General features: G+C 72.7%; 53 protein-coding genes (2 of these 53 only partly in view). 27 read left to right on the top strand and 26 right to left on the bottom strand.

Annotated features, from left to right (window positions below; translation table 11 throughout):
* A protein-coding gene (locus tag ACGF3I_RS06770) for a polysaccharide deacetylase family protein (protein WP_393129516.1) crosses the window boundary here: on the top strand, positions 1 to 364 show its end. It extends 470 nt beyond the left edge of the window; the window shows 364 of its 834 coding nt (coding positions 471-834); its start codon lies beyond the left edge, outside the window; the stop codon is at positions 362 to 364.
* A 92-nt stretch (positions 365 to 456) separates the two neighbouring features.
* Here the strand turns inward: ACGF3I_RS06770 and ACGF3I_RS06765 are convergent, their stop codons facing one another.
* Positions 457 to 1,116 (bottom strand): class F sortase, encoded by a 660-nt coding sequence (locus ACGF3I_RS06765; protein ID WP_393129515.1) that lies wholly within the window; start codon positions 1,114 to 1,116, stop codon positions 457 to 459.
* Positions 1,117 to 1,441: 325 nt separating this feature from the next.
* Here ACGF3I_RS06765 and ACGF3I_RS06760 point away from each other — a divergent pair, with 325 nt between their 5' ends.
* Positions 1,442 to 1,933, top strand: coding sequence for a hypothetical protein (locus tag ACGF3I_RS06760; protein WP_393129514.1), 492 nt, complete (start codon positions 1,442 to 1,444; stop codon positions 1,931 to 1,933).
* A gap of 96 nt (positions 1,934 to 2,029) precedes the next feature.
* Here ACGF3I_RS06760 and ACGF3I_RS06755 read toward each other — a convergent pair whose 3' ends face one another.
* From ACGF3I_RS06755 to ACGF3I_RS06745, 3 genes are all read right to left on the bottom strand, one after another.
* Positions 2,030 to 2,584 carry a hypothetical protein gene (locus ACGF3I_RS06755; RefSeq protein WP_393129513.1) on the bottom strand — a complete coding sequence of 185 codons (555 nt, stop codon included), beginning with the start codon at positions 2,582 to 2,584 and terminating at the stop codon, positions 2,030 to 2,032.
* Between the two features lie 207 nt (positions 2,585 to 2,791).
* The gene (locus ACGF3I_RS06750; protein WP_393129512.1) at positions 2,792 to 3,556 is read right to left on the bottom strand and encodes a hypothetical protein; all 765 of its coding nucleotides are present in this window, start codon (positions 3,554 to 3,556) and stop codon (positions 2,792 to 2,794) included.
* Positions 3,557 to 3,583: 27 nt separating this feature from the next.
* The gene (locus ACGF3I_RS06745) at positions 3,584 to 4,180 is read right to left on the bottom strand and encodes a hypothetical protein (RefSeq protein ID WP_393129511.1); all 597 of its coding nucleotides are present in this window, start codon (positions 4,178 to 4,180) and stop codon (positions 3,584 to 3,586) included.
* A 226-nt stretch (positions 4,181 to 4,406) separates the two neighbouring features.
* Here ACGF3I_RS06745 and ACGF3I_RS06740 point away from each other — a divergent pair, with 226 nt between their 5' ends.
* The 3 genes from ACGF3I_RS06740 (at position 4,407) to ACGF3I_RS06730 (ending at position 8,611) form a co-directional block, all read left to right on the top strand.
* Entirely contained in the window at positions 4,407 to 5,369 is a 963-nt protein-coding gene (locus tag ACGF3I_RS06740; RefSeq protein WP_393129510.1) for an SCO0930 family lipoprotein, read from the top strand.
* A 258-nt stretch (positions 5,370 to 5,627) separates the two neighbouring features.
* Complete coding sequence (locus tag ACGF3I_RS06735; protein ID WP_393129509.1) at positions 5,628 to 6,440, top strand: SAM-dependent methyltransferase; 813 nt, start codon at positions 5,628 to 5,630, stop codon at positions 6,438 to 6,440.
* Positions 6,437 to 8,611: a putative bifunctional diguanylate cyclase/phosphodiesterase gene (locus ACGF3I_RS06730; protein WP_393129508.1), complete on the top strand. Its 2,175-nt coding sequence runs from the start codon at positions 6,437 to 6,439 to the stop codon at positions 8,609 to 8,611. Before ACGF3I_RS06735 ends, ACGF3I_RS06730 begins: the two co-directional genes overlap by 4 nt.
* A 29-nt stretch (positions 8,612 to 8,640) precedes the next feature.
* Here ACGF3I_RS06730 and ACGF3I_RS06725 read toward each other — a convergent pair whose 3' ends face one another.
* Positions 8,641 to 9,549, bottom strand: coding sequence for a LysR family transcriptional regulator (locus tag ACGF3I_RS06725; RefSeq protein ID WP_393129507.1), 909 nt, complete (start codon positions 9,547 to 9,549; stop codon positions 8,641 to 8,643).
* An 83-nt stretch (positions 9,550 to 9,632) separates the two neighbouring features.
* Between ACGF3I_RS06725 and ACGF3I_RS06720 the strand changes: the two genes are divergently transcribed.
* The 3 genes from ACGF3I_RS06720 to ACGF3I_RS06710 are packed head-to-tail and all read left to right on the top strand — an operon-like array spanning position 9,633 to position 13,064.
* A complete protein-coding gene (locus tag ACGF3I_RS06720; RefSeq protein ID WP_393129506.1) occupies positions 9,633 to 10,361 on the top strand; it encodes a succinate dehydrogenase in 729 nt (242 codons plus the stop codon).
* A 1-nt stretch (position 10,362) separates the two neighbouring features.
* On the top strand, positions 10,363 to 12,312 hold the full coding sequence (locus tag ACGF3I_RS06715) for a fumarate reductase/succinate dehydrogenase flavoprotein subunit (protein WP_393129505.1): 1,950 nt from the start codon (positions 10,363 to 10,365) through the stop codon (positions 12,310 to 12,312).
* Complete coding sequence (locus ACGF3I_RS06710) at positions 12,309 to 13,064, top strand: succinate dehydrogenase/fumarate reductase iron-sulfur subunit (RefSeq protein ID WP_393129504.1); 756 nt, start codon at positions 12,309 to 12,311, stop codon at positions 13,062 to 13,064. The genes ACGF3I_RS06715 and ACGF3I_RS06710 overlap by 4 nt, the downstream gene beginning before the upstream one ends.
* 76 nt (positions 13,065 to 13,140) lie before the next feature.
* Here the strand turns inward: ACGF3I_RS06710 and ACGF3I_RS06705 are convergent, their stop codons facing one another.
* From ACGF3I_RS06705 to ACGF3I_RS06690, 4 genes are all read right to left on the bottom strand, one after another.
* Complete coding sequence (locus ACGF3I_RS06705) at positions 13,141 to 14,889, bottom strand: carbohydrate binding domain-containing protein (protein ID WP_393129503.1); 1,749 nt, start codon at positions 14,887 to 14,889, stop codon at positions 13,141 to 13,143.
* A gap of 142 nt (positions 14,890 to 15,031) precedes the next feature.
* Positions 15,032 to 17,374 carry an ATP-binding cassette domain-containing protein gene (locus ACGF3I_RS06700; protein WP_393129502.1) on the bottom strand — a complete coding sequence of 781 codons (2,343 nt, stop codon included), beginning with the start codon at positions 17,372 to 17,374 and terminating at the stop codon, positions 15,032 to 15,034.
* A 36-nt stretch (positions 17,375 to 17,410) separates the two neighbouring features.
* Positions 17,411 to 18,433 (bottom strand): LLM class flavin-dependent oxidoreductase, encoded by a 1,023-nt coding sequence (locus ACGF3I_RS06695; RefSeq protein WP_393129501.1) that lies wholly within the window; start codon positions 18,431 to 18,433, stop codon positions 17,411 to 17,413.
* A 137-nt stretch (positions 18,434 to 18,570) separates the two neighbouring features.
* Positions 18,571 to 18,792, bottom strand: a complete 222-nt coding sequence (locus ACGF3I_RS06690; RefSeq protein WP_393129500.1) for a dodecin — start codon at positions 18,790 to 18,792, stop codon at positions 18,571 to 18,573.
* Between the two features lie 247 nt (positions 18,793 to 19,039).
* Between ACGF3I_RS06690 and ACGF3I_RS06685 the strand changes: the two genes are divergently transcribed.
* The 3 genes from ACGF3I_RS06685 (at position 19,040) to ACGF3I_RS06675 (ending at position 22,462) form a co-directional block, all read left to right on the top strand.
* Positions 19,040 to 20,287 (top strand): extracellular solute-binding protein, encoded by a 1,248-nt coding sequence (locus ACGF3I_RS06685; RefSeq protein WP_393129721.1) that lies wholly within the window; start codon positions 19,040 to 19,042, stop codon positions 20,285 to 20,287.
* Between the two features lie 104 nt (positions 20,288 to 20,391).
* Positions 20,392 to 20,889, top strand: a complete 498-nt coding sequence (locus ACGF3I_RS06680; protein ID WP_393129499.1) for a peptidylprolyl isomerase — start codon at positions 20,392 to 20,394, stop codon at positions 20,887 to 20,889.
* 211 nt (positions 20,890 to 21,100) lie between these two features.
* Complete coding sequence (locus ACGF3I_RS06675; RefSeq protein ID WP_393129498.1) at positions 21,101 to 22,462, top strand: NAD(P)/FAD-dependent oxidoreductase; 1,362 nt, start codon at positions 21,101 to 21,103, stop codon at positions 22,460 to 22,462.
* Here the strand turns inward: ACGF3I_RS06675 and ACGF3I_RS06670 are convergent.
* The 7 genes from ACGF3I_RS06670 to ACGF3I_RS06640 form a co-directional block, all read right to left on the bottom strand.
* Positions 22,442 to 23,320 carry a cytochrome c oxidase assembly protein gene (locus ACGF3I_RS06670; protein WP_393129497.1) on the bottom strand — a complete coding sequence of 293 codons (879 nt, stop codon included), beginning with the start codon at positions 23,318 to 23,320 and terminating at the stop codon, positions 22,442 to 22,444. The genes ACGF3I_RS06675 and ACGF3I_RS06670 overlap by 21 nt on opposite strands.
* The gene (locus ACGF3I_RS06665) at positions 23,320 to 23,823 is read right to left on the bottom strand and encodes a DUF2243 domain-containing protein (protein ID WP_393129496.1); all 504 of its coding nucleotides are present in this window, start codon (positions 23,821 to 23,823) and stop codon (positions 23,320 to 23,322) included. Before ACGF3I_RS06665 ends, ACGF3I_RS06670 begins: the two co-directional genes overlap by 1 nt.
* Positions 23,824 to 24,160: 337 nt before the next feature.
* Positions 24,161 to 25,123 carry an L-histidine N(alpha)-methyltransferase gene (gene egtD, locus ACGF3I_RS06660; protein WP_393129495.1) on the bottom strand — a complete coding sequence of 321 codons (963 nt, stop codon included), beginning with the start codon at positions 25,121 to 25,123 and terminating at the stop codon, positions 24,161 to 24,163.
* A complete protein-coding gene (egtC, locus tag ACGF3I_RS06655; protein ID WP_393129494.1) occupies positions 25,123 to 25,875 on the bottom strand; it encodes an ergothioneine biosynthesis protein EgtC in 753 nt (250 codons plus the stop codon). Before egtC ends, egtD begins: the two co-directional genes overlap by 1 nt.
* Positions 25,875 to 27,176 (bottom strand): ergothioneine biosynthesis protein EgtB, encoded by a 1,302-nt coding sequence (gene egtB / locus ACGF3I_RS06650; RefSeq protein WP_393129493.1) that lies wholly within the window; start codon positions 27,174 to 27,176, stop codon positions 25,875 to 25,877. Before egtB ends, egtC begins: the two co-directional genes overlap by 1 nt.
* Positions 27,173 to 28,426: an ergothioneine biosynthesis glutamate--cysteine ligase EgtA gene (egtA, locus tag ACGF3I_RS06645; RefSeq protein WP_393129492.1), complete on the bottom strand. Its 1,254-nt coding sequence runs from the start codon at positions 28,424 to 28,426 to the stop codon at positions 27,173 to 27,175. The genes egtB and egtA overlap by 4 nt, the downstream gene beginning before the upstream one ends.
* 192 nt (positions 28,427 to 28,618) lie before the next feature.
* Complete coding sequence (locus tag ACGF3I_RS06640) at positions 28,619 to 29,080, bottom strand: type II toxin-antitoxin system PemK/MazF family toxin (protein WP_393129491.1); 462 nt, start codon at positions 29,078 to 29,080, stop codon at positions 28,619 to 28,621.
* Positions 29,081 to 29,151: 71 nt separating this feature from the next.
* On the opposite strand from ACGF3I_RS06640, the gene ACGF3I_RS06635 reads away from it, so the two are divergent.
* Complete coding sequence (locus ACGF3I_RS06635) at positions 29,152 to 30,204, top strand: glycosyl hydrolase family 18 protein (RefSeq protein WP_393129490.1); 1,053 nt, start codon at positions 29,152 to 29,154, stop codon at positions 30,202 to 30,204.
* Positions 30,205 to 30,216: 12 nt separating this feature from the next.
* Here the strand turns inward: ACGF3I_RS06635 and ACGF3I_RS06630 are convergent, their stop codons facing one another.
* Complete coding sequence (locus ACGF3I_RS06630) at positions 30,217 to 32,958, bottom strand: sugar-binding domain-containing protein (protein ID WP_393129489.1); 2,742 nt, start codon at positions 32,956 to 32,958, stop codon at positions 30,217 to 30,219.
* Positions 32,959 to 33,302: 344 nt separating this feature from the next.
* A complete protein-coding gene (locus ACGF3I_RS06625) occupies positions 33,303 to 34,478 on the bottom strand; it encodes an ROK family protein (protein WP_393129488.1) in 1,176 nt (391 codons plus the stop codon).
* A gap of 157 nt (positions 34,479 to 34,635) precedes the next feature.
* Here ACGF3I_RS06625 and ACGF3I_RS06620 point away from each other — a divergent pair, with 157 nt between their 5' ends.
* The 10 genes from ACGF3I_RS06620 to ACGF3I_RS06575 all read left to right on the top strand — a co-directional run bounded on the left by ACGF3I_RS06620 (position 34,636) and on the right by ACGF3I_RS06575 (position 42,857).
* Entirely contained in the window at positions 34,636 to 36,084 is a 1,449-nt protein-coding gene (locus ACGF3I_RS06620) for an APC family permease (protein WP_393129487.1), read from the top strand.
* Positions 36,085 to 36,235: 151 nt separating this feature from the next.
* A complete protein-coding gene (locus ACGF3I_RS06615) occupies positions 36,236 to 36,835 on the top strand; it encodes a helix-turn-helix domain-containing protein (RefSeq protein ID WP_393129486.1) in 600 nt (199 codons plus the stop codon).
* A 276-nt stretch (positions 36,836 to 37,111) separates the two neighbouring features.
* Complete coding sequence (locus ACGF3I_RS06610) at positions 37,112 to 38,296, top strand: helix-turn-helix domain-containing protein (protein WP_393129485.1); 1,185 nt, start codon at positions 37,112 to 37,114, stop codon at positions 38,294 to 38,296.
* 241 nt (positions 38,297 to 38,537) lie between these two features.
* Positions 38,538 to 39,032 carry a hypothetical protein gene (locus tag ACGF3I_RS06605; protein ID WP_393129484.1) on the top strand — a complete coding sequence of 165 codons (495 nt, stop codon included), beginning with the start codon at positions 38,538 to 38,540 and terminating at the stop codon, positions 39,030 to 39,032.
* Positions 39,029 to 39,247, top strand: coding sequence for a hypothetical protein (locus tag ACGF3I_RS06600; RefSeq protein ID WP_393129483.1), 219 nt, complete (start codon positions 39,029 to 39,031; stop codon positions 39,245 to 39,247). The genes ACGF3I_RS06605 and ACGF3I_RS06600 overlap by 4 nt, the downstream gene beginning before the upstream one ends.
* Positions 39,240 to 39,434, top strand: a complete 195-nt coding sequence (locus ACGF3I_RS06595) for a hypothetical protein (protein ID WP_393129482.1) — start codon at positions 39,240 to 39,242, stop codon at positions 39,432 to 39,434. Before ACGF3I_RS06600 ends, ACGF3I_RS06595 begins: the two co-directional genes overlap by 8 nt.
* 136 nt (positions 39,435 to 39,570) lie before the next feature.
* On the top strand, positions 39,571 to 39,774 hold the full coding sequence (locus tag ACGF3I_RS06590; RefSeq protein WP_393129481.1) for a hypothetical protein: 204 nt from the start codon (positions 39,571 to 39,573) through the stop codon (positions 39,772 to 39,774).
* Positions 39,775 to 39,967: 193 nt separating this feature from the next.
* Entirely contained in the window at positions 39,968 to 40,849 is an 882-nt protein-coding gene (locus tag ACGF3I_RS06585) for a class I SAM-dependent methyltransferase (RefSeq protein WP_393129480.1), read from the top strand.
* Positions 40,850 to 40,963: 114 nt separating this feature from the next.
* Positions 40,964 to 41,956 (top strand): GlxA family transcriptional regulator, encoded by a 993-nt coding sequence (locus ACGF3I_RS06580; RefSeq protein WP_393129479.1) that lies wholly within the window; start codon positions 40,964 to 40,966, stop codon positions 41,954 to 41,956.
* A gap of 304 nt (positions 41,957 to 42,260) precedes the next feature.
* Entirely contained in the window at positions 42,261 to 42,857 is a 597-nt protein-coding gene (locus ACGF3I_RS06575; protein ID WP_393129720.1) for an isochorismatase family protein, read from the top strand.
* A gap of 57 nt (positions 42,858 to 42,914) precedes the next feature.
* Here the strand turns inward: ACGF3I_RS06575 and ACGF3I_RS06570 are convergent, their stop codons facing one another.
* Together ACGF3I_RS06570 and ACGF3I_RS06565 are read right to left on the bottom strand one after the other, a co-directional pair.
* Positions 42,915 to 43,610, bottom strand: a complete 696-nt coding sequence (locus ACGF3I_RS06570) for an alpha/beta fold hydrolase (protein WP_393129478.1) — start codon at positions 43,608 to 43,610, stop codon at positions 42,915 to 42,917.
* A gap of 159 nt (positions 43,611 to 43,769) precedes the next feature.
* Entirely contained in the window at positions 43,770 to 45,017 is a 1,248-nt protein-coding gene (locus ACGF3I_RS06565) for an MFS transporter (RefSeq protein WP_393129477.1), read from the bottom strand.
* A 234-nt stretch (positions 45,018 to 45,251) separates the two neighbouring features.
* Between ACGF3I_RS06565 and ACGF3I_RS06560 the strand changes: the two genes are divergently transcribed.
* From ACGF3I_RS06560 to ACGF3I_RS06540, 5 genes are all read left to right on the top strand, one after another.
* On the top strand, positions 45,252 to 46,274 hold the full coding sequence (locus ACGF3I_RS06560; protein WP_393129476.1) for a LacI family DNA-binding transcriptional regulator: 1,023 nt from the start codon (positions 45,252 to 45,254) through the stop codon (positions 46,272 to 46,274).
* A gap of 55 nt (positions 46,275 to 46,329) precedes the next feature.
* Positions 46,330 to 46,626, top strand: coding sequence for a hypothetical protein (locus ACGF3I_RS06555; protein ID WP_393129475.1), 297 nt, complete (start codon positions 46,330 to 46,332; stop codon positions 46,624 to 46,626).
* 143 nt (positions 46,627 to 46,769) lie between these two features.
* Positions 46,770 to 47,954 (top strand): thiolase family protein, encoded by a 1,185-nt coding sequence (locus ACGF3I_RS06550; RefSeq protein WP_393129474.1) that lies wholly within the window; start codon positions 46,770 to 46,772, stop codon positions 47,952 to 47,954.
* A gap of 236 nt (positions 47,955 to 48,190) precedes the next feature.
* The gene (locus tag ACGF3I_RS06545; protein ID WP_393129473.1) at positions 48,191 to 49,627 is read left to right on the top strand and encodes a benzaldehyde dehydrogenase; all 1,437 of its coding nucleotides are present in this window, start codon (positions 48,191 to 48,193) and stop codon (positions 49,625 to 49,627) included.
* A 132-nt stretch (positions 49,628 to 49,759) separates the two neighbouring features.
* Entirely contained in the window at positions 49,760 to 50,683 is a 924-nt protein-coding gene (locus ACGF3I_RS06540) for an AEC family transporter (protein ID WP_393129472.1), read from the top strand.
* Positions 50,684 to 50,694: 11 nt separating this feature from the next.
* Here ACGF3I_RS06540 and ACGF3I_RS06535 read toward each other — a convergent pair whose 3' ends face one another.
* The 6 genes from ACGF3I_RS06535 to ACGF3I_RS06510 all read right to left on the bottom strand — a co-directional run.
* Positions 50,695 to 51,639: an endo alpha-1,4 polygalactosaminidase gene (locus ACGF3I_RS06535; protein WP_393129471.1), complete on the bottom strand. Its 945-nt coding sequence runs from the start codon at positions 51,637 to 51,639 to the stop codon at positions 50,695 to 50,697.
* Positions 51,636 to 52,298 (bottom strand): spherulation-specific family 4 protein, encoded by a 663-nt coding sequence (locus tag ACGF3I_RS06530; RefSeq protein ID WP_393129719.1) that lies wholly within the window; start codon positions 52,296 to 52,298, stop codon positions 51,636 to 51,638. Before ACGF3I_RS06530 ends, ACGF3I_RS06535 begins: the two co-directional genes overlap by 4 nt.
* The gene (locus ACGF3I_RS06525; protein ID WP_393129470.1) at positions 52,295 to 53,203 is read right to left on the bottom strand and encodes an NAD-dependent epimerase/dehydratase family protein; all 909 of its coding nucleotides are present in this window, start codon (positions 53,201 to 53,203) and stop codon (positions 52,295 to 52,297) included. The genes ACGF3I_RS06530 and ACGF3I_RS06525 overlap by 4 nt, the downstream gene beginning before the upstream one ends.
* Positions 53,204 to 53,210: 7 nt before the next feature.
* Positions 53,211 to 53,924, bottom strand: a complete 714-nt coding sequence (locus ACGF3I_RS06520) for an NDP-sugar synthase (RefSeq protein WP_393129469.1) — start codon at positions 53,922 to 53,924, stop codon at positions 53,211 to 53,213.
* A gap of 31 nt (positions 53,925 to 53,955) precedes the next feature.
* Positions 53,956 to 54,957 (bottom strand): SDR family NAD(P)-dependent oxidoreductase, encoded by a 1,002-nt coding sequence (locus ACGF3I_RS06515; protein WP_393129468.1) that lies wholly within the window; start codon positions 54,955 to 54,957, stop codon positions 53,956 to 53,958.
* 103 nt (positions 54,958 to 55,060) lie between these two features.
* A protein-coding gene (locus ACGF3I_RS06510) for a hypothetical protein (protein ID WP_393129467.1) crosses the window boundary here: on the bottom strand, positions 55,061 to 56,033 show its 3' portion. It continues 419 nt past the right edge of the window; only the last 973 of its 1,392 coding nucleotides appear in the window; the start codon falls outside the window, past its right edge; it ends in the stop codon at positions 55,061 to 55,063.

The raw sequence follows: 56,033 nt of genomic DNA, 5'->3' as shown, positions 1-56,033 counted from the left end.
CAAGACGCCCTCCGCCACGATCCGCTCGGAGATCGGCCGCACCAGCGAGGTCATCGAGCAGGCGATCGGCGAGGCGCCGCAGTGGTTCAGGGCGCCGTACGGGGCGTGGAACCGCAACGTCTTCGAGATCCAGGCCGAGATGGGCATGGAGCCGCTCGCCTGGACCGTCGACACCCTCGACTGGACCACGCCCGGCACCGCCACCATCATCCGCCGCGTCCTGGACGGGGCCGCACCCGGCGTGGTGGTGCTCTCGCACGACGCCGGGGGCGACCGCTCGCAGAGCGTCGCGGCCCTGCGCACCTATCTGCCCCAACTGCTCGCGCAGGGCTACGCGTTGAAGGTGCCGCCGCGCCGCAGATGAACCCCGGGCCGCCGCCCCCGGCGACCGCGCCGGGCGGCGCCGGGCCGTCCGCACCCGGCCCCGCCCGGCCGCTCCGGGTCCGCGACGGGGGGCTACTTGACGGACACCATGCGGGCGAAGGCCACCACGTTGCCGTCGTAGCCCCGGGCCCTGGAGAAGCCGCCGCCGCACGTGATCACCCGGAGCTCCGGGTGCCCGGTGTCGCCGTACACCCGGGTACCCGGGAAGCTCGCCTTGTCGAACACCTCGACGCCGTAGACCTCGAACACCGCGGTGCGGCCGTCGAAGCGCTGCACCTCGATGTGGTTGCCCTTCTGGAGCGAGCCGAGCCCGTAGAAGACGGCTGGCCCCTTCATGTTGTCCACGTGGCCGACGATCACCGACGTACCGCGCATGCCCGGGGCCACGCCGTTCTGATACCACCCCGCCAGGTTCGGGTCCTGGGGCGGAGGGGCCTGCACCCAGCCCTGGGCGTCGGTGCCGACGTCCATCAGCGGGGCGTCCACGTTGATCGCCTCGATCCGCACCCGGGAGGCCGGCGCGAAGGGCAGCGGCTGGACCCCCGCCGCCGCGGGGGGCGCGGAGGCCGTCCCCGAACCGCTGGTCAGCGCCGCCGCGGCGGCCGGCTGGGGCGGGCCCATCGTCACATCCGCACCGTTGCGCATCAGCGCGAGGCCGGTGAGCATCACCAGGGCCAGCGCTCCCCACGGGGAGGGCCTGCGACGCTCCATGCGGTACTCGTTCTGCGCCATGTCTCTCCGTCCCTCGCCGTCCGCCCTCAGCGCGCCTTCGAGCACCGTAAGGGCGCCGCGACGGCTCGGCGATCGGAGGGCGGCGAACGGGTGCCGTCCACCGGGCCTGACCCATCCGGGGCATCCCGCGCGGAAATCGACCTGACGGTCTGTGACCTGCGGGTCCGTCAGATTGCGCGGCCGTACGGGGGACGGGCGGTTCACCAGGGTGGATCAGTGCCGAAATGCGGCTTGTATGACTGGCAGTGAGGGTTCGTCATGGGAGGCGTACTCGTCGATCATCCCGGGGCACGGCTCCGGGGCGTCCTCCCATGGAGGTTCAACGATGCGTGCTTCACGCGCTCTACCGGTGGCGCTGGCGGTCGGGATCGCGGTCGGATTCGCCGCCCCGGCGGCCGTCGCAGGAGGCCCGCCCTCCGGCGGCGGGCCGACCAGTGTCGAAGTCGACCCCTCCGTGGTCCACCAGGGCGCCACCCTGAGGATCACCGCCAGGGGCTGCCACAACGGCGGCAGGGTCAGCTCGAACGCCTTCGACGAGGTCCACCTGTCGTCGGGCGACATCAACTACGCCACCGCGCGGATCCACGACCACACGACCCCGGGCACCTACAGCCTGGCGGTCAAGTGCAACGACAACGACCGGGTGGCGACCCGCAGCTTCCGCGTGCTCGAAGGCCGCGGAGCCGACGGCGGGCTCGGCGGCGCCGCCGGCCCGACCGACACCGAGATGGCGGTCGGCGGCACGCTCGCCGGAACCGCCGCGATCGGCGGTGCGCTGTTCGTCGCCCGCCGCCGGCGCCAAGGCGTACGGGTCTGACCGGACGAACCTCCCCGGAAGGTCCCCAACGGCCCGTCGCCCCCGAGTCCTGGCCAGGACTCGGGGGCGACGGGTGTGCGCAGGGGCCTGACGCCGTCAGTGCCTGCGGGCCGCCGAGCGCCGGCGCAGCGCGTAGACCGCGCCGCCGCACGCGGCCGCGACCAGGGTGGCTCCGGCCGCGAGCTCGACGGGGCTCAGGCCGTCGTCCACACTGCCGCCGAGACCGCCGCGGACGCCACGCGGAGCGGTGACCGTGGGCCGGACCGTGGGGCGCACCGTCGAGCTGGTGGTGGGGGAGCCGCCCGTGATCGTCAGCTGGGTGGTGCCGCGGGCGCCGTCGCAGTTGAACGTCACGGTGTAGGAGGCGCCGCGCTTGGCGTCCCAGTCCACCGTGGCATTGCGGGAGCTGTCCTTGGGGATGGTGACGGTGTCGAACACGCCGGAGGACGCCGTCGCGTCGCCGGAGCATCCGGTCACGTTCAGGGTGACCTGACCGCCGGGCGCGATCACCGACGGGGTCACGCTGAAGCCGTAGGGGGTCACGTTGCCCGCGTTGGGCCGGCCGTCGACCGCGCCGGCGACGGCGGGGACGGCGAGCGGGAGAGCGGCAGCGCCGAGCAGCGCGACGGATGCGATGCGTATCGCGCCCATGGTCAATCCTCCGGTCCCCGAGGAGCAGCTGCGGTATCGATGCCGCATATGGGGGGAGATGCACCTCGATGCGCGAAACGCTAGGAGGTGGCCCGGCGTGTCGCGATCGGTGTCCGGCGAACGGGTCATCCAGGTCCCCCGCCCGGACCAGCGAAGGCCCCGCCGGCGGGGCGGGGCCTTCGGGGTGCGGCGGAGCGGCGCGCGACCTCAGCCGATGTTCGGGAACAGGTCGAAGAAGGGGCCGGCCGTCGCCGAGATGCCCCGGCCGAAGGGGGCGTCGAAGTCCCAGATGAGGAAGAGCAGGAAGGCGATCAGGGCACTGAAGAGCCCGGCGAGCAGCAGCTCGCGCCAGGTGCGCCTGATCTGCAGCGTGAAGATCAGGCCGACCGTGACGACGGCCCCGGTGATCAGGCCGAACCAGACCACCCCCGGCATGGTGGCGCCCGCCCCCTGCCCCCGGGCCGTGCGGGCCGCGTCCACGGCGCCGACCTGGTCGACCAGCGGCTGGTAGGCCTGGGCCTCGAAGTCGTTGGCCGGGCGGTAGTCCGTCACGTCCCGCCGGATCGCCTCCAGCTTCTGGGCGCTCTCGTCGGTGAGGTCGCCGTGCTTGGCCATGTGCTTCCACTCGGTGTGCACCACGTACGAGGCGTACGCCTCCACATCGGCCCGGGTCCGGTCGCGGACCTCCGTCGGATACACCTGGACGCGCTGGCTGATCTCGTGCAGCGCCTGCGCCTCCTGCTGGACGTCCGCCTGGGCGGCGCCCCGCCCCTCCCAGACGCCCGCGATGGCGAGGCCGAGCACGATGGCGTACACCACGCCGATCATCATCGTCATGTACTCGATGACGTCAGGGGTGTCGGAGGGATCGTCGTTCTCCGGGTCGACCCGGCGGTTGCTGAACAGGGTGATGGTGAGCACGACCGCACATGCGGCGGCCATGGCGATGACCAGGACGAGCCAGTCGGACAAGGGGGGCCTCTCAAGAAAAAGGGGGGCTCAGCGCGAGCGGGAGCCGGAGCGGGTGCGCAGCAGGGCCGCGCCGAGCACGGCGGGCGCGGTGATCAGCAGCGTGAGGGTGACGGGGGACAGGCGCGGCGCGGGCTTCTTGCGCGGCGGCATCCGATAGGCGCGCAGCGCGAGCCGGGGCGCCGGGGGCGGCCCCGGACGCGCGGAGGCCCCCGGCGCCGGCGGCACGGGAGGGGCGGGCGGCGTGGGCCGGTGCACCGCGGGCGGCTCCGGCGCGGGTGGCGCGGCCGGCGGCTTCGGGCGGGGTGCGGGGCGCGGCGGCGGGGTGGGCCGCGGGGCCGGCTTCGGCGGCGGCTCGGGCGCCGGAGGCGCGGGAGTCGCGGTGGGCGGCACCGGGGTGGGCGTCGGGGTGGGGGTGGGCCGGGGATGCGGGGGCCGCGGGTGCGGGTGCGGTGGCCAGGGGCACCGGTGACCCGTGCCCGCGACCGCCCAGGGCCCGCCCCCGCTGCCCTGCGTCACGGAGGCGTACGCGCAGGCGTCGGCCCGGGTGGCCGGCGCCGGCGCCGACAGGAGCACGGTGAGGGCCGTGGCGGCGAACAGCCGTCCGGCGAGGTGTCGTCCTTGCACTAGGTGATCATCGGGCGGTGGGGCCGCGGCCGTAGGGGGTGTCGAACCGATTCGCCTGAAGGGGGGAGTTCTCGGGGGTGCGTGTTCGACGCGTTGACCTGGCGTTCGGGCCCGGGCGCAAAAAATCCGCGCCCGCGTTGAACGCGGCGCCGCCCGCCACCCGTACTTAGGGCCATCACCCGGCGCACCCGGCGCCTCAACAGCCTTACGGACAACGGGAGTTGACATGAGTACCTGGCGCAGTGCATCGATCGCGGCAGCGGCGGCAGCAGTACTGGCACTGACCGCGACCGGCTGCGGCCAGGACAAGGGCAGCGCCTACGCGGGCAGCAGCGGGAACGGCCAGCCCGTCGGCAACGCGAGCACCGCCCAGCAGCCGGGCGACAACGCCTATGGCTCCGGCGGCGGTTACGGGCAGGCCGGCGGCGCCGAGTCCGCGGCCAAACCGGCCGGACAGCTGACGGTCAGCGACAGCAAGGACCTCGGAAAGGTCGTCACCGACAGTGCCGGCTTCACCCTCTACCGCTTCGACAAGGACACCGCGAGTCCGCCCGCTTCGAACTGCGCGGACGACTGCGCCAAGGCGTGGCCCGCGGTGCCCGCCGACGGGGTCACCGCCGCCGCGGGCACCGACGCCTCGAAGCTCGGCTCGGTCACCCGGGCCGACGGCACCAAGCAGCTCACCATCGGCGGCTGGCCGATGTACCGCTACGCCAAGGACACCAGCCCCGGCGACACCAACGGGCAGAACGTCGGCGGCACTTGGCACGCCGCCGCGCCCGACGGCAAGAAGGCGTCGGCCGCGGCCGCCGCCCCCGCCGAGGCGCTGCCCGGCCTCTCGGTCCGCAAGGACGCCAAGCTCGGCGACATCATCGTGGACGCGCGCGGCATGACCGTCTACCGCTTCAAGAAGGACTCGGCCTGGCCCATGAAGTCCGCCTGCACCGGCGCCTGTCTCCAGAAGTGGCCGGCCGTGGCGCCGGTCGCCAAGAACGACACCAAGGGCATCGCCCTCAAGGGATTCGTCACCTTCGACCGGCCCGACGGCGTCAAGCAGCAGTCCATCACCTGCTGGCCCGTCTACACCTTCTCGGGCGACGCCAAGCCCGGGGACACCAACGGCCAGGGCGCGGGCGGCACGTGGTACGCCGTGTCCCCCGAGGGAAAGCTCGTCGGCGCACCCAAGTAGCCCGGGCCCCGGCCCCGTCGGCCCGTCACCGCGACCCCCCTCCGCGATGACGGGCCGACGCACGTGTCCACCCAGCGATACGATGACGCGCACCGCGGCTCCGGACCGTACGATCCGGCGCACATGCCGTGGGCGTGTGACCAATAACGGACGACCATTTTCCGTTTTTGCTCGCTCTCTCGGCGGACGATCAGTAGCCTCAGGCGCAAACAATGGTCATGGTCATGGCCGTCCTGCGGCGACTTGTTGGAGACATTGATGGAGCGTCCCGCCTGGGCCCCTCAGGGCATCGACATCTCGGTGCCGAGCGTGTCCCGCATATACGACTACTACCTGGGCGGTTCGCACAATTTCGAGGTGGACCGCGAAGCGGCCCGCGAGGCCATGCGATTCATTCCGGGACTTCCCAAGGTCATGCAGGCCAACCGGGCCTTCATGCGCCGTGCGGTGCGATTCGCGGTGGACGAGGGAATCACGCAGTTCCTGGACATCGGATCCGGAATCCCGACTTTCGGAAATGTTCATGAAGTCGCCCAGCGGGCGAACCCACGGGCCCGAGTCCTGTACGTCGATCACGACCCGGTGGCCGTCGCGCACAGCCGGGCCGTACTCGAAGGCAACGAAGGGGCCGGGATCGCCGCGGCCGACCTGCGCAAGCCGCAGGACATCCTGAGCGCCTCGGAGGCCGGCGAACTCCTCGACCTGTCGAAGCCGGTCGCCCTGCTCCTGGTCGCCGTGCTCCACTTCGTCGAGGACCAGGACGATCCGTACGCGGCCGTCGCCGAGCTGCGTGACGCGCTCGCCCCCGGCAGCCTCCTCGTCCTGACGCACGCCTCCTACGAGGGCATCCCGCTGAGCGAGGAAGAGGCCGGCGGCACCGTCGGCGTCTACCGCAACATCAAGAACCCCTTGGTGATGCGCTCGCAGGAGCAGGTCACCCGCTTCTTCGACGGGTTCGACGTCCTGGAGCCCGGGGTGGTCTCGATGCCCCTGTGGCGGCCGGAGGGCGATGCCTCGCACGAGGACCCGTACGCCTTCTCGGGCTTCGCCGGCGTGGGGCGCAAGGCGTGAGCAACCCGCCCGCGACCCCGGCTCCGGACCTCGCGCCGGACGGCCCCGAGGACCGGCTCAGACGGTTCGCGACGATCTGGAGCCGGGCGATCTTCCCGGTGACGGCGACCTCGCTGACCCGCCCCGAGTTCGAGCAGCACCTCGTCCCGCTGGCCCGCCGGCTCATCCAGGCCCTGCACGCACGGCACTTCGACTCCTCGCCCGCCCAGGAGATCGGCGCCGAACTGGTCGCCGTGCACTGCACCGACCCGGACGCCCTGAGCCGCACCCTCGGCGTGGTCGAGTCCTACCTCGTCCTGTACTGCGGCACCGGCGACGAGCTGTCCGCCGAGGAGGCGCGGGCCCGCTGCGCCCGGCTCCAGCACGCCCTCGCGGCCGGCTTCGCCGCCGCGCTGCGCGAACGCACCCGCTCCGAGCAGGAGGCCATCGCCCGCTCCGCCATGTCGGCGCGCAGCGAGGCCCTGGAGGCCCTGCACGCCACCGAGACCCGGTTCCGCGCGGTCTTCGAGGGCGCGGCGGTCGGCATCGGCATCGCGGACCTCCAGGGCCGGGTCCTCGAGGTCAACGAGACCCTCACCCGGATGTTCGGCGGGATAGAGGGCCAGATCCGCAGCCGCAACGTCAGCGAGTGGGTGCACCCCGAGGACGCCCCGCAGGTCTGGCGGCTCTACGACGAGCTGGTGCGGGGCGAACGCGACCACTACCGGGTCGAGAAGCCGTACTACCGGGGCGACGGCACCGTCCTGTGGACCAACCTCACCGTCTCGCTCCTGCGCGACGCCGAGGGCACGCCCCAGTACCAGCTCGCCCTGCTGGAGGACACCACCGAGCGCCGGCTGCTCAACCTGCGGCTGCGCTACGAGGCCACCCATGACGCGCTCACCGGCCTCCCCAACCGCACGCTGTTCTTCGAGCGTCTGGAGAAGGCGCTCGCCCCGGGCGACGGCAAGCGCTTCGGCCTGTGCTACCTCGACCTCGACGGGTTCAAGGCGGTCAACGACAGCCTGGGCCACTCGGCGGGCGACCGCCTCCTGGTGGAGGTCGCCGACCGGCTGCAGAGCTGTGCGACCGGGCCGGGCGAGATGGTGGCCCGGCTCGGCGGCGACGAGTTCGTGGCGCTCACCACGGGCCCCGACACCGAGTTCGAGGCGGACGAGCTGGCCTCGCGCATCCTGAGCACGCTCGCCACCCCGATCCGCATCGAGGGCCGTGAGCTGACCGTGCGCGGTTCCATCGGCGTCGTGGAGGGCCCGGCGGGCGAGCGCAGCGCGGCCGAAGTGCTGCGCAGCGCCGACATCACGATGTACCGGGCGAAGTCCGCGGGCGGCAACCGCTTCGAGTTCGCCGACGCCGAGGCCGACGCCCGGGCCATCACCCGGCACGGCCTCACCAACGCGCTGCCCGCGGCCCTGGAGCGCGGTGAGTTCTTCATCGAGTACCAGCCGCTCGTCCATCTCGGCGACGGCAGCGTGCACGGCGCGGAGGCCCTGGTGCGCTGGTCGCACCCGCAGCACGGGGTGCTGGGACCCGACCGGTTCATTCCGCTCGCCGAGCACACCGGGCTCATCGTGCCGCTGGGCCGCTGGGTGATGCAGGAGTCCGTACGCCAGGCCCGCGCCTGGCAGGAGGCCCACCCCGGTGCCACCGACGGCGGGCCGCTGCGGATCAACGTCAACCTTTCGCCGACCCAGCTCTACCACCCGGGCCTGGTCGCCGACACCGTCGAGATGCTGGAGCGCACCGGGCTGACCCCCGGCGCCCTCTGCCTGGAGGTCACCGAGTCCGCGCTGATCGGCGCCGACGACGACCTCCTCAAGCCCCTGCGCCAGCTCGCCGAGATGGGCGTCGACATAGCCCTGGACGACTTCGGCACCGGCTACTCCAACCTCGCCAATCTGCGCCGGCTCCCGGTGAGCGTGCTCAAGCTGGACCGCTCCTTCACGCAGTCCATGCAGCAGCTGCCCGCCGACCCCGTGGACATCAAGATCGTCGAGGGGATCGTGTCGCTCGCGCACAGCCTCTCCCTCGCGGTCACCGTGGAGGGCGTGGAGACCGGCGCCCAGGCCGAGCAGCTCAAGGAGCTGGGCTGCGACACGGCCCAGGGCTGGTACTACGCGCGTCCCGGTGCCCCGGACCGCATCCACTCGCTGGCCCTCATCGACGCGGTGTGAGGCGCGGCGGCGACCTGGGGGGCGGCCGGTCAGACCGGACGCGTCCCGCGCCGCCCGGCGCCGATGCCGAGCAGGACCCGCTGCAACTCCCGTGCGGCGCGCGGCGGGTCCACGTCGCTGCGGTGGGCCAGCGCGATGGTGCGGCGCAGGCCCGGCCGGGCCAGCGGCGTCACCCGCAGGTCCCCGGACCGGGCCGCCACCATGCTCGGCACCACGGCCACTCCGAGCCCGGCCCGTACGAAGCCGAGCACCGCGTCCATCTCGCCGCCCTCCACGGTGAACGCGGGCTCGAAGCCCTCGGCGCGGCAGGCGGCCACGGTGAGCTCGCGCAGGTCGTAGCCGTGCCGGAACATCACGAGGGGCGCGTCGCGCAGTTCGGCGACGCGCACCGCGTTCCCCCGGCCCGGTGCCGCCTCCGCGGCCGAGGAGACCACCACCAGATCCTCCTGGAGCAGCTCGATCGTGGTGAGCGCGGGCGACCCGGCCGGCAGCGGCAGCACGATCAGCGCCAAGTCCAGGGCGCCGCGCGCCAGTTCGCGCACCAGGTCGTGCGAGCCGCCCTCCTCGATCAGCAGCTGGATGCCGGGGTGACGGTCGTGGAAGGCACGCAGGACGTCCGGCAGCAGCCCCGTGCACAGGCTCGGCGTCGCGCCCAGACGGACCCGGCCGCGCCGCAGCTGGGCGAGTTCCTGTACCTCGATGCGCGCGGTGTCCGCGTCCGCCAGGATGCGCCGGGCCAGCGGAAGCAGCGCCTCGCCCGCGTCGGTCAGCGCGATGTTGCCCCGGGCGCGGCTGAACAGCTCGGCGCCCAGCTCGTTCTCCAGTGCCTTGATCTGCTGGGAGAGCGAGGGCTGCGAGACGTGGACGCGCTCGGCGGCGCGGGTGAAGTGGCGGGTCTCGGCGACCGCCACGAAGTAGAGGAGCTGCTGGAACTGCATCCCTCCACGATAGGTCATTCCTATGGAGATGAGCCGATCCATGTCTTGGACCTCTTGGGTCGTTCGCCTCTAGCGTCAAGGACATGGCTCTGGCAACGCGCACCGAGAAACGGGCGGACCGGCGTACGGGCACACCGCCGTCCCTGCCGCGCACCCTGTGGGACTCGACGGTAGGCAAGAAGACGGTCATGGCCGTGAGCGGTCTGATCATGCTGTCCTACCTGGTCGTGCACATGATGGGCAACCTCAAGATCTTCTTCGGGGCGGGCCGGTTCGACGCGTACGCCCACTGGCTGCGCACGATCGGCGAGCCCTTCCTGCACTACGCCTGGGCGCTGTGGCTCATCCGCGTGGTGCTCGTGGCCGCCGTCGCCGGCCACGCGGTCTGTGCGTACCAGCTGAGCCGCCGCGACCTCCGCGCACGTCCCACCGGGTACGTCCACAAGCGGGCCCGGGCCAGTTACGCGACCCGCACCATGCGCTGGGGCGGCGTCATCCTCGCCCTGTTCATCGTCTGGCACGTCCTGGACCTGACCACCGGCACCGTGCACTCCGGCTTCCGGCCCGGCCACCCCTACCAGAACGTCGTGGACACCTTCTCCACCTGGTACGGGAACACGATCTACCTCGTGGCCATGGCCGCGCTCGCCCTGCACGTCCAGCACGGGTTCTGGAGCGCCGCCCAGACCCTCGGCGCCGGCAACGCCACCCGCGACCGGATCCTCAAGATCCTCGCCAACGCGCTCGCCGTGCTGCTCTTCGCCGGATTCTCCTGCGTCCCCGTCGCCGTCATGACCGGAGTGGTGAGCTGACATGACCTCCTACATCGACTACACCGTCGGCGAGCCGCTCGCGGACGACCGGGCGCCCACGGGTCCGATCGCCGAGCGCTGGGACACCCGCCGCTTCGAGGCGAAGCTGGTCAACCCGGCCAACCGCCGCAAGCACACCGTCATCGTGGTCGGCACCGGCCTCGCGGGCGGCTCGGCCGGCGCGACCCTCGCCGAACAGGGCTACCACGTCGTCCAGTTCTGCTTCCAGGACTCGCCGCGCCGCGCGCACTCCATCGCCGCCCAGGGCGGCATCAACGCCGCGAAGAACTACCGCAACGACGGCGACTCCGTCCACCGGCTGTTCTACGACACCGTCAAGGGCGGCGACTTCCGCGCCCGCGAGTCCAACGTCCACCGCCTCGCCCAGATCTCCGTCGAGATCATCGACCAGTGCGTGGCCCAGGGCGTCCCGTTCGCCCGCGAGTACGGCGGGCTGCTCGACACCCGCTCCTTCGGCGGCGTCCAGGTCTCGCGCACCTTCTACGCCCGCGGCCAGACCGGCCAGCAGCTCCTGCTCGGCGCCTACCAGGCGCTCTCGCGCCAGATCGCCGCGGGGAACGTCGAGTTGCACGCCCGCACCGAGATGCTCGACCTGATCGTGGTGGACGGCAGGGCCCGCGGCATCGTCGCCCGCGACCTGGTCACCGGTCGCATCGACACGTACGTCGCCGACGCGGTGGTCCTCGCCAGCGGGGGCTACGGCAACGTCTTCTACCTCTCCACCAACGCCATGAACTCCAATGCCACCGCGATCTGGCGGGCGCACCGCCGGGGCGCCTACTTCGCCAACCCCTGTTTCACCCAGATCCACCCGACCTGCATCCCGCGTACCGGCGAGCACCAGTCCAAGCTGACCCTGATGAGCGAGTCGCTGCGCAACGACGGCCGCATCTGGGTGCCGAAGGCGAAGGGCGACACACGTCCGGCGGCGGCGATCCCCGAGGACGAGCGCGACTACTACCTGGAGCGGATCTACCCGGCCTTCGGCAACCTCGTCCCGCGCGACATCGCCTCGCGCGCCGCCAAGAACGTCTGCGACGAGGGGCGCGGGGTCGGGCCCGGCGGGCAGGGGGTCTACCTCGACTTCGCCGACGCCATCGCACGGATGGGCCGCCCGGCCGTCGAGGCCAAGTACGGCAACCTCTTCGACATGTACGCGCGGATCACCGCCGAGGACCCGTACGAGACCCCGATGCGGATCTACCCCGCCGTGCACTACACGATGGGCGGCCTGTGGGTCGACTACGACCTGCAGACCACCGTGCCCGGCCTGTTCGCGATCGGCGAGGCCAACTTCTCCGACCACGGCGCCAACCGCCTGGGCGCCTCCGCGCTCATGCAGGGCCTGGCCGACGGCTACTTCGTCCTGCCCTCGACCATCAACGACTACCTCGCCCGCCACCCCCACCAGGAGGCGGTCACCGACGAGCACCCGGCCGTCGCCGAAGCCGTCGCCGAGACCGAGGACCGCCTCAACCTCCTGCTGGCCGTCGACGGCGACCGCACCCCCGACTCCTTCCACCGCGAGATCGGCGAACTCATGTGGGAGCACTGCGGGATGGCCCGCACCGAGGAGGGCCTGCGCAAGGCGCTCGACCGGATCCCGCAGATCCGCGAGGAGTTCTGGCGCCGCGTCAAAGTGCCGGGCAGCGGCGAGGAGTTCAACCAGTCCCTGGAGAAGGCCAACCGCGTCGTCGACTACCTGGAGCTCGCCGAGCTCATGTGCCTCGACGCCCTGCACCGCGCCGAATCGTGCGGCGGTCACTTCCGCGAGGAGTCCCAGACCCCCGACGGCGAGGCCGCGCGCCGCGACGAGCTGTTCTCCTACGCCGCCGCCTGGGAGTTCGCGGCCACCGGCGAGGCCCCCGTCCTGCACAGGGAAGACCTCGTCTTCGAGTACGTCCACCCCACCCAGCGGAGCTACGCATGAAGCTCACCCTGCGCGTCTGGCGCCAGAAGGACGCCCACGCGCCCGGCGCCATGGCCACGTACGACATCGACGGCATCTCGGCCGACATGTCCTTCCTCGACATGCTCGACACGCTCAACGAGGAACTCATCCTCACGGGCCGGGAGCCGGTCGCCTTCGACCACGACTGCCGCGAAGGCATCTGCGGGGCCTGCTCGCTGGTCATCAACGGCGACGCCCACGGACCGGAGAGGACCACCACCTGCCAGCTCCACATGCGCTCGTTCGAGGACGGCGACACCATCGACGTCGAGCCGTGGCGGGCCTCCGCCTTCCCAGTGGTCAAGGACCTGGTGGTGGACCGCTCGGCGTTCGACCGGATCATCCAGGCGGGCGGCTACATCAGCGTGCCGACCGGCGCGGCCCCCGAGGCGCACAGCACCCCCGTGCCCAAGCCGGACGCCGACTTCGCCTTCGAGCACGCCGAGTGCATCGGCTGCGGCGCGTGCGTGGCGGCCTGCCCCAACGGCTCGGCGATGCTGTTCACCTCGGCGAAGGTCAACCACCTCAACGTGCTGCCGCAGGGCGCGCCCGAACGCGAGACGCGGGTCCTCGACATGGTCGGGCAGATGGACGACGAGGGCTTCGGCGGCTGCACCCTGACCGGCGAGTGCGCCACGGCCTGCCCCAAGGGCATCCCACTGCCGTCGATCGCGGCCATGAACAAGGAGTGGCTGCGCGCGACGAGGAAGGTGCGCAAGTCGGGCCGCTGACACGCGCGGAAGCGCCCCCGGGGATCCCGGGGGCGCGCCCGCCCGCTGAACTCGCCCCCTGGCGGGGGCGGTTGGCCTAGGCGACGGAGAGGTCGTCCCCGTACACCGCGCCCTGCCCGTACCAGCCGTGCAGATAGACGGTGACGGTGCCCGAGGCGCCGGTGGTGAACGGCACGCTCAGCTTGGTCCAGCCGCTGGAGCTGGTCCAGGTGCTGCCGGTCGCGCCGCCGCGCACCCCGAGGTAGGCGTAGCCGCCCTGCACCCAACCGCTCAGCGTGTACTTGGTGTTGGGGGAGAGGGTGAGCGTCTGCGCGCACTCGCCGGTCTGTGCGGAGGTGGGCGCGGTCTTCAGGGCGTACGAGCCGCCGTGCACCGGGCTGGAGACCACCCCCGCGCCGCTGTCACAGGTCCACGGAGTGAGCGAGCCGCTCTCGAAGCCGCCGTTGACGAGCGCGCCGGTGTTGCCGCCGGGGCCCGAGACGGTGAGCGTGAAGGTGGCCGAGTGGGCCAGGGTGCCGGCGGTGCCGGTGAGGGTGATCGGGTACGTTCCGGGCGCCGCCGACGCCGAGGCGGCGAGGGTGAGCTGGGCCGAGCCGCCCGCCGTGACCGAGCTCGGGCTGAGCGTCGCCGTGACGCCCGCGGGGGCGCCGGTGGCGGTCAGGGCGAGGGACTTGGCGTTGCCGGAGGTGACGGCCGTGCTCACCGTGGCGGTGGTGGAGCCGCCGGGGGCGACCGAGGCGGAACCGGGCGTGACGCCCACCGAGAAGTCGTCCTGGACGGGGCCCCCGCCGCCGGTGAACGGCTCGAAGGTGTGGCTGAAGTACCAGGTGTCCTGGGCGATGCCGGAGCAGCTGTCCGAGCCGCCGGTGCCCGGGCAGCCGCCGTTGTCGCGCTGCAGGGCCCAGAAGGAGAGGGTGTTGATGCCCTTGGAGACGGCCCAGTTGTAGACGGCGGTGGCGTCCGCCGTGGTGAACGTCTCGGCCGGCCCGTAGTCGTCGATGCCCGGCATCTCGGTGACGCCGACCATGCCCCACAGCTGGGCGGACGACTTGCCCGGGTAGAGCGCGGCCAGCTGGTCGTGGAGCCCGGAGGCCGCGGTCTGGGTGTCGTTCGCCATGTTGTGCGTGGCGCCGTCGTAGTAGTCGAAGGTCATGAGGTTGACGACATCGACCTTCGCGCCGTACTTCACCGCGCTGTTGAGCACCGCGAGCCCGCTGTCGGCGAGTCCGCTCGTGGTGGTGGGCAGGGTGTAGGAGATCTGCACCGAACGCCCGTTGGCCGCCGCCCAGTCCTGCACCTTCTTGATGGCCTGGTTGCGCCGGTCGATGCCCGCCCTGTTGGTCAGCGAGTTGTCCTCGATGTCCATGTCCAGGCGCGAGAGGTCGTAGGTGGTGATCACCTTCTCGTACGCGGCCGCGATCGAGTCCACACTGGTGCAGCTGTCGGCGATCTCGGTGCCGCCGTTGTCGGCCGCGTACCCGCCGAAGGACGGGATGACGTCACCGCCGCGCGAGCGGATGGTGGAGATGTCCGCGCCGAACACGGAGGTGGAGATGGGCTGTTGGGTCGAGCCGTTCCAGTACGGCGTGCAGGACCCCTTCGCCTCGGTCTGCACGAACGCCATCGTCAGGTACTTGGCGCCCGACTTCTGCGCCAGGTCGGCGGGGCTCTCGGAGGAGTACGCCTCGAAGTAGGGCGCGAAGACGTGGGCGGGCAGCGGGGTCGCGGCGTGCGCCGCGCCTCCGGCCCCGATGACCAGGCCGGCGGACGCGGCGACGGTGCTGAGCGTGGCGAGCAGGGCGCGAACGGATCTCGGGCGTCTCATCGGGGCTCTCCGACGGGGTGAGAGAAGGGTGCGGACGCCTCATGATTGGTCTGGACCAACGACCGGTCAAGGGTCTAGGCCAATTCATTCCGCGCGCTTTGCCAGAGGGGTCAACTGACCTGCGGAGCAAGGGAGTCGGTACCTACGCTCCCGCCAGAACCTTCGCGAGATAGGGCGCCGTCCGGCCCGCCCCCGACGCCGCGATCGTGGACGGAGTGCCCGCGGCCACCACCCGGCCGCCCTCGTCGCCGCCCCCCGGACCGAGGTCCAGCACCCAGTCGGCGCCGGCGACCACGCGCATGTCGTGCTCGACCACGACCACCGTGTGGCCCGCGTCGACCAGGCCGTGCAGCTGGCGCAGCAGGATCTCGGTGTCGGCCGGGTGCAGCCCGGTCGTCGGCTCGTCCAGGACGTACAGCGTGTGCTCGCGGCGCCTGCGCTGCAACTCCGTGGCCAGCTTGATGCGTTGGGCCTCGCCGCCGGAGAGTTCCGTGGCTGGCTGGCCCAGCCGGAGGTAGCCGAGGCCCACGTCGAGGAGGGCGCCCAGGCTGCGCGCGGCGGCGGGGGTGTCCGCGAAGAAGCCGGCCGCCGCCTCCACTGTGAGGTCCAGCACCTCGGCGATGGTGCGGCCCCGGTGGGTCACTTCGAGCGTCTCGGGGTTGTAGCGCGCACCGTGACAGTCCGGGCAGGGCGCGTAGGTGCTGGGCAGGAAGAGCAGCTCCACCGACACGAAGCCCTCGCCCTGGCAGGTCTCGCACCGCCCGCCCGGCACGTTGAAGGAGAAGCGGCCCGCCCGGTAACCGCGCGCCTTCGCCTCCCCGGTCTCGGTGAACAGCTTGCGCACGACGTCGAAGAGACCCGTGTACGTGGCGAGGTTGGAGCGCGGAGTACGGCCGATCGGCTTCTGATCCACCCTCACCAGGCGTCCCACGCCCGGGAGTTCATCGGTCAGCGCGTCCACCAGCGTGGACTTGCCGGAGCCCGAGACGCCCGTCACCGCCGTGAACACGCCCAGCGGGAACGACGCGTCCACGCCGCGCAGATTGTGCCGGGACACCCCGGTCAGCTCCAGCCGGCCGGAGGGTTCGCGGACGGTGCGGGGCGCAACGGGGGAGCGGTCGAACAGGAAGCGCCGGGTGGCCGACTCCGCGACCTCCGCGAGCGCCTGCGGCGGCCCGCTGTGCAGCACCCGGCCCCCGTGCTCCCCGGCCAGCGGCCCCACGTCCACCAGCCAGTCCGCGTGCCGCACCACATCGAGGTGGTGCTCGACGACGAACACCGAGTTGCCGGCCGCCTTCAGCCGGTCGAGGACCGTGAGCAGCGCCTCCGTGTCGGCCGGGTGCAGACCGGCCGACGGCTCGTCCAGCACGTACACCACGCCGAACAGCCCCGAGCGCAGCTGGGTGGCGAGCCGCAGGCGCTGGAGTTCACCCGCCGAAAGGGAGGGCGCGGTCCGGTCCAGGCTCAGATAGCCGAGGCCCAGCTCCACGACCGGTGCGATGCGCGCGAGCAGATCACCGGTGAGGACGCCCGCGGTCGCCCCGTCGCCCGCCGACGACAGCACATCGGCCAGTGTGGTGAGCGGAACGGAGACGAGGTCGTCGATCGTGCGGCCCGCGAACGTCACCGCGAGTGCTTCGGGGCGCAGCCGGCGCCCTTCGCACACCGGGCAGTCCGCCGCGGTCAAGAACCGTTCGGCCTTCGCCCGCAGGGTCTGGCTCCTGCTCTCCGCGAACGTCTTCAGCACATGGTGCCGGGCACTGAAGTACGTTCCCTGGTACGGGCGTTGGATGCGGTCGGCGTCACGCACCGGGTGCACCGTCACCACCGGCCGCTCGTCGGTGAACAGGATCCAGTCCCGGTCCTCCTGGGCGAGCTCGCGCCAGGGGCGGTCCACGTCGTACCCGAGCGCGTCGAGCACGTCGCGCAGGTTCTTGCCCTGCCAGGCGCCCGGCCAGGCGGCGATGGCGCCCTCGCGGATCGACAGCGACGGATCGGGGACGAGCAGTTCCTCGGTGGTGCGGTGGACCCGGCCGAGGCCCTGGCACTCGGGACAGGCCCCGACCGCCGTGTTCGGCGAGAAGGCGTCCGAGTCGAGGCGCGCCGCCCCCGCCGGATAGTCGCCGGCCCGCGAGAACAGCATGCGCAGCGAGTTGGACAGGGTGGTCACCGTGCCGACCGAGGAACGCGAGGTCGGCGCCGAGCGGCGCTGCTCAAGCGAGACGGCGGGCGGCAGCCCCGAGATCTCGCCGACGGCGGGCGCCCCCACCTGGTGGATCAGACGGCGCGCGTACGGCGCGACCGACTCGAAGTAGCGGCGCTGCGCCTCGGCGTAGATCGTGCCGAACGCCAGCGAGGACTTCCCCGACCCGGAGACGCCGGTGAACACGGCGAGACAGTCCCGCGGAATGTCGACGTCCACCGCGCGCAGATTGTGCTCCCGCGCACCACGGACACGGACGTACGGATCAGAGGGGCTTTGCATACCCAAAGCCTACGGCCGGGCGCCGGTCGGAGATCTTCAGGCCCGGTCGCCCGGCACCGAACCGGTGATACGGGCGAGCCGGCGGTAGGAGTCGAGCAGCGCGGCACGGTCGTAGGTGCTCGTCGTGACGAGGAACTCGTCGGCGCCGCTGCGCCCGATGACCTTCTCCAGGGCGTCCGTCACCTCCTCCTCGGTCCCGTACACCGGCCCGCGCAGCGCCTCCTCGTACAGACCCCGCTCGCGGTCGGTCATCGCCCGGGACAGCACCTCGTCGGGCGGGATCAGTGCGGGGAAGGCGCCGTGGGTGCGCGCGTACGCGGTCGACCACGCCTCCGGCAGCAGGATCCGGCGGGCCTCCTCGGTGGTCCCCGCCACGGCGACCGTGCCGGACACGACGATGTAGGGGCGCTCGGCCTGCGCGGAGGGACGGAAGGCCGCGCGGTAGTCGTCGATGGCCCGCAGCATCGCGTCCTCGCCGCGCACGTCGGCGATGACCAGGGGCAGCCCCGCCTCGGCGGCGACGGCGGCGCCCCGCCCGGTGGCCAGGACGAACGCCGGCACCGTAAGCCCCTCGGCGGGGCGGGCGTGGACCTGGGGGTGGACGCGCTGGCTGCCGTCGAAGTAGCCGAGCAGCTCGGCCAGCTGTCCGGCGAAGTCGTCGGCGTCCTGCCTGCCCCGGCCGAGCGCCCTGCGGATGCCGTCGGTGAAGCCCACGGAGCGGCCGAGCCCCATGTCGATCCGGCCGGGGAAGAGGGCTTCGAGCACCCCGAACTGCTCGGCCACGACCAGCGGTTGGTGGTTGGGCAGCATCACACCGCCGGTGCCCACCCGGATCGTGCGGGTGGCCGAGGCGACGGCCGCGGCCAGCACGGCGGGGGCCGATCCCGCGACGCCGGGCACCGAGTGGTGCTCGGCGACCCAGAACCGGTGGTAGCCGAGCCGCTCGGCCTCGACGGCCAGCGCGACCGTGTCCCGCAGCGCCTGCGGTCCGTCGTGCCCGGCGCGCACGCGCGAGCGGTCGAGTACGGAGAAGGGGGTCGTCGCGATCACTGGGCTCACACCCTCTTCAACGCCCGCGGCGCGCCGTGATTCCCGGGGCCCGCAGCCCCGGCCGCGAGCGCGAGGGCCACGCCCGACGCGTCCTCCGCCCGACCGGTGCCTGACGCGTCCCCCGCCCGACCGGTGCCGGGCCCGCGTCAGACCTCGGTGTCGTCGTCCAGGCGGAAACCGACCTTGAGCCCGACCTGATAGTGCTCGATGACGCCGTTCTCGATGTGCCCGCGCACCTGGGTGACCTCGAACCAGTCCAGGTTGTGCAGGGTCTGCGCCGCGCGGGCCACGCCGTTGCGGATGGCCTGATCCACGCCTTCGTGGGAGGTGCCGACGATCTCGCTGACGCGGTACGTGTGATGGGACATGGAGGTGCTCTCCTCTCGTCGCGTACCTCCACCGTGCCCCACCCGGCCGTGGTCCGCGAGACAGCGGCCGGGCCGGACCCCGGGCACGGCCGTGTTCCGGTGGCCGGAAAAGTTCGGTCCCGCCAGGCCTTGACCCCCCGAATGGTCCATACCAAACTCACGAGCCACGCCCGAACAAGCCATCACGCTTGCCCCCACATCGGGTCATGACTGCTTGCCCACACGCAGAAAGTGACCTTTCGTGAGGATCCAACGCGCTCTCGCCCGCTTCGCGGCCCTGGTGTCCCTGTGTGCCGCCGGTGCCTGCGGCACACTCCCCGGATTCGGTGACGACACGACCGAGGTGACCGTCTGGCTGATGCGCAACAGTGCCTCCGACGACTTCGTGCAGCGCTTCAAGCACGACTTCGAGAAGGAGCACGAGAACGTCGCACTCGATGTCCGGATCCAGGACTGGACCGGCATCGGCGCGAAGATCGACAGCGCCCTGGCCGGCGGCACCGCCCCGGACGTCATCGAGGTCGGCAACACCCAGGTGCCCCAGTACGCGGCGAGCGGCGGGCTGCTCGACATGACCCTGGAGTCGATCCGCGACTGGGGCAGCGACGCCTGGCTGCCCGGCCTGGCCCAGCCCGGCAACGTGGACGGCATGCAGTACGGCATCCCCTGGTACGCCGCGAACCGCGTCGTGATCTACAACAAGGACCTCTTCGGGGCCGCCGGCATCACCAGGCCCCCCAAGGACCGGGCCGAGTGGCTCGCCGACACCGCCAAGCTCAACTCCGGCGGCAACCAGGGGATTTACCTCGCCGGACAGGACTGGTACACCCTCGCCGGCTTCGTCTGGGACGAGGGCGGCGAGCTCGCCCGGCCGGACACCGGCGACTGGAAGGGCACGCTGGACAGCCCCGCCGCGCTGCGCGGCATGGAGTTCTACCGGCAGCTCCAGGCGCTCGGCAACGGGCCGAAGAACGCCGACGAGGAGACTCCGCCGCAGGCCGGTGTGTTCGCCAAGGGCCATGTCGCCCAGATGATCGCGGTACCGGGCGCCGCCACCGCCATCGAGAAGGCCAACCCGGCACTCGCCGGCAGACTCGGCTACTTCCCGATCCCGGGCCCCACCGAGGCCAAGCCGGGCGCGGTCTTCACCGGCGGCTCGGACCTGATCATCCCGCGCAGGACCCGACACCGCGCCCAGGCCGTCCAGGTCGTCGCGGCGCTGGCCGGTGAGAAGTGGCAGACCGACCTCGCCGCCACGATGAACTACGTGCCCAACAAGTCGAGCCTGGCGCCCGCCGTCGAGGGCCGGCCCGGCACCGCCGCCATGGCCCGGGGCGCGGCCCAGGGGCGGGCCACCCCCAACTCGCCCCAGTGGCCCGCCGTGGAGGCCGAGAACCCCATCAAGCCGTACATGACGGCCGTCCTGAACGGGGCCGATCCGAAGCGGGCCGCGAAGGCCGCGTCCGACCGGATCACCAGCCTCCTCTTCCCGTGAACCGGCCGCGGGGCCGCGGCCCCGCGGCCCGGTTTCGCGGCGCGCGAAGGCACGGGGGCGAGCCGGGGTGCGAGGCGCGCGGCGACGGATGTCAGGATGGGGCCATGCAGAACCAGAACGTTTACTTCGACATCACCATCGACGGCAAGGACGCCGGCCGCATCGTCTTCCGGCTCTTCGACGACGTCGTCCCGGAGACCGCGCGCAACTTCCGCGAGCTCGCCACCGGCCAGAACGGCTACGGCTACGCCGGGTCCTCCTTCCACCGCGTCATCCCGGAGTTCATGCTCCAGGGCGGCGACTTCACCCACGGCAACGGCACCGGCGGCAAGAGCATCTTCGGCGCCACCTTCAACGACGAGAACTTCTCGCTCAAGCACGACCGGCCGTTCCTGCTCTCGATGGCCAACCGCGGCCCGAACACCAACGGCTCCCAGTTCTTCGTGACCACCGTCGTCACCCCCTGGCTCGACGGCAAGCACGTCGTCTTCGGCGAGGTCGTCGAGGGCCAGGACCTCGTGCGGCAGATCGAGGGTCTCGGCAGCGGCAGCGGTGCCCCGCGCGCCACCGTCGTCATCAGCAAGAGCGGCACCGTCGCCTGACGTCGGCCCCCGCCACCACCGACGGCGCCGCCCGCCCGGAACCCCCGGCCGGGCGGCGCCGTTTTCCGTCACCGGCGGACGCGTTCGGTGGTGCGCTGGAGCTCCGTTGATCACTATGGGTGTGTTGACGAACGCCGGTCAGGGGCACTCGGGCCATGGACGGGCCCTGTTCTCGTCCTCGTTCGCAGGTCCCAGGGAAAGGACGCACACCGTGGCACGACCGAGGATTCTCGTCGTTGGCGCCGGCTTCGCCGGGGTCGAATGCGTACGGCGCCTGGAACGCCGCCTCCAACCGGGAGAAGCGGAAATCTCCCTGGTCACCCCGTTCTCGTACCAGCTCTATCTGCCCCTGCTGCCCCAGGTCGCCTCCGGGGTCCTCACCCCCCAGTCGGTGGCCGTGTCGCTTCGGCGCAGCGCCAAGCACCGCACCCGGATCATTCCCGGCGGTGCCATCGGCGTGGACCCCAAGGCGAAGATCTGCGTCATCCGCAAGATCACCGGCGAAACACTCGACCAGCCGTACGACTACATCGTTCTGGCCCCCGGCAGCGTGACCCGCACCTTCGACATCCCCGGCCTCGTCGAGCACGCCCGGGGCATGAAGACGCTCGCGGAGGCCGCCTACATCCGCGACCACGTCATCTCGCAGCTGGATCTCGCAGACGCCAGCAACGACGAGGAGGAGCGCGCCTCCCGGCTGCGCTTCGTCGTGGTCGGCGGCGGCTACGCGGGCACCGAGACCGCGGCCTGCCTCCAGCGGATCACCACGCACGCCGTCAAGCGCTACCCGCGCCTGGACCCCCGGCAGATCAAGTGGCACCTCATCGACATCGCGCCCAAGCTCATGCCGGAACTCGGCGACAAGCTCGGCAAGGCCGCCCTCGACATCCTGCAGAAGCGCGGCATCGAGGTGTCGCTCGGCGTCTCCATCGCCGAGGCCGGCGCCGACAAGGTCACCTTCACCGACGGCCGTGTGCTGCCCTGCCGCACCCTCATCTGGACGGCGGGTGTCGCCGCGAGCCCGCTGGTGGGCACCCTGGACGCGGAGACCGAGCGCGGCCGGCTCCTGGTCACCCCCGAGATGACCGTGCCCGGGCTCGACGGCGTGTTCGCGCTCGGCGACGCGGCGGCCGTGCCCGACCTCGCCAAGGGCGAGGGCGCGTTCTGCCCGCCGACCGCACAGCACGCGATGCGCCAGGGCCCCAAGCTCGCCGACAACATCGTGTCCTTGCTGCGGGGCGAGCCAATGCGGCCGTACGTGCACAAGGACCTCGGCCTTGTGGTGGACCTCGGCGGGCGCGACGCGGTCTCCAAGCCCCTGGGCATCGAACTGCGCGGACTGCCCGCCCAGGCGGTGGCCCGCGGCTACCACTGGTCGGCGCTGCGCACGAACGTGGCCAAGGCCCGGGTGCTGACCAACTGGATGCTGAACGCGGTCGCCGGCGACGACTTCGTCCGCACCGGCTTCCAGGCGCAGAAGCCCGCCACCCTGAAGGACTTCGAGTACACGGACGCCTATCTGAGCCCCGAGCAGGTCCGCGCCCACACCGCCTCACTGACCGTACGAGGGTGAGGGCGGCGGCTCCCCGGTCGCACGCTCCCCGGCCGCACGCTCCTCGTGCCACTGCCCGGCGCCGCGCGCCCCGCGCCGCCGCTCGCGCGCGAGGCTCCGGCCGGAGGCCGCGTACCACTGGAACCCGATGACGGCCGCGAGGGCGATGCCCACCAGGTCGCCGCCGTAGTACATGAACTCGGCGGCGGCCCGCAGGTCGTCCGGGGCGAACGCGGTGCCGGGCGGGGCAGCGGCGTACAGCGTCCTCGCGAGGACGCCGTGCGCGGCCCCCGCCCCGATCAGCGCCGCCGACCTGAGGACGAGGCCGTGGCGGCGCGGCAGTGGATCGAGCGCGCACAGCACGGCCGAGAACAGCAGGCCCGCCGCGAAGACGTGCCCGTGGACCAGGACGCCGACCCAGGCCCGCTCGTGTGCGACCGCGAACAGCGGGGTGCGGTACAGGAGCCACAGGCCGCCCGCGTCGAGCAGCGCCGCGGCCACGGGATGCGTGACCACCCGTACCGGCCGCGCGCGCAGCACGGCGAGCAGACGGCGCCGCCCGCCCGGGGGCAGCGACCGCAGGGCGAGCGTCATCGGGCGCCCGAGGACGAGCAGCAGCGGCGCCGCCATGCCCACGGCCAGGTGCTGGGCCATGTGGGCGGTGAAGGGCCCGCCGGGCGGTGTGGTGAGGCAGAGCGCCACCAGCAGGGCGGCGCCGGCCCCGAAGCAGAGGTCCCGCACCCGGGGCAAGCGGTCCCCGCGGCGCCGCAGCCGGGACGCGGCGAGGGCGTGGGCCACCGCGCCGGACAGCGCGAGCCCGGCCGCCGCGAGCGCCCAGGCCCCGGGTGCCGCGCCGCTGTGCTGATGGACCGTCAACATCACGCCGCTGTAGTCGAGTTGAGGCAGTGCCGACGAGCCTGGAGCAGCAGCGCCACGCCCGCCCCGATGAACAGCACGGCGAGGACGTTCCACGTCAGGTCGTACGGGGTGAGGTCCACGTGGTAGCGGATCTGGTGCAGCCGCATCAGCTTGTGCTGCACGGTGCCGTCGTACAGCTGGAACGCCCCGCTTCCGGTCAGGACGCCACCGGCGAGCGCGCGGCCGGCGAGGGCCGCGCGGTGGCGCAGATCGCCGACCATGAAGAGGCCGATGACCACGGCGAACCAGCCGAACGCGTGGAAGAGGCCGTCGGAGACGAGGCCGACGGCAGGGGTCGAGCGGTCGTAGAAGTGGTGCCAGTGCAACAGCTGGTGGAACACGGTCTCATCGACGAAGGCCGCGATGCCCACGCCGATCAGCACGCCCGACCAGGCCGAGCGGGCCATCGGCGGGCGGTCGCGGGGCGGCTGCGGGGTGGCCGGGGAAGAAGACGGGGTCGCCATCGGTGGCACGTCCTCGGGGGGAGAAGGCGGAAGGTCGTCCGACGTGAACAACACATCCCGTCCGCTGCCCGGGGGCGGACGCGGGCAAGCGTTCGAATCAGGCCTTAGTGTGCCCGGGCGGAGACAGGGCGGGGCCCGTACGCGGCGGCCGCCTCGCTCGGCGGCGCGCCCGAGGACCCGCTCCGGTACCGCGCCGTCTCCGTCATGGCCCCGCAGGCGGCGCCCGGCCACTGATCGTCCCGGTGCCGTACGCGGGAGCCCGCGGAGACCGGCGTCGCGGGCCCCGCGGCGCCGGCCGCGCCGCGGAGCCCGCCCGCCCGGTCCGGGCGCGTCCTCGTCAGCCGGCCGTCGCCAGGGACAGCGCGAAGCGCCCGGCGGCGTCGGTCCACCACCGTGAGAGCGTGAAGCCGGCCGCGCCCAGCTCGGCCCGTACGCCCTCCTCGCGGAACTTGGCCGAGATCTCGGTGCGCAGGTCCTCGCCCTCGGTGAAGGTGACCGCGAGGTCGAGTTCGGGGATCTTGACGGTCACGTCGCGACGGGCCCGCAACCGCATCTCGATCCACTCCTCCTCGCGGTTCCACAGCGCGACGTGGGTGAAGTCGTCGGGGTGGAAGTCCGCGCCGAGTTCGCGGTCGATGACGCTGAGCACGTTCTTGTTGAAGGCGGCCGTCACCCCGGTCGGATCGTCGTAGGCGCGGACCAGGACGGCCTCCTCCTTCACCAGGTCGGTCCCGATGAGCAGCGAGTCGCCCGCGGCCATCAACTTCCGTACCGAGGCGAGGAATTCGGACCGCTCCGCGGGCAGCAGGTTGCCGATGGTGCCGCCGAGGAACGCGACGAGCCGGGGGCCCGGCGCCTCGGGCAGTTCGAGGACCCGGGTGAAGTCCGCGATCAGGGCGTGCACCCGCAGCTCCGGGTGGTCGGCCAGGAGGCCCTCGGCCGCCCCGGTCAGCGCGCTCTCGCTCACGTCGACCGGGATGTAGGTGAGGGGCGCGGGCAGCGCGTCCAGCAGGAGCCGGGTCTTCTCGGAGGAGCCCGAGCCCAGCTCGACCAGGGTGTGGGCGCCGGTCGCGGCGGCTATGCCGGCGGCGCGGTCACGCAGGATCTCGCGCTCGGCGCGGGTCGGGTAGTAGTCGGGAAGCCGGGTGATCTCCTCGAACAGCTCGCTGCCGCGCGCGTCGTAGAACCACTTCGGCGGCAGGGACTTGGGGGTCCGGGTGAGCCCGTGCAGCACGTCGGCGCGCAGTGCGGCCCCGGTGGCGTCCTCGGGCAGGGTGCGGGTCAGCTGGAACGGGCGCACTACTGGGGCTCCTTGAGGGGGGTGAGCAGGACATCGGTACGGTCGGCGGTGAGCAGGGTGCGGTCGGGCACCTCGCGCCAGAGCGGATCGTCGTCGTAGGGCTCGGAGGCCACGACGGCGGAGCGGCCCGGCACGTGCCGGTACCACAGGGTGTCGCCCCAGGCGGTCGCGGTGATCGTCGCGCCGTCGGTGAGCAGCAGGTTCAGGCGCGAGCCCGGAGCCGCGACGGCCAGGTCGGTGACGGTGTCGGCCACCGCCTGCCCGGCCTCGTCGCCGTTGTCGAGGCGGTGCAGCACCAGCGCCCACACCAGGGCCGAGTCGCAGCGCGCCGCGAGCCGCAGCAGGGCTTCGGCGGGCAGCGTCGCGGCGAGCCCCGCCGCACTGCCGGGCCATCCCGACAGGGCGCCGTTGTGGCTGAACAGCCAGGGCCCGTGGGCGAACGGCGCTGCCGCCGCCTCGCCGTCCGCGCCCGCCTCGGTCGCGTCACGGACCGCGGCCAGCAGCGTTCCGGTGCGGATCACCCGGGCCAGGTCGGAGAAGTTGAGGTCGGCCCAGATCGGCCCGGACCGCCGGTAGCGGGCGGGCACGGGATCGCCGCCCGTGTACCAGCCGACGCCGAACCCGTCGGCGTTGACCGTGCCGTAGCGCTGGCGCCGCGGCGCCCACGACTGCCGGTGGAGCCCGTGCGCAGGACGCACCAGCACCTCACCGAGGGACAGCGGGTCCCCGGTGTACGCCAGGTGCCGGCACATCAGGCCGCGTCCCGCGCCGTACGGAACCCGGCGAAGATCTGGCGGCGCACGGGCAGGTCCCAGTTGCGGAAGGTGCCGCGGCAGGCCACCTCGTCCACGGAGAACGCGCCGCCGCGCAGCACTTTGTGCTCCGGTCCGAAGAAGACCTCCGAGTACTCGCGGTAAGGGAAGGCCACGAACCCCGGATAGGGCTGGAAGTCGCTGGCCGTCCACTCCCACACGTCACCGATCAACTGGTGTACGCCGAGCGCCGACCGGCCCTGCGGATAGGCGCCCGCCGGCGCCGGACGCAGATGGCGCTGCCCGAGGTTGGCGTGGGCCGGTGTGGGGTCCTCGTCGCCCCAGGGGTAGCGGCGCGAGCGGCCCGTGACGGGGTCGTGGCGGGCCGCCTTCTCCCACTCCGCCTCGGTCGGCAGCCGCCGCCCGGCCCAGCGGGCGTACGCGTCGGCCTCGTACCAGCTGACGTGCAGGACGGGTTCGTCCGGCGGCACCGGCTCGGTCACCCCGAACCGCCTGCGCAGCCAGCTGCCGCCCTCCTGCCGCCAGAACAGCGGTGCCACCAGGCCGTGTTCGCGCACCATCGCCCAGCCTGCCGGCTCCCACCAGCGCTCCTCGCGGTAGCCGCCGTCCTCGATGAAGGCCAGATAGTCACCGCACGTCACCGGGGTGGTGTCGAGGTGGAAGGCGGGCACCACGCGGTGGTGGGCGGGGCGTTCGTTGTCCAGGGCCCAGGGTTCGGTGGACGTGCCCATGGTGAACGGACCACTGGGCACCAGGACTTCGGCGGGCAGGCCCTCGCGGGTGCCGTGCGGCGGCTCGGGCGCGGTGAGGGCCGCCGGGCCGGTCCGCAGCTGATGGGTGATTAGCATCGTCTCGTCGTGCTGCTGTTCGTGCTGCGCGATCATCCCGAAGGCGAACGCCGCATCGGTCAGCGGACCGCCGCGCAACGGGGTGCTCTCCAGGACGTCCAGCGCCCGGCCGCGCACGTCGGACGCGTAGCGGCGCGCCTCGGCCGGGGCGAGCAGCGGCAGGGTGGGTCGGGTGGCGCGGGGATGCTCGAAGGCGTCGTAGAGCGAGTCGATCTCGGGCCGGATGGCGTCCTGCCCCGCGACCGCCCGCAGCAGCCACTGCTCCTCCTGGTTGCCGATGTGCGCCAGGTCCCAGACGAGCGGGGACATCAACGGGGAGTGCTGCGCGGTCAGTTCGTGGTCCTCGACGCTGGAGGTGAGCACGCCGGTACGGGCGCGCGCGGCGGTGAGTGCCGTCAGGGCGCGGGCCCTGAGCAGCTCCGGGTCGGTCATGGGGTGATGTCCTTCGTTGCGGCGGGCGAGGGGGCGTCGTCGGCCGGGCAGCGGCCCCGTACGACGTAACGGTCGGCGAAGGCGGCCACCCGGTCCTGGAGGTCCCGGTCGGCGCCGAGTCGGGGGAGCGCCGCGAGCGCGACGGCGAAACAGGCGGTGGCGGCCTCGCGCAGCTCCGGGTCGGTGAGGCCGTCGCGCGCCGCCGCGGCCCAGAGCGGATTGCGCGGCGCGGGCCGCGAACCCGTGCGCTCGGCAAGGGGTTTGACGACCCGGTACGCGCTCTCGGCCGCCTCCGGATCGTCGAACAGGGCATGGGTCACGGCGAGCGGGACCGTCCACCCGTCGTCGCCGGGCTGTGCGTCGATCATGCGCAGTTCCAGATGGCCGCGCGGCCGCACCGGGGGGAACAGGGTCGTCAGGTGGTAGTCGAGGTCGTCCCGGGTGGGCGGCCGGGGCTCACCGGTGCGCAGCCACCGCCGGAAGGTGAACCCCTCCGGCGCCGACCACGGGCCGTCCTCGGCGCGTACGCACATCACGGGCGCGTCCAGGACGTGCCCCGCCCAGGACGCGCGGGGCGGGGCGTCGAGCGGCGGGGCGAGCGCGCACACCGGGTCGATGTCGCTCCAGTTGGCCTGCCGGACCGACCGGTGACGCAGTGAACCCCCTCGCTGGACGGGGGAGTTGGCGAAGGCGGCGACCAGGACGGCGCCCAGCAGGTGGGCCATCAGCCAGCGCCGCCCGAAGCCGAGCGGGCCGGGCTCCTCGTACCCGGCGTCCAGACACACCTGCACGGAGGCCGAGGCGCACATCATGGCCCGGCCCGCGGGGCCCGTACGGTCGAAGTGGGCCTCCATGGCGTCGTACCGCGCCTCACGCAGCATGCGGCGCGGCGGGTGCCGGGAATCCTGCCCGAGCCCGACGAGCACGAGGCCGCGTTCGGCGAGGGCGGCGCGCACCATGGTCAGATCGGCGGAGACGGTGGAGACGCACTCCATCAGGGAGGTGGCGGGCAGCGAGCTGAGCTCCAGCTGACCGCCGGGTTCCACGGTGAGCGGCGAGCGCACCGGCAGGGCACGCAGGGCCGCGTAGGCGGACCGCAGGCGGTCGTGCGGTACGGGGAGCCGGGCGTCGTGCAGATCGTGGACGAGCCATTCCAGCTCCACGCCGAGGGCGCGTGGCGGACCCGTCTTGAAGCAGATGCATCGCAGCAGGTCCTCGGCCTCTGCTTCGGTCAACTCACGTGCGGTCATGGACGGACGTCCGCCTTTCCGGGGGGCCGGATACACATGCCGTCCCACCTAAGACCCCGTCGCCGCCCGGCACAAGAGCGCCTTTTGTGGCGACGGCCGATTGCGACGGTCCTCCGCCGCCATCATTGCTCCGGCGCCCGGCGGCTGCCACCGCAGGACGGGCCGGCGGCCCGTCCCCGGCCGCGGACGGGGTCAGCGCCAGCCGTACCGCTCGCGCAGCCGCTCGGCCACCAGGGTGAAGCGGGGCAGGTCGAGGGCGCATGCCTCGCGGCGCATGCCCCGTTCGTGCAGGCGCAGCACCCGGTCGAGGTCCACCCAGGACTCGCGGCCCGCCCGGTCCCAGGGGCCCACGCCGATCGCCACCCACTCGCGGTCGTGGTCGTGCCGCTTGCTGGACAGCTGCACCGCCAGCAGCGTGCCCGCCGCCTCACGGGCGACCACCAGGACCGGGCGGTCCTTGCCGCGTCCGTCGTTCTCCTCGAAGGGCACCCAGGTCCAGACGATCTCGCCGGGGTCGGGATCGCCGTCGCGGTCCGGGGCGTAGCCCATGCGCACGGCCCCCACCTCGTGGGGATCGGCCTCGGTGGTGGCGGTCGGTCCGTTCTGGCCGGGCAGCGCGGGACGGTCGGTGTGGCCGTCGAGATATGCGGTCATCCGGACACCGTAGGGCCTGGACGGCCCAACGCGCGGAGCGGGCCGGTCGTGCGCGCCGCAGGCTCGGGAGCATGATCACTCGCTGCCGCGTCCGCGCGCGTCTCGCCGTCCTGGGCGCCGCCGCCGCGCTGTTGACCGCGCTCCTGCCCTCCCGCGCCCTGGCCGCGGAGCCGCTTCCCCCGCCGCGCACCGTCTCCGGCTGGCTCCCGTACTGGGACCAGGAGGGCGCGTACGCCGACGTCCTGCGGCACGCCGCGCAGCTGCACACCGTCAGCCCCTTCTGGTACCGGACGATGGCCGCGGACCGGATCGACGCCCACCCGGGCGGCGGCGAGACGCGCATCATCGACGGGCTGCACCAGGCGGGGATCAAGGTCGTGCCCACCGTGATGGAGACGCTGAAGCCGGGCGAGCTGGCGGCGGTCCTGGGCGACCCGGCGCAGCGCGCCACCCACGTCGAGACCCTCCTGGCCCTGGTGCGCAGCCGCGCTTACGACGGCATCGACATCGACTACGAGTCCATCGCCCCGACCGGCGACGCCGAATACCTCACGGTGCGCGCCGCCTACGCGGCCTTCGCCGGCGAACTCTGCGGCCGGCTGCACGCGCTCGCCAAGCAGTGCGTGCTCACCGTTTCCCCGCAGACCGCGAGCACCGGGCGGATCTGGGACTACGCGGCGATCGGCCGGGCCGCCGACCGGGTCCGCATCATGGGCTACGACCTGCACTGGCAGGGCGGCGCGGCGGGCCCGCTGGCCAGCCCCCAGTGGTACGAGGACATCCTGACCCGGGCCACCGCCCTGATCCCCGCCGCCAAACTGGAAATGGGCCTGCCCGCCTACGGCTGGGACTGGGTGCCGGGCGGCAGGACCCGCCACGTCACCTGGAAGGAGGCGGAGGCGCTGCGGGCCACGGTGGGCGCGCCCTACCGGCTCGACCCCGACTCGCAGACGCCGCACTTCACCTATGAGGAGGGCGGCGCCGTCCGCAGCGTCTGGTACCAGGACGCGGCCGGGGTCGGCGCGGACCTGCCGGTGCTGCGCCGGCACGGCGTGCGCAACACCGCGATCTGGGCCCTGAACTTCGAGGATCCCCAGCTCTGGCCGGTGCTCGGCGGCGTCTGAGGTCGGGGACCGTCAGCCCGCCGGCACGGTCACCGTCGCCGTGTTCCAGCCCGAGACGCGCAGCCGGGGCGGCGAACCGTGCAGGTCCGCCGTGCGGTAGTCCGCCGTCATCGTGGCCGTCTCGCCCGGCCACAGGCTGACCTGGTTGTCCGACCAGCGCACCGGCAGGACCGGCGTGCCGGCCGCGTTCACCAGATGCACATCGGTGAGCAGGGCCGGTGTCGCGCCGGGGCCCGTGCCGCGGAGCGTCACCGTCGTGGTCGACGTGCCGTTCTCGTGGACGGTCGTCGTTCCCGTCGCGCTCACCCCGGCCCGGCGCATCGAGGACAGGCCCTTGAGGTCGGCGTAGGCCGTGGTGGGGGTGTGGAACCAGTCGGTGTGCGCGTAGTCGAGGGTGTCGGGCCGGGTGGAGAGCCAGTACACATTGCGGCTCACCTCACGGCCCGCGGCGTCGGTGAGGACGAGTCTGGCCAGATACGTCGTGGACAGCCCGCGCACCGACGCCGGGACGGTCAGCGCGGTGGTGCTCGCTCCGCCGCCGCCCACGCCCAGACCCGTCACCGTACGGTCGTAGGCGCGCGCGCCGTCGGTGGTGAACAGCGAGACGTGTGCGGTGAGCCCCGAGACCGCGGCCGGGCGGCTGTTGACGACGGTCACCGCGCGGTTGTCGTAGGAGTACTGGATGTGCAGCGGCTCGTTCGCCTTCTTCGCGCCGAAGTACGCACCGCCCTGGTCCAGGTAACGGTCCGTCAACTGCCAGTGCAGCGACGTCCATCCGCTGGTGAACATCCAGTACACGACGCCCGTCGACGGCCTGCTCGCGTCCTTGGCGTTGCGTGCGTACGCCTCGAACTGTGCCCGCACGTTCTCGTACTGCGCGAGCTGCGCCTTGCGCACGTAGTCGTCGAGGCCGGTCGGTGTGCCGTAGCGGCCGGCCAGGGCGTCGTCGTACAGCTTGAGCGTGGCGAAGGTGGTGGAGGGCGAGCGGTGGTACTGCTTCGCCGCGGGGGATTTCCACAGGGTGTCGAGTTCGGCGGGGGACAGCATGCGGCGCAGGGTGTCGAGCGTGGGGACGTCGGGGCCCGCGCTGGTCTCGGAGTTGAAGCCGCTCGCGCCGCCCTCCCGCTTGTCGTACCAGTAGCCGGGCGGCACCCAGTCGTAGGGCCCGGACATCTTCATGCCCGAACTGCCCGTGATCGGGGCCGGGTTGTCGGACGCGGCGGCGACCACCGGGGTCGGCCAGTCGGCGGCCGTGAGGGCGTCCACATAGGTCTTCTCGATCGTCCGGTCGGGCGCGAAGTCGCTGCCGATCAGGAACGAGATGACGCTCGGGTGGTCGCGCAGCCGGGCGGCCTCGGCGGCCATCGACGCCTGCGCGACCGCGTGGTCCGTCGGCGTCCACGGCTCGCCCCGCTCGTCCCCGTTGACCTGCCCCTCCCATTTGTCGCAGCATTCCCAGCCCGGCAGCGTGAGCATCCCGGCCCGGTCGGCGAGGTCGAAGAACTCGTCCGGCTCGATGTGCCCCTCCAGTCGGACGGTGTTGAGCCCGAGGTCGTGCGCGTAGGCCAGCCGGTCCTCCACGGAGCGCTGGTCCCAGCGCAGGAACTCGTCGGGCGACCAGCCGCCGCCCCTGATCAGCAGCGGGCGTCCGTTGATGGCGTACTGACGGGCGCCGTCGGCGTTCAGCGGCGCCTTCACCTCGCGGATGCCGAAGGTCCGGTGCGCCGTGTCGGAGACGGCGCCGGCGGCGTTCGCCGCGGGGGCGGACGGCACGGACGCGGTCAGGTCCAGGTCGTAGAGGGGCTGGGCTCCCATGCCCGCCGGCCACCAGACCCGCGGTGCGGACAGATGCAGTTGGGGGTGGGCGGCCGGGGCGAAGGTGATCTGCTTCGTCTCGTGTGCCGCGAGCGCCACGTCCTGCCGGAAGGCAAGGGGCCCGATGGTGCCGGAGACCGCCGTGGTGACCGGCGCCGCCGAGTCGTTGCGGACCCGGGCCTTCACGGTCAGGTCGGCCGACGCCAGGGACGGCACCGCGAGCGCCGTCACCACGTGCGCGTCGCGCAGCGCGACCGGGCCGCCGCGCCGGACCAGCACGTCGCGCACGATGCCCATGTTCTGGTCGGGCGGGGGCTGAAGCCAGTCGATCCAGCCCATCGTGAGCTGCTTGTCCGGGTCGTTGGGCTGGATCCGGAAGGCCACCGTGTTGGCGCCGGCCCTCACCAACGCGCTGATGTCGAGCTCGTGTTGGGTGTAGGCGCCGGCGACCGCGGCCCGGTCGGCGACCTGGTGGCCGTTGACGTATACATCGGCCGCGGAGATCACCCCGCTGAAGTCGAGGCGGGTGCGCGCGGTGGTGTCCGCGACCGTGAAGTCCGCGCGGTACCACCACGGGACCGCGAAGTCCGCTTTGGGGATCCTCTGCTGCTGGGTGGAGTAGAACGGGTCGGCGTACGTGCCGGCCGCGAGCAGGGCGGCGAGCACGGTGGAGCGGGCCGGCGCCGGATACCACCCGGCGGTCGGGTAGCCCGGGCTCGACACGGCGGCCGGGGAGTCGGTCACCTCGGCGCTCGACCGGATCGCGTAGCCCGCCAGAGCCGTGGCGCTGCCGGGCGCGCCGCCGACCGCGGTGACCGGGACGGGGGCGGAGCGGCCCGCGGGGGCGGCGGGCGGCGCGCCGGCCGTCAGGGCGAGGAGCAGGCCGAGCAACGCGAGGGCCGCGGTTGTGCGGCGCGCGGCGACAGGTCGGTGGAACACGGCGATCTCCCGGGGCTGGTCGGAACATCCACGCATGGAGGCGCTCGCGCGGGAAACACCGCGCATCGCCGCGCGTCGCGTGTCGCCACAAGTAATGAATCCTTACCAACTCACTCGCGAAGCTAGGGGGAGCGAGAGGGCATGTCAATCGCCGGCCCGTCAATTCAGCGGCCCGGGGGTCAAGCCCTGGCCCGGGATCAAGCCCCGGACCGGAATCGAGCCCTGACACGGAGTCAAGCCCCGGCCCCGGATCAAGTTCTGATCCGGGGTCAACCCCCCGGCCCGTGGCCGATCGCCGACCGAGGGGGCGTTACGCGGGGTCGGTACCCCCGGGCCGTCGGGCCTCAGTGCGCCGAGCGCCGTTCGAAGGCCACGTCCCGTGCCGTGCCCAGCGCCGTCGCCACCGCGCCCAGCAGGACCGCGTCCTCCCCGAGCGAACTCGGGCTCACCCTGGGCCGCAGCGGGGTGAGCGCACGGAGCGTCTCGCGCACGGGGCGCAGCAGCAGGTCCGCGCTGTGGCCGACGCCGCCGCCGAGCACCACGAGATCGGGGTCGAGGACGGCCGCGACCACCGCGACGGTGTGCGCGATCCGCTCGCCCTCCAGCTGAACGGCCTTGACGGCGGCGGGAGTTCCCTCACGTGCCGCGTCGAACACGTCCTTCGCGGTGAGCGTGCCCGCCAGGCCGAGCGAACGGGCGGCGGCGACGACCGCGTCACCGGAGACCGCCTCCTCCAGGGTGTCCGGCTTCTGGCCGCCCGGCCACGGCAGGAAGCCGATCTCACCGGCGCCGCCGTGCGCCCCCGTGAAGAGCTGGCCCTCGCTGACCACACCCATGCCGAGCCCGGTGCCGATCATGACGTACACGAAGAGGCGGCTGCCCGCGCCGACGCCGAAGGTGTACTCGCCGAGCGCGGCGAGGTTGGCGTCGTTGTGCACGGCCAGCGGTATGCCGAGCCGCTCCCGCATCTGGTCGAACAGCCCGGGACGGCCCCAGCCGGGAAGGTGCTGGGCGTAGCGGACCCGGCGCTTGTCGGCGTCGTACACGCCCGGCGTGCCGACCACCGCCTGCGCCACCTTGTCCGCGTCCACCCCCGAGCCGCCGACGAGTTGGTGGGCGCTGGTGACGACGAGCTCGGCCAGGGTCGCCGAGGTGCGCGCGTGGTTGCGGACCTCGGAGCGGGCCACCACGGTGCCGTCCAGATCGGCCAGGGCGATGCGCAGCCAGGCCCGGCCGATGTCGATGCCCAGGGCGTAACCCGCCGTGGGGTCGGGGGCGTAGAGCACGGCGGCCCGGCCGCGTTCGGGCACGACCGTGCCGGCCTCACGGACCAGGCCCGCCGTCTCCAGGGAGGCGAGCGCGCTGGAGACGGTCGGCTTGGACAGGCCGGTGTCGCGCGCGAGCTGGGCCCGGGAGGCGGGGCCCTCCGCGCGCAGCCGGTCGAGCAGCAGGCGCTCGTTGGAACTGCGCTGGCGCTGTGGGTTCCAGGGCAGGTCGCCACCCTCGTCGCTGCTGGTCATCCGGTCATTCTCACGCATCGGCCCGAGCGGTTCACTGACGACCCCTTGACGGTGAAAGTAAAGGTACTTAACTTAAGCACGCCCACCGCCGAGGGGAATCCCTGCGCCGCACATCGGCAGTAGCTTCCTTTCCGGCCCCAGCCCAGGGAGGACCCCCGTGTCCGCAACCCCTCCGCCCTCCGGCGGATTCGTCCGCCGGATCGGACTCTTCCAGGCCACCGCCATCAACATGAGCCAGATGTGCGGTATCGGCCCGTTCGTGACCATCCCCCTGATGGTCGCTGCCTTCGGCGGTCCGCAGGCCGTCATCGGCTTCGTCGCCGGCGCGGTCCTCGCGCTCGCCGACGGGTTGATCTGGGCCGAGCTCGGCGCCTCGCTCCCGGGGTCCGGCGGCAGCTACGTCTATCTGCGCCAGGCCTTCCAGTACCGCACCGGGCGCCTGATGCCGTTCCTCTTCGTCTGGACGGCGATGCTCTTCATCCCGCTCGCCATGTCCACGGGCGTCGTCGGATTCGTGCAGTACCTCGGCTATCTGGCGCCTGACCTCGGCGCGACAGCGGGTGACCTCATCGGGCTCGGCATCATCGTGCTCGTGGTCCTGCTGTTGTGGCGGGGCATCGAGAACATCGCCAGGATCACCGCCGTGATGTGGGTCGTGATGATCGCCTCGGTGAGCCTCGTGATCATCGCCGCCGCCACGGACTTCAGTCCCCACCTCGCCTTCCACTATCCGTCCGGCGCCTTCGACATGACGAGCAGTCAGTTCTGGATCGGCTTCGCGGCGGGCCTCACCATCGGCATCTACGACTACCTCGGCTACAACACCACCGCCTACATGGGCGCCGAGATCAAGGACCCGGGCCGCACCCTGCCGCGCTCCATCATCTACTCGATCTTCGGCATCATGACGATCTACCTGCTCCTCCAGATCGGCACGCTCGGCGTGATCGACTACCACCGGATGCTGGACCCCGCCGACATCGCCTCCTCCTCGGTGGCCTCCGCCGTCCTGGAGAAGGCCTGGGGCAAGGGCGCCGCCGACGTGGTGACCGTGCTGATCCTCATCACCGCGTTCGCCTCCGTCTTCGCGGGACTGCTCGGGGGATCCCGGGTGCCCTACGACGCCGCCCGCGACAAGGTGTTCTTCCGGCCCTACGCCAAGCTGCACCCCCGGCACCGCTTCCCGATGCTGGGCCTGCTCACCATGGGCGTCATCACCGCGGTCGGTTTCATGATCGGCCGCCGCACCGATCTGTCCACCCTCATCCAGCTGCTCACCACCGTGATGGTCATCGTCCAGGCGCTGGCCCAGATCCTCGCCGTGACGGTGCTGCGCAAGCGGCAGCCGGCCCTGCGCCGTCCGTACCGCATGTGGCTCTACCCGCTGCCGAGCCTGGTCGCCCTGATCGGCTGGCTCACCATCTACGGCTACTCCGACAAGAACTCGCCCGGTCGCCACCCCATCGAATGGTCGCTCGCCTGGCTGGCCCTGGGCTGCGTCGCCTTCCTGCTGTGGGCCCGCTTCGAGAAGGTGTGGCCGTTCGGGCCGCGCGAGATCCACGAGGAGTATTTGGAGGAACCGGAGGGGGAGGCGCTGGCCGCTTGAGGGGGGCGTTGGCCGGGGGTGACGCCTGGCGGGCTGCCCGGGGTCGTATGCACGGGCCCCGCCCGGTCGTGGTGTGGATGCGCGGGCCGCGCGCGGGGCCGTACGCACCCGCCCGCGGCGCGGGATGCGCAGGACGCATACGGTGTTGCCCATGACGCATGGCGATGGTGACCTGGACGGCCTGGTGCGCAAGCGGATCAGGGCCCTGCGCCTGGCGCAGGGCTGGTCCCTCGACGAGCTGGCCTCACGGGCCAACCTCAGCCAGTCCACGCTCAGCCGGATCGAGAACGGGCAGCGGCGCCTCGCCCTGGACAGCCTCGTCACCCTGGCCCGCGCCCTGGACACCACGCTCGACCAGCTCGTCGAGACGGCCGCCGAGGACGTGGTCTCCAGCCCCGCCATCGACGCCGCCCGCAGCCAGATGCGGTGGCAGGTGAAGGCCGACCCCGGCATGAGCGTCATCCGCCAGCGCATGACGGAGCCGCCGCCCGAGAACCCGACCCGCATGCGGGCCCACCCCGGCCACGAGTGGTTCGTCGTGCTGTCCGGCACCGCGATCCTGATGCTGGGCAACCGCCGCATCCGCGTCGAGACGAACCAGGCCGCCGAGTTCCCCACGATGCTGCCGCACGCCATCGGGGCGGAGGGCGGGCCGTGCGAAGTCCTCGGCATCTTCGACCGCGATGCCCGCCGGGGCCACCAGCGCGGGGGATCCGGGGGGCCCGAGGAGAAGGAGTGGGGACACGGCTGAGGTACCTGGCTTCCCGCCAACTCGACCTGTGAGCTGGGCTGTTGCATGCCCGGACCGGACGCGGATCGGGCTGCTCACTGCTCAACCTGGGCTGCGCGCGGGCCGCGTCACCACGGCCGCCGCCAACGTGCCGAGCGCATCGGCCTTTCAGTCCTCGATCTGACCCCCGGCGGCCCACACGAAAGCCCCACTCCCGCAAGGGGAATGGGGCTCGTCGTGTCCTCGCGGAGCCGACCGCGAGTACCGTTCTGGTGTCGAGTCAGAACAGGAGCCAGTATGCACGCTCTACCTCATGACCACACCGGCGCTCGCATCAAGCGGTTGCGCCTCGAGCGGCACCTCACTCAGAAGGCCCTCGCCGACCTCTCGCAGATCTCGTACAGCACCATCACGAAGATCGAGCAAGGCGTCATCCCGGCGTCGCCCCACATCATCAGCGTCGTAGCCCGGGCCCTGCACGTCGACGTCGCCTCCGTCACCGGCCAGCCGTACACGACCGAGCTCCGTGCGGACGAACTCGACGTGCTGATAAGGCCGATCCGGGAGGCCCTCGACGTCTACGACCTCGGCGCCGACCCCGACATCACGCCGCGGGCACAGCAGCGCCTGGCCCAGGACGCCGAGGCGCTGCTCGTCTCCGTCCGCGCGGGCGAGATCAAGCAGGTCGCCGCCAACCTGCCGGGCCTGATCCAGGAGGCGACCACCGCGGCGCACCTCGCGCCGGGCCGCGAGAGGTGGCTTCTCCTCGCCAGCGTCTACCGCACCGCCTACGACGTCACGTCGAAGCTGGGGTTCTACGACCTCGCGACGATCGCCCTGTCCCGCATGGACTGGGCGGCGCAGCGCGGCTCCGACCCGGTGATCGGCGGCATGTACCGCTACATGCGCGCCCTCACCTACCTGCGCGACGGCCAGTACCGCACCGGCGAGCGCCTCGTCAGGCTCGGCATGTCCACCCTGGAGCAGGCCGACCCCGGCCGCGAGCGCGACGCCATGACCGGCCAGCTGCACCTCGGCGCGTCGGTCATGGCCGGACGGTCGAAGGACAAGACGGCCGCGCTCGGCCACCTCGACGAGGCGAAGCGCATCGCGGCCGGGACCGGCGAGGCGGTCTCCGTGCACTGGCTGGCGTTCGGCCCGACGAACGTCTCCGTCCACCGCGTCTCGGTGCTCGCCGAGTTGGACGAGTACGGGGACGCCACGCAGGCCGCGCGCGGCCTGACGATCCCTCGGGACTGGCCGGCGTCGCGGCGCAGCCACCACTACGCGGAGGTGGCCCGGGCGCAGATGTGGACGGGTGAGCTGGACGCGTCGTTCCGCAATCTCCTTCAGGCGCGGAAGGCGGCGCCGCAGCAGGCGCGCTATCACCCGACGGTGCGGGAGACGTACGCGGGGCTGGAGGCGGCCAGGCGGCAGCTGCCGGACTCCTTCCTGTCGTACGGCTCCTGGCTGCACGTGTAGCGCTGCGTCAACCGGTGGCCCCAACTGTCAATAAATGGGTGGTAGTTGGGGCCTTGTCGCGGGTGCACCATGTCGTCACCAGCCCCGATGACATGGAGCCGACCATGGTCACGCGCCTCACCGCTGAGGGTCTCAACCGTCGCCGCGTCATCCACGACACCGCCGGGATCCCGACCCCTCGTCAGTACCCCGCACCACTGTCCAGCCTGACGCCGCGCGCTGCACGACAGGTGTCGGCCCGGTGACGGCCACAACAACCGGGCACCAGGCGGTCGCCGCCTGGCTCGCCAGCAGCCTCAACCGGCCAGAGGACGCCTATCGCCAGTGGGCAGACAGACACGTCGCCCTCCTCGCGCTCGGCCGCCGCTTCTCCGCCGTCCGCCTGGCCCATGAGCTGCTGTACGCAGTTGCCGCCCAGGACTCGGCGACCACGGACGCCGTTCTGCGCAAGCTGCACGGGCCCGTCATCCACGACGCGCGCAACCGGCAGTTCTACGCCCTGGTGCCGTCGTCACCGCCGGGGGCCGCCATCGGCCCGTGCGCCGCCTACCTCGGCCTCGGCCACTACCTCGGCACGCCTCGCCCGGGAACCGACGAGCCGGACGGGCCCCTCGCCACTTACTGGGCCGTGCCCATGACGGCGCCCGGCGCCCTGTGCGATCCCCTCCGCGTCACCGGTCTGGTCACGGCAGGCATCACCGCGCTGGACACCCTCGATGGGCTGGGCGAATCGTGAGTGACTCGCCGGCCAGGACCAACTACGTCACCCCGGAGTGCCGCGAGGCCCGCAACCTGTACTGGCGGGGCGGGCACCTGCACTGTCCCGGCCCGCTCGAAGTGCGGCAGCCGTCGAACGCCGTGGCGGTAGAGGTGCTCACGTGCGCCTGCCCCTGCCACGATGTCCCCACCACTCCGCCGCACGGCCTCCTGCCAGACTGGCGTCATGACTGACACGCCATGGGTCACCCCGCCGAAGAATCCGCCGGCCCAATGCATCAAGTGCAAGGGCACGGCGGTGGTTCTCACAAAGGCGGCCCACCCCGAAACCGGAGAGTTGCAGTGGCGTCTCACCTGCCTGGACTGCCGCGTCGCATGGCCGCAGGACCAGCACGGTGGGCACCCCGATGAGTACGCCTAGGAGGAACGATGTTCCTGCACGCCCGTAAGTTGCTCCAACGCCTCGCGCACTTGGCGAACTCCTGCCCCGGATGCGGCGGCAAGTCGTTTTACATGACCCCGGATGGCAAGAGCCACTGCATGGACTGCGGGCACGAGTGGTGACGCCCCCAGCGGTCAGCGGCGAACTCACCGACGAGATGGCGTGGGCCCGGTTGTACGACCTGGCGCTCAGTGTCGCCGAGGAGCACGGCGCAACCATCCCGGAGAGCGCTCGAGCTGTCGGGCCCTATCGGTTCATGCAGGCCATCACCGACATGGACAACGGCCTGACCCTGTCATGGGAAGGCCGCAAGGCATGACATGGGACGGAACCGCCGGCCCCTCTCCTGCACGAGGTCGGCGAGGGCACGCCGATGGCATCAGCGATACGGATCAAGCTGTCAAGGAGCGGGCCGGCGCGGCCTTGCGCGGATGGCAGCCGAACGGGGCATCGTCTTGCGCATTCGGAAGCGCGTCCTGCCGTACGCGCACGACCGGCCTAGCGTGGGCCGCATGAGTCACGCAGCCCCGCGCACCACCCACGCCGCCCCCACCCCGCACGTCACGCACGCCCACGTCCAGCACGACGGCGACGCCGAGGCCGAGGTGCTCGATCTGGACGCCGCCGTCCTCGCCGAGCACATCGCCTCCATCACCGGCTCGCTGCCCTTCGCCCGCGCCCCGCGCCACATCGTGGACCTGGGCTGCGGCACCGGAACCGGCACCTTCGCGCTCCTCGTCCGGTTCCCCGGCGCCGAGGTCACCGCCGTCGACACCTCGGCCGATCATCTGGCCCGCCTGCGGGCGAAGGCCGAGGCGAACGGGGTGGCCGACCGGGTGCGCACCGTACGGGCCGACCTGGACGGCGAGTGGCCGGACCTCGGCACGCCCCAACTGGTCTGGGCCTCGGCCTCGATGCACCACATGGCCGACCCGGACCGAGCCCTGCGCAAGGTCCACGACCTGCTCGCCCCCGGCGGCCTCTTCGCCGTCGTCGAACTGTCCGGCTTCCCCCGCTTCCTGCCCGAGGACGCCCCGCGCGAGCGCCCGGGTCTGGAGGAGCGCTGCCACGCCGCGAGCGAGCGCCACCACGACGAGCTCGTGCCGCACCGGGGCGCCGACTGGGGACCGATGCTGACCGGGGCCGGCTTCACGGTCGAGGAGGAGCGCACCATCACCGTCCATCTGGACCGCTCCCACAGCGACGCCGTCGGCCGCTACGCCCTGCACAGCCTCCGGCGCATGCGCCCCACCGTGGAGCAGGAGCTGCCGGCCGAGGACCTGGCCGTGTTCGACGCCCTCCTCGACACCGGGGGCCCGCACAGCATCCTGGACCGGGACGACCTCGCGGTCCGCACCGAACGCAGCGTCTGGACGGCCCGGCGCGGCGACTGAGGGCCCGTCGGACGGACACACCCCGGCCGGCGCCGGTGCCGCGGCGCCCCGATGTCCGGATGTGACAGGGAAGCGTCATTGCGGCCACCGGGGCCGGGCCGTGAGGATGGGGTCATGCCCCGAACCCACCGGGTCGTCATCGCGGTCTTCCCCGATGTCGACCTCCTCGACGTCACCGGCCCCGCCGAGGTCTTCGCCCTGGCCAACCGTGAGACCTCGGGCGAGGCCGGGTACGAGGTCCGTCTCGCCGGGCCCGTCGGGGGCGAGGTGCGCACCTCGGCCGGGGTGCGGCTGCTCGCCGACCTGTCCTTCGCCGAAGTCGGCCCCCGCGTGGACACCCTGCTCGTGCCGGGCGCGGTCGACCTCACCGACGCGGGGCCCGTGGCGCGCATCGACCCGGACGTCGTGTCCTGGGTGAAGGAGACCGCCCCGCACGCTCGGCGCGTGGCGTCGGTGTGCGTCGGCGCGCACGTCCTGGCGGCGGCCGGGCTGCTCGACGGCCGGACGGCCACCACGCACTGGTCGACGGCGGCCCAGCTCGCCGCGGACCACCCCGCCGTCACGGTCGACCCGGACCCGATCTTCGTGCGCACCGACCGGGGGCGGGTGTGGACCGGCGCGGGCATCAGCGCCTGCCTCGACCTCGCGCTGGCCCTGGTCGCCGAGGACCAGGGCGAGGAGGTGGCGCTCGCCGTGGCCCGGCAGCTGGTCATGTACCTGCGGCGGCAGGGCGGCCAGAGCCAGTTCTCGGTGCCGCTGAGCCGGCCCGCCACCTCGCGCCGCGACATCGACGAGCTGCGCCTGTGGATCGCCGACCACCTCGGCCAGGACCTGTCGGCCGAGACCCTGGCGGCCCGGATGTGCCTGAGCGAGCGGCACTTCGCCCGGGTCTTCAAGCAGGAGACCGGAGCGAGCCCCGCCGCCTACGTGGAGGCCGCCCGGGTCGAGGTGGCCCGGCGCCTCCTGGAGACCACCGACTGCCCCCTCGACCAAGTGGCGGACGCGGCCGGGCTCGGCTCGGTCGAGACCCTGCACCGGGCATTCAAACGGCAGCTCGCGACCACGCCGGCCGCCTATCGCCGCCGCTTCCGCACCCAGCCGGCCTGACCCCTCCCGCCCGGACGCCCTCCCCTCCCCACCAACTCCCGCCCCATCGCGCGAACGCGCCTTTCACGCGAACGCGGCTTTGAGCGAGCCCGACGGCTTCGCCATGCCCGCGCCCGCGACCCCAGCCGTGAGGAAGCCCGCAACCGGCTCCCTCGACACCCCGTATCAACTCCCTTACGAGAGGCCCGAGATGACCACCAACGAGATCACCTCCAGCTACGAGACCACCGCCACCCACACGAACACCGCCACCCACACGAACACCGCCACCCACACGAACACGGCCACCCAGCCGTCCGCCACCCTGCGGGACGTCATCGGCCTGGACGGGCAGCCCGCCCGGCTCGGCGAGTCCGTCCTGGTCCTGATCGACTACCAGAACACCTACCGCACCGGCGTGATGGCCCTGGACGGCGCCGAGGAGGCACTCGCCGCCGGGGCGCGCCTCCTTGAGCGGGCCCGGGCCGCGGGGACGCCGGTCGTGCACGTCATCAACGACGGGGGCGAGGGCAGCCCGTACGACATCCGCGCCCACATCGGCGCCCTCAGCGACGAGGTGGCGCCCGTGGAAGGGGAGGCGGTGGTGGTCAAGCAGTTCCCCAACTCCTTCCACCTCACGGAACTGGAGCAGACCCTGACCAAGCTCGGCGCGGCCCCGGGCAGCGGCAAGGACCTCGTCCTGGCGGGGTTCATGACCCACATGTGCGTCAACTACACGGCGCAGGGCGCCTTCAACCTCGGGTACCGGCCCACGGTCGTCGCCGAGGCCACCGCGACCCGGGCGCTCGCCACGCCCGACGGCACGGTGCTGCCCGCCTCCGCGCTCCAGACCGCCGCGCTCACCACGATCACCGATCTGTTCGGGATCGTGGTGCCCACGGTCGACCGGCTGCCGGCCTGAGCCGGGAGGACCGGGACGAGCGGGCGGCCGGGACGGGGGTCCGGCCGCCCGCCCCCGTCAGATCCAGCCGTCGAGCGAGGCCATGAAGCCGTCGAAGTCGTCGCGGTGGATGGTGTGCCCCGCGCCCTTGACGGTACGGACGGTGAAGCCGCGCGCCTCCAGGCGGGCCGCCTCGGCCGCGTCGTACAGGAAGCTCGCGTCGGCGAACTGCACGAGCGAGGGTACGACGGCCTTCTCCGGCGCCATGTCGCTGCCGAACATCGGGGCGAGGCCGAGGGCGCTGTTCTCGTCCCAGAGCCGCAGGGTGGCCAGCTCGATGTCCACGTCCTCGTCCTCCCAGCGCGGATTGAGCCCGGTGACCGTCGCCCGGTCGACCGCCTTGAACTGGGCGAACAGCTCCGGACTCAGCTGTTGCTCCTGGGAGTTGACGTGCCAGGCCGGGTCCGAGTACACCGCGCGGGCCGGCCGCAGACGCTCGGCCGCCAGTGAGAGCGAGAGCCCGCCCAAAGAGTGGCCGATCGCCAGCTCGGCCCCGGCGGGGAGGGTCTCGACGAGGTCGTCGGCGAAGAGTTCGGCGCTGTACTCGCCGCGCCCGCTCGCGCCGTGGCCCCGCAGGTCCACCGCGATCACGCGGTAGCCCCGCCCGGCGAGCGCGGGGCCCACCTTCCGCCAGGTGCGGTGGTCGGCCATGATCCCGTGGATCAGGAGCGCGACGCGGTCGCCCTCTCCCCAGGTGTGGGTGTTGAGCTGCACGGTGTTGCCTTTCGGTACGGGTGGTGCTGTCGAACGGGGGGTGTGTACGGCCCCGGGGCGGGCGGTGCGGTCAGGCGCGGGCCCGCCCCGGAACCGTACGGATACGGATCCCGGCTCGGCCACCGTCAGGGGTGCGCGGGACCGGAATCCGTACGTCTGTCAGCGCACGGACCTGATCGGGCGCACCGCGAGGGCGCCCAGGACCGACAGCGCCGCTCCGGCCAGGAAGAGCGCGGTGTAGCCGCCGCTGACCGAGACGATCAGGGAGGCCGCGAAGGGGGCGACGATCTGCGGGCCGGCGTTGGCCACGTTCAGGATGCCCATGTCGCGGGCGGCGTCCTCTGCCGTGGGCAGGACCAGGGTGACGAGCGCGGTGTCGACCGCCATGTAGCACCCGAAGCCGAGCCCGTTGACGACCGCGAACACGATCATCGCGGACCAGCTAGCCGAGACCGCGGGGACGACCAGGGCCGCGGCCGACAGCGCGGCCGAGGCGCCGACGAACAGCTTGCGCCGGTCGTAGCGGTCGGACAGCCGGCCGCCGAGCACGGTCGAGACCACCATGGCGAGCGCGTTGACCGGCATCAGGATCGCCACGGCGTGCTCGGGGGCCAGCCCCGCGGGCAGCCGGGTGTGGTCCTGGAGGATGTAGAGCTGATATCCGGCCACCGCGAAGTACCCGAGCACCAGCAGCGCCCGGCCGATGAACGCCCAGCGGAAGTCGTGGTCGCGCAGCGCTCCGGTGAACGCGGCGAGCTGCCGGGCAAACGGCAGCGGCGCCTTCGCGGGCCGCCGCTCCTCACGGGTGGCTGTCGTGAAGACGACCGCCGCCGCCGCGACGAGCGCGCCGAACACCAGATAGCCCGTGCGGTAGTGGGCCGAGAATCCGGCGCCGAGCAGCGCCCCGATGACGGAGCCGAACGGCAGGCCGAGCCCGACCGCGGCCGAGGCCCGGCCGCGCGCGGCGGGCGGCACCCGGTCGGGCACCACCGAGGTGAGGGCGGCCTGGTAGACGTTGAGGACGGCCTGGCCCAGACACCACACGACGGTGATGAGCAGGATCGTGTGGACCGTGCCGAGCAGGAACATCACCGGCAGCGCGAGGACGCCGCCGCAGAGTATCCAGGGATTGCGGCGCCCCGAGCGGTCGGAGAGCGCGCCCGCCACCGGGTTGAACACGGTCGCGAAGATCGCCGAGACACCGGAGACGAGGCCGAAGTCGGCGACCTTGTGCGCCGCGTCGATGTGCTCGATCTGCAGCGCGAGCAGCACGCCGGGCACGCCGATGTAGAGGGCGTACATCGCGGTGTTGCCGAGCAGCAGGAGCGGAAGGAGCCCGCGGGCGGGCCGGGAGGCCGGGGCGGGGACGGCCGCGGCGGTGCCGGTGCCGGGGGAGGAAAGGGCCACGCTGCCCTCCGAGGGGGCGGGAAGAGGCGGACGGGGATACGGGTGCGTGCGGGGGCGGAACTCGTCGGCCCCGTGGGGGAGCGGGGGCCGGGAGCGCCCGGGTGACACCGCTGGACGCGGTGGTGAGGGTTCACGGTGACACGTGTCAACGAGCTGCGTAAGCACTGTGTAGCATCGAATTCAGGCCATCCGCTAGACCCCGGCCCGGACGGGTCTGGAAAGATGCCGATCGCGATGAGCCAGACACCCAAGCAGCCTGCCGACCGCCCCGTCCCGACCAGCGCCGACGTGGCGCGTCTCGCCGGGGTCTCGCGGGCGACCGTGAGCTACGTGCTGAACAACACCTCCGCCGTGCGCATCAGCGAGCCGACCCGGATCAAGGTCCGCGCCGCGGCCGAGGAGCTGGGCTATGTGCCGCACGCCGCGGCGCGCAGCCTGCGGGCCGGGCACACCCGGATCGTGCTGCTGCCCACGGCGCACATCCCGGTCGGCCCGCTCTACAGCCGGTTCTTCAATGAACTCCAGTGGGAGCTGCGGCGGCTCGACTACACCGTCGTGCAGTACGGCAGCCTGGGCCTCGGCGCCGACGACGCCGCCCGCGCCTGGGCCGAGCTGCGGCCGGTCGCGGTGGTCTCGCTCGGCGAGATCGAACTCACCCCGCAGGGCGTCCAGCTCCTCAAGCGCTCCGGGGCCAGGGCCGTCATAACGCTGGGTCCGCAGCGCGTCGAGGGCGCCCACGCGCTCGTGATGGACCAGCGCGAGGTCGGCGAGAGCGCCGTCACCCACCTGCGGGAGCGGGGCCGGCGCCGCATCGGCGTCCTGGTGCCCGAGGAGCCCGGGCTCGAACTCTTCTCCCGGCCGCGGCTGGCCGGGGCGCGCAAGGCCGTGCAGGGCACGGACGCGGCCGTCGAGCCGGTGGCCATGGCGTACACCGAACAGTCCGCGGCCGAACTCGCGGGCCGCTGGCGGGAGTTGGGCCTGGACGCGGTGTTCGCCTACAACGACGAGTACGCGATGCTCCTGATGCGCGCCCTGCAGGACGCTGACATCGATGTCCCGGGCGAGACCGCCGTGATCGGCGCGGACGACCTGCTGCTCGGCCGGCTGCTGCGTCCGCGTCTGAGCACCGTCCATGTCGAGATGGTGACCGGCCGCCACCTGGCCGAACTGGTGGACCGCGTGGTACGGGACCCGGACGGCGCCCCCGAGCGCCACGACCTGATGGGCGCGAGGGCGCTGCCCCGCGAATCGAGCTGAGGCGGACTTCGCGGGACGGCGTGCGGGCGCGGGCCGGGGTGTCTAGCGTCGGAGCATGAGCCATCAACCGCACCACCCCGCGCGCCCGCACCCCCAGCGCTTCGAGATCCTGCTCGTGCCCGAACACGTCGAGTCCCGGGGCGCCGCGTCGGTGGCCGACAGCGCCGTACGGTCGGCGGTGGTCGAGGCGACCGGCGAGATGGGCGTCTCGGGCTATCCGCGCTACGCCGGCCATGGCATCGAGGCCGAGATCGACTCCGCGGGGCGGGCGGTCGAGGCGCTGCTCGTCGACGGATCCGAACTCGACATCGGCCTGACCGCCGTCGTCCGCGAGGTCCCCGCGCGCGGCTGACCGCCCGGACGCGAGGGGGCCGTTGACAGCGGACGGCGACGGGCAGAGACTCGGGCGGCAGCCATTCGTGAACATCACTTCACTGGGCGAACAGGCCGCTACGGCGGCCCCGACGTGGTGGAGAGATCCGTGGGAGAGACCCGATGAGCATCCGCGACGTGTACATCGTCGACGCCGTCCGCACCCCGATCGGCAAGTTCGGGGGCGCCGTCGCGGCGGTGCGGCCCGACGACCTCGCCGCACATGTGGTCAGGTCCCTGGTGGACCGCACCCCGGAGCTCGACCCGGCGCGCATCGACGACGTGTACTTCGGCGACGCCAACGGAGCGGGCGAGGACAACCGCGACGTGGCCCGGATGGCCGTGCTGCTCGCCGGGCTCCCCGTCTCGGTGCCCGGCGTCACCGTCAACCGCCTGTGCGGCTCGGGTCTTGAAGCCGTCATCCAGGCGGCCCGCGCCATCGCCGTCGGAGACGCCTCGGTCGCCGTCGCGGGCGGCGTCGAGTCGATGTCCCGCGCCCCGTGGGTCGTGCAGAAGCCCGAACGCGCCTTCCCCGCCGGCCATCAGCAGATGTACTCGACCACGCTCGGCTGGCGCATGACCAACCCGAAGATGCCGGCCGAGTGGACCGTGGCGCTCGGCGAGGGCGCCGAACTGATCGCCGACCGGCACGGCATCACGCGCGAACAGCAGGACGCCTTCGCCCTCGACAGCCACCGCAAGGCCGCCGAGGCCTGGGCCAAGGGCCACTACGACGCCGAGGTCGTCCCCTACGCCGGCGTCGACCTGGCCCGCGACGAGTGCATCAGGGAGTCCTCGACCCCCGAGGCCCTGGCCCGCCTCAAGCCGGCCTTCCGCGCCGGGGGTTCGGTGACGGCGGGCAACGCGTCCCCTCTCAACGACGGCGCGGCGGCGCTGCTCCTGGTCGACGAGGAGGGGCTGCGCGCCACCGGCCGCGAGCCGCTCGCCCGCATCCGCAGTTCCGCCGTGACCGGCATCGAGCCCCAGCTCTTCGGGCTCGGCCCGGTCGAGGCGGTCCGCAGGGCGCTCGCCAAGGCGGGCAAGGGCTTCGGCGACCTCACCACCTTCGAGCTCAACGAGGCGTTCGCGGCCCAGTCGCTCGGCTGTCTCGCCCAGTGGCCGGACCTCGACCCCGCCGTCGTCAATCCGCGCGGCGGCGCCATCGCCATCGGCCATCCGCTCGGCGCCTCCGGTGCCCGGCTCGCCGGCGCGGTCGCCCACCAGCTCGCCGCCGCCGGCTCCGGAACGGGCCTCGCCGCGCTGTGCATCGGCGTGGGCCAGGGCCTCGCCCTCGTCCTGGAGCGCTGAACGGGGCTGTTCCCCACGGGAGTTGGCGTGCCGCACCGAGATCGGGCCAAGCGGTGTGCGCCCGCCCCCTTCCTGCGCGACAACGCGGATCCGCACGGACGGCCGCCGGCGCCCCGCCGAGCGGCGGGGCGGCCTACGATGACGCCGGCGGCGCGGTCCCCGATCCGGGGCCGCCGCCAACTGAGCTGCCCCGTACGGCACTTGCCTCCCCGATCCGAGTGGCTGGAGCGTCCTTCATGACCCTGCTCGACCCCAAGACATGGCAGCCGGCGCCGTTCGCCGGGGGTGAGTACGAGGTCGTGGAACCCGCCACGGGGGAGTCGCTCGGCGCCCTGACCCGGGCCACGGGCGAGGACGTCGGCGCCGCCGCCGCATCCGCCGAGGGGGCCCGGGCCGCCTGGGCGCGCGCCCCGCACACCGAGCGCGCGGCGGTCCTGCGCCGGGCCGGGGACCTGTTCCGGCACCACGCCGACGAGCTGCGGGAATGGCTCGTACGGGAGTCCGGATCGGTGCCGGGCAAGGCCGACTTCGAGCTGCACGTCGCCGCCCAGGAATGCTACGAGGCCGCCGCTCTCGCCTCCCGGCCGCTCGGTGAGGTACTGCCGAGCGAACAGCCCCGGCTGTCCTACACCCGACGCGTGCCGGTCGGAGTGACCGGCGTCATCGCCCCGTTCAACGCCCCGCTCATCCTCTCCATCCGCTCGGTGGCGCCCGCGCTCGCACTGGGCAACGCGGTGCTGCTCAAGCCCGATCCGCGCACCGCGGTCTGCGGCGGCCTCGCGCTCGGCGCGGTGTTCGCCGAGGCCGGGCTCCCCGAGGGGCTGCTGCACGTCCTGCCCGGCGGCGCCGAGACCGGACAGGCGCTGGTCGCCGACCCGCGCGTCCCCGTCATCTCCTTCACCGGATCGACCGCCGCCGGACGCCGCGTCGGCGAGGCGGCCGGACGCCAACTCAAGCGCGCACACCTGGAGTTGGGCGGCAATTCGGCGCTGATCGTCCTCGCGGACGCGGACCTGGAGGGCGCCGTCGCCCAGGCGACCTGGGGCTCCTTCTTCCACCAGGGCCAGATCTGCATGACCACCGGCCGCCACCTCGTCCACGCCTCCCTGTACGACGAGTACGTGGAGCGGCTCACCGCCAAGGCCGACGCCCTGACCGTCGGCGATCCCTACCGGGAGCGGGTGCACCTCGGTCCCGTCATCGACGAGACCCAACTCGCCAAGATCCAGGGTCTGGTGGCGGCCAGCACCGCGCGCGGCGCCCGGCTCGCCGCAGGCGGCGGCCACCGGGGCCTCTTCCACCGCCCGACCGTCCTGGCCGACGTGGACGACCACACCCCGGCCTATGCGCAGGAGGTCTTCGGGCCGGTCGCGCCGGTGCGCTCCTTCGCCACCCTGGACGAGGCGGCGGCGCTGGCCGCGGCCGGCCCCTACGGTCTCTCGCTCGGCATCGTCACCCGCGACACCGCCCTCGGCCTCGCCCTCGCGGACCGCATCCCGACCGGCATCGCCCACATCAACGACCAGACCGTCAACGACGAGGCGGTGGCGCCCTTCGGGGGAGTCGCCGCGTCCGGCACCGGCGCCCGCTTCGGCGGCTCCGCCAACCTCGACGCGTTCACCGAACTGCGCTGGACCACCGTGCGCCGCGAACCGGCGGACCACCCCTTCTGAGCCCTTCGGGCACCGGCCGGGCGCGGACCCCGCAGTGCCGGCGGAGTCCGGCGCGGACCCCGCGGCGCCGACGGTGTCCGGCCTCCGGGCCCCGGTCGCGCCGGGCGGACACCGCTCGGGCATCCTTGGCCGGTGAACTCGGTACTCTCCGGCTTTCTGCCCATCTGGATCATCACGGGGCTCGGCTGGGCCGCGGGGAGGTTCCGTCTGCTCGGCGACGGCGCCCAACAGGTGCTCGGACGCTTCGCGTTCACTTTCGCCATGCCGTCGCTGCTCCTCCTGACGACGGCGAGGTCGCGGCCCGGCGACCTGGCGCAGCCGGGGGTCGCCGTCTTCGCGCTCAGCCTGCTCGCGGTGTTCGCCGCCGGCCTCGTCGCCGCCGGACGGCTCTTCCGGCGCAAGAGGGCCGAGCAGGCGATCGGCGCGATGGCCGCGTCCTATGTGAACTCCGCGAACCTGGGCATCCCGGTCGCCGTGCACGTTCTGCACGACACGTCCTTCATCGTGGCCGCCGCCCTGTTCCAGATGCTGTTCATCACCCCGCTGATCCTCGTCCTCATCGAGCTCGACGTACGCCGCGACGCGGGCCGGCGGCTGCCGCGGATGCTCCAACTCCCGCTGCGCAACCCGGTGGTCGGGGCCTCGGCCGCCGGGATCGCCGTTGCCGCGTCCGGTCTCCGCCTGCCCGAGGTGGTGACCTCGCCGCTCACCATCCTGGGCGGCGCGGGCGTGCCCGCCGCCCTGTTCGCGCTCGGCATGTCCCTCACCGGCCGGGCCGCGGCCGACCCGGGGGAGCGGACCGAGCGCGCGCTGCTGGTCACCCTGAAGACCGCCGTCCAGCCGCTGCTCGCCTACGGGCTCGGCCGGTGGGCGTTCGGGCTTGGCGGCCACGAGCTGTTCGCCGTGGTGCTCTGCGCCGGGCTGCCCACCGCGCAGAACGCCTTCATCTTCGCCTCCGAATACCGCCTCGACACGGCGCTGCCCCGGGACGCGGTGCTCCTGTCCACCCTCCTGTCAATGGCGTCCCTCTCCCTGATCGCGGTGCTGCTCGGCTGAGTCCGCCACCCTCAGCAGGGCCGCCGCCAGGCGTCCAGTTTGAGGTTCTTGCGCATTGAGGAGAGCCCGAGCCTGCCGGACTCGGCGCAGAAGTCCTCGTTCGCCAACTCGTACTCCACGTGGAACACCGCCTTGCCGGCCTTGACGAACGGCGTGAGGCGGGCGCACTCGCCGTACTCGGCGCACTGCTCGTTGACCGCGAACTCGAAGTCGCCCACCAGCTCCGGGATCTGCTGGAGGTCGTTCTTGAGCCCCACCGCCAGACCCCGCGCGTGGGCGATCTGCGCGAGCATGCGGTTGTACGCCAGCTGGTCGGCGGACGTGAGCGGGAAGCCCGTCTTGTTGGCGTAGCCGTCCATCAGATCGGGCTCGACGCCGTCGAAGCCCTTCTGCCGGCACATGTCGAAGCGGCGCTCCATCAGGGGGCGCAGTACGTCGATCCGCCGGATGTCGAGCCAGCGCTCACCGTCCCAGCCGTTGTTCTCGCCCCGTACCGAATCCGGGAAGTCCCCCTTGTCCGAGCGGAAGTTCTCCCAGGCGCCCGCGTTGATGTAGCAGATCGCCCTGCGGCCCCGGCGGTGCAGCTCGGCGACGTCGGCCGCGGTGTTCTCGAAGCCGTCGATGTCGTACACCGGCACATCGGGCCCCTCCTGCACCCGCCCGTTGAGCTGCCACTGCCACGCGGTGCCGGGCTTCGGCTGCCACACCTTGGGTTTGGCCGAGGGGGCGGGTGCCGACGGCGCGGAGGACGGGGAGGACGCCGACGGCGAGGGCGTACCCGTCCTGCCGGGGGAGTGGGAGGGGCCGGGAGTGCTGGTGACGGTGGTCGGCGCGGGCTCGTCCGGGCCGTCCGCGTCGTCGTCCGACGGCCCCGACGAACAGGCCGTCGCGAGGAGCAGCAGGACGAACGCGGTGCTCAGGAGCGCGGCCGAGCCGCGCGTCTCGGTGCGGTTCATGGCGTCTTTCCGGGAAGCGCGGGCGGCAGCGCCGCCCAGGGATTGGGCAGCTCGCGCTCGACCACGCAGCACACACCGGCCCCGCGCTCGCCCGGTGTGCGCAGCGCGAGCGCGAGGAGCGCCCCCGGCACTCCGTACACCAAGTGGCAGAGCCGGTCCGGGGGTTGGCGGTCGGCCCAGGAGGGCCGGGTGAACGCGGACACATAGGTCGTCCAGTGTCCCTCGAAGGTGACGACCAGGTCGGCCAGACGCAGATAGCCGGGCGCCGGATGCACCCCCGGATTGAGCACCAGCGTCGAGGCCCCGGCCCGCCGCGCCGCCCGGGTGGCCCGCCGCACGAACGGCAGGCCCGTACGGTCGGCGGGGGCCCGGTCGAAGAAGCACCCGTCGACGCCGTACCAGGCGCGATGGCATTCGACGTCCCGCACCACGTCGTCGAGCGGCCGGGCCCCGTAGTCCAGGTCGACATAGCCGAGCACCCGGACGCCGGCCGAGCGCAGAGCCTCGACGGGCCCGGTGAACGCGGAGTCCGGGGCGGCGCCCGGCCCGTCGGCCGTGTTCAGCACCACCCCGTACAGATCGTCCGCCGCTTCGGCGAGCCGCCGCCAGGCGGCCGGATCCTCGGCGGGATGGACGTACAGCGGAACCAGCAGCATCAGTGCACCGGTTCCCGGTCCGGCTCGGCCCGTACCGCCGCCCACAGCGCGGACACCGAATCGGCGAGGGTGTACCGGGGCGACCAGGCGAGGGCGGTGTGCGCGGTGCCCGGGTCGGAGCACTGCCAGGGCACGTCCGCCGAGCGCGCCGAGCCCTCCGCGTTCTCCTCGATGTGGCCGCGGAAACCGGCCGCCCGGGCCAGCTCGTGCACCAGCTCCCGGACCGGGACGGCCTTTCCGCCGGCGATGTTCAGGACGGGCGGCAGCGGGCCACCGCTGGTGGCGGCGAGCACCGCCGCGTGGGCGACGTCGCGGGCGTCCACGAAGTCCCGGTGCGCCGAGAGGTCGCCCAGCCGTACCGAGGCCCGGGGCCCGAGGTCGCGCAACTGCCGGGCCAGGCGCCCCGGCAGCCCGGCGGCCGGGGCGCCCGGCCCCACCGGATTGGTGATCCGCAGCACCACGGCGTCGAGCCCGGAGGAGGTGACCGCCACGCTGCCCGCCAGTTTGGTCGCCCCGTACAGGGTGACCGGGCGGGCCGGGGACTGCTCGGTGACGCGCTCCCCGATCCCGCTCGGCCCGTACTCGGCCGCCGAGCCGAAGTGGACGAGCCGTGCGCCCGGCGCCGCCTCGCGCAGCGCCGCGCACAGCACCGCGGGACCGCGGACGTTGGCCTCGGCGAGGGCCAGGGCCTGGGGACCGACCGCGCCCGCGCAGTTGATGACGGCGTCGGGCGCGAACGAGAAGAGCCGCTCGGCGAGTTGACCGGGGGCGACGGTGGCGAGGTCGACCACGAGGTCCGAGGCCGGGCCCCGGCCCGCGCCGAAGAACCGCACGCCGGGCAGGGCCCGCAGCTCCTGGGCGACATGGCCGCCCAGGTAGCCGCTGTGCCCCAGTACGAGGATGCGCATGGGACGGTCAGACCCCCTTGAGGAGCAGGGAGCGGTGGGTGGTGAACTCGGCGTTGGCCCGGTCGTAGTCGTCCGGGCGCCCTATGTCCAGCCAGTAGCCGTCGAAGGCGTAGGCGTGCGGCGGGGTCTGGGCCTTGAGGAGGTCGAGGACCAGTTCGTCGAAGCCCAGCGGCAGCCCCGGGGTGTAGTCGGCCAGGGTGCTCAGCGACAGGCCGTACACCCCCATCGAGACCCGGTAGTCCATGCTCGGCTTCTCGGTGAAGGCCACCACCTTGGTGTCGTCGGTGGTCAGCACCCCGAAGTCGATGTGCACCTTGCGGGCGTAGGTGGCGATCGTCAGGGGCGCGCCGCTGGTGCGGTGCCGGGTGAGCACGTCGGCGTAGTCGAGGTCGGTGAGGATGTCGCCGTTCATGACGAGGAACGACTCGGGCAGCCGGTCGCGCATGGTGAGCAGCGGGCCGATGGTGCCCAGCGGGCTTTCCTCGGTGCTGTAGTCGATCTTCAGGCCCCAGCGTTCGCCGTCGCCCACATAGGCCCGGATGATCTGGCCCAGGTGACCGATGGCGATGGTGCAGCTGGTGAACCCGGAGGCCGCGAGCTGGCGCAGCACGATCTCCAGGATCGCGTGCTGGTCGCCGATCGGGACCAGTGGCTTGGGCAGCGCCGTGGTGTACGGCCGCAGCCGGACGCCCTTGCCTCCGGCGAGTATCACTGCGTGCATGGGAGCCTCCCTGAGAGTGGGGACCGCGGAGTCAGATGTTGTAGATGCCGGTCTTGTAGCGCGCGAGGTTGCCCGGGTCGCGGAAGAACTCCGCGGTCCGCTCCAGGCCCGACTCCAGGTCGAAGCCCGGCTGCCAGCCGGTGGCCCCGGTGAGCCGGCTCGCGTCCGCGACCAGACGCATCACCTCGGAGTTCGCCGGTCTGATGCGCTGACCGTCCTCCTGGACGTCGAGTTCGGCGCCCATGACCTTGCCGATGAGCCGCACCAGGTCGCCGACCGATATCTCGGTGCCGGTCCCGGCGTTGAACGTGCGCCCCACCACCTGTTCGGCGGGGGCGGTGCCGACGGCGAGGAAGGCCCGCGCGGTGTCGGCGGCGTACGTGAAGTCACGGGTGGGGCGCAGGTCCCCGAGCGTGATGGTGCGCGAGCCCGCCGCCACCTGACCGATGACGGTGGGGATCACCGCCCGCATCGACTGGCGCGGACCGTAGGTGTTGAACGGCCTGAGCGTCACCACCGGCGTCGCGAAGCTCGCGAAGTAGCTGTCCGCGAGCCGGTCGCCGCCCGCCTTCGAAGCGGCGTACGGGGACTGGGTGTTGATGGGGTGGTCCTCGGTGATCGGCACGGTCTGCGCGGTGCCGTACGTCTCGCTGGTGGAGGTGTGCACCAGCCGGGGCGTGCCGAGCGCGCGCACCGCCTCCAGGACGTTCAGGGTGCCCGTGACGTTGGTGTCCACATAGCTGTGCGGGGCCTGGTAGGAGTACGGGATCGCGATCAGGGCGGCCAGGTGGTAGACGGCCTCGGCCCCTTCGACGAGGCCGCGCACCGAGCCGGGGTCGCGGACGTCGCCGAGGACGATGTCGACCTGGTCGAGGACGTCGGCGGACAGGGTCTCCAGCCAGCCGTAGGAGGAGAACGAGTTGTACTGGGCCATCGCGCGGACGCGGTACCCGGAGGCGACGAGGGCCTCGGTCAGATGCGAGCCGATGAAGCCTTCGGCTCCCGTGACGGCGACAAGCGGTGCGGAGGTCAACTGCCGCTCCTTTCCAGGTGGTTCGGGACTCGTGGTGATCGTTCGGGTGCGGTCGGTGAGGCCCGTGGGCCGGCTGGTGCCGGGTGGGCCGGTGGTGCGCGGATCAGGCGTGCGCGGTCGGCCGCCCCAGCAGGTGCAGCGTGGCGCCCGTCAGGGCCAGGGCGGCGGCGGAACAGCAGAGGAGTTCGATGAGCGGGCCCGGCGGTGGTGCGAGGAGGTCCGCGGCGGCGATCCCCGCCGCGGCCGCCAGACTGACGGCGGCCGGCAGCCAGGCGATGCCGAACGCCTGGAGGAGCAGCGCCGTCCACAGCAGCGCCGCGAGGGCCAGCAGCGGAGCGGGCTCGGCGCCGGTGAGCAGCGCCGCGGGCACGAGCGGGGCCAGGTAGACCAGGAGGCAGCCGCCGAGCACGGCGGCCGAGCGCCACCGGAACGCGGCCGGAGTGGCCGTGGCCCGCAGCGCCGCGACCGACAGGCCCCGGTAGCGGTAGAGCAGCCATTCCGCGGGGCCCATGCTGAGGGTCAGGGCGATGACCGCCAGGGGATGGCGCTGCCCGGCGAAGGCGACCAGCACCCCGGCCGCCAGACCGAACAGACCGTAGGGCAGCGAGGAGACGAGCCGCGGCGTCACGGGGGCCACCGCCGCCGGCAGCTTCAGCGTCCCGCGCAGGACGTACGCGACGGCTCCCACCACCAGGGCCAGGGTGAACACGCTGATCCCGATCCGCAGCGGCGCCCCCGGCTCCTTGAACGGCAGGGCCGCGGCCCCCGCCATCAGCGGGGTGAGCGCGCCGAGCAGCAGTCGTTCACGGGCCAGCACCAGCAGGACCCCGGCCGCCGCGAGATAACAGGACTGGCCCGCGACGAAGTACACCGCGGGGCTCGGGCCCGCGATGGCGAGACCCGCGGTGAACGCGAGCAGCGCGCCGAGCGGGGCGCCCGCGAGCAGGGTGCGCGCCGCCTCGGCCCGGCCCGAGGCCATCCGCAGATAGGCACGGTGACCGAGCCCCTGCCCCCAGGCCCACGAAATCAGACCCGCCACGATCAGGGCCAGCACCGCCCGGTCGCTCTGCCACAGC

The sequence above is a fragment of the Streptomyces sp. NPDC048111 genome (assembly GCF_043202815.1).
Classification (GTDB): Bacteria; Actinomycetota; Actinomycetes; order Streptomycetales; family Streptomycetaceae; genus Streptomyces.
Note: the sequence above shows the minus strand (reverse complement) of the source record. Positions and strands in the feature narration are given on the sequence as shown.

What these genes read in the sequence shown, in the direction of transcription:
- ACGF3I_RS06765 (WP_393129515.1), bottom strand. Translation starts at nt 1,116, where the DNA reads ATGGCGCAGAACGAGTACCGCATGGAGCGTCGCAGGCCCTCCCCGTGG.
- ACGF3I_RS06580 (WP_393129479.1), top strand. Translation starts at nt 40,964, where the DNA reads ATGCCCCGAACCCACCGGGTCGTCATCGCGGTCTTCCCCGATGTCGAC.
- egtC (WP_393129494.1), bottom strand. Translation starts at nt 25,875, where the DNA reads ATGTGCCGGCACCTGGCGTACACCGGGGACCCGCTGTCCCTCGGTGAG.
- ACGF3I_RS06705 (WP_393129503.1), bottom strand. Translation starts at nt 14,889, where the DNA reads ATGAGACGCCCGAGATCCGTTCGCGCCCTGCTCGCCACGCTCAGCACC.
- ACGF3I_RS06740 (WP_393129510.1), top strand. Translation starts at nt 4,407, where the DNA reads ATGAGTACCTGGCGCAGTGCATCGATCGCGGCAGCGGCGGCAGCAGTA.
- ACGF3I_RS06690 (WP_393129500.1), bottom strand. Translation starts at nt 18,792, where the DNA reads ATGTCCCATCACACGTACCGCGTCAGCGAGATCGTCGGCACCTCCCAC.
- ACGF3I_RS06595 (WP_393129482.1), top strand. Translation starts at nt 39,240, where the DNA reads ATGACTGACACGCCATGGGTCACCCCGCCGAAGAATCCGCCGGCCCAA.
- ACGF3I_RS06525 (WP_393129470.1), bottom strand. Translation starts at nt 53,203, where the DNA reads ATGCGCATCCTCGTACTGGGGCACAGCGGCTACCTGGGCGGCCATGTC.
- ACGF3I_RS06535 (WP_393129471.1), bottom strand. Translation starts at nt 51,639, where the DNA reads ATGAACCGCACCGAGACGCGCGGCTCGGCCGCGCTCCTGAGCACCGCG.
- ACGF3I_RS06735 (WP_393129509.1), top strand. Translation starts at nt 5,628, where the DNA reads ATGGAGCGTCCCGCCTGGGCCCCTCAGGGCATCGACATCTCGGTGCCG.
- ACGF3I_RS06585 (WP_393129480.1), top strand. Translation starts at nt 39,968, where the DNA reads ATGAGTCACGCAGCCCCGCGCACCACCCACGCCGCCCCCACCCCGCAC.
- egtA (WP_393129492.1), bottom strand. Translation starts at nt 28,426, where the DNA reads ATGACCGCACGTGAGTTGACCGAAGCAGAGGCCGAGGACCTGCTGCGA.
- ACGF3I_RS06700 (WP_393129502.1), bottom strand. Translation starts at nt 17,374, where the DNA reads ATGCAAAGCCCCTCTGATCCGTACGTCCGTGTCCGTGGTGCGCGGGAG.
- ACGF3I_RS06755 (WP_393129513.1), bottom strand. Translation starts at nt 2,584, where the DNA reads ATGGGCGCGATACGCATCGCATCCGTCGCGCTGCTCGGCGCTGCCGCT.
- ACGF3I_RS06615 (WP_393129486.1), top strand. Translation starts at nt 36,236, where the DNA reads ATGACGCATGGCGATGGTGACCTGGACGGCCTGGTGCGCAAGCGGATC.
- ACGF3I_RS06635 (WP_393129490.1), top strand. Translation starts at nt 29,152, where the DNA reads ATGATCACTCGCTGCCGCGTCCGCGCGCGTCTCGCCGTCCTGGGCGCC.
- ACGF3I_RS06665 (WP_393129496.1), bottom strand. Translation starts at nt 23,823, where the DNA reads ATGGCGACCCCGTCTTCTTCCCCGGCCACCCCGCAGCCGCCCCGCGAC.
- ACGF3I_RS06610 (WP_393129485.1), top strand. Translation starts at nt 37,112, where the DNA reads ATGCACGCTCTACCTCATGACCACACCGGCGCTCGCATCAAGCGGTTG.
- ACGF3I_RS06710 (WP_393129504.1), top strand. Translation starts at nt 12,309, where the DNA reads ATGAAGCTCACCCTGCGCGTCTGGCGCCAGAAGGACGCCCACGCGCCC.
- ACGF3I_RS06715 (WP_393129505.1), top strand. Translation starts at nt 10,363, where the DNA reads ATGACCTCCTACATCGACTACACCGTCGGCGAGCCGCTCGCGGACGAC.
- ACGF3I_RS06625 (WP_393129488.1), bottom strand. Translation starts at nt 34,478, where the DNA reads ATGACCAGCAGCGACGAGGGTGGCGACCTGCCCTGGAACCCACAGCGC.
- ACGF3I_RS06520 (WP_393129469.1), bottom strand. Translation starts at nt 53,924, where the DNA reads ATGCACGCAGTGATACTCGCCGGAGGCAAGGGCGTCCGGCTGCGGCCG.
- ACGF3I_RS06725 (WP_393129507.1), bottom strand. Translation starts at nt 9,549, where the DNA reads ATGCAGTTCCAGCAGCTCCTCTACTTCGTGGCGGTCGCCGAGACCCGC.
- ACGF3I_RS06545 (WP_393129473.1), top strand. Translation starts at nt 48,191, where the DNA reads ATGACCCTGCTCGACCCCAAGACATGGCAGCCGGCGCCGTTCGCCGGG.
- ACGF3I_RS06555 (WP_393129475.1), top strand. Translation starts at nt 46,330, where the DNA reads ATGAGCCATCAACCGCACCACCCCGCGCGCCCGCACCCCCAGCGCTTC.
- ACGF3I_RS06560 (WP_393129476.1), top strand. Translation starts at nt 45,252, where the DNA reads ATGAGCCAGACACCCAAGCAGCCTGCCGACCGCCCCGTCCCGACCAGC.
- ACGF3I_RS06760 (WP_393129514.1), top strand. Translation starts at nt 1,442, where the DNA reads ATGCGTGCTTCACGCGCTCTACCGGTGGCGCTGGCGGTCGGGATCGCG.
- ACGF3I_RS06720 (WP_393129506.1), top strand. Translation starts at nt 9,633, where the DNA reads ATGGCTCTGGCAACGCGCACCGAGAAACGGGCGGACCGGCGTACGGGC.
- ACGF3I_RS06680 (WP_393129499.1), top strand. Translation starts at nt 20,392, where the DNA reads ATGCAGAACCAGAACGTTTACTTCGACATCACCATCGACGGCAAGGAC.
- ACGF3I_RS06640 (WP_393129491.1), bottom strand. Translation starts at nt 29,080, where the DNA reads ATGACCGCATATCTCGACGGCCACACCGACCGTCCCGCGCTGCCCGGC.
- ACGF3I_RS06550 (WP_393129474.1), top strand. Translation starts at nt 46,770, where the DNA reads ATGAGCATCCGCGACGTGTACATCGTCGACGCCGTCCGCACCCCGATC.
- ACGF3I_RS06670 (WP_393129497.1), bottom strand. Translation starts at nt 23,320, where the DNA reads ATGTTGACGGTCCATCAGCACAGCGGCGCGGCACCCGGGGCCTGGGCG.
- egtB (WP_393129493.1), bottom strand. Translation starts at nt 27,176, where the DNA reads ATGACCGACCCGGAGCTGCTCAGGGCCCGCGCCCTGACGGCACTCACC.